Source organism: Arthrospira sp. PCC 9901, assembly GCF_059013425.1.
This window is the reverse complement of the sequence record NZ_CP102296.1, coordinates 5,205,248-5,262,918: the sequence shown is the minus strand read 5'-3', so window position 1 is coordinate 5,262,918 and position 57,671 is coordinate 5,205,248. Positions and strand designations below refer to the sequence as shown.

The 57,671-nt window shown below is 46.5% G+C and carries 32 protein-coding genes and 2 pseudogenes (1 of these 34 cut by a window edge); 20 read left to right on the top strand and 14 right to left on the bottom strand.

Going from position 1 to position 57,671, the window contains the following annotated elements; genetic code table 11:
• The first annotated feature begins 181 nt into the window (after window positions 1-181).
• The 12 genes and pseudogenes from NLZ44_RS23310 (at window position 182) to NLZ44_RS23255 (ending at window position 33,676) form a co-directional block, all read left to right on the top strand.
• Window positions 182-3,049 carry a Calx-beta domain-containing protein gene (locus NLZ44_RS23310; RefSeq protein ID WP_493751318.1) on the top strand — a complete coding sequence of 956 codons (2,868 nt, stop codon included), beginning with the start codon at window positions 182-184 and terminating at the stop codon, window positions 3,047-3,049.
• Between the two features lie 8 nt (window positions 3,050-3,057).
• Window positions 3,058-3,198 carry a hypothetical protein gene (locus NLZ44_RS23305; RefSeq protein WP_493751317.1) on the top strand — a complete coding sequence of 47 codons (141 nt, stop codon included), beginning with the start codon at window positions 3,058-3,060 and terminating at the stop codon, window positions 3,196-3,198.
• 323 nt (window positions 3,199-3,521) lie between these two features.
• Window positions 3,522-6,872, top strand: a complete 3,351-nt coding sequence (locus NLZ44_RS23300) for a Calx-beta domain-containing protein (RefSeq protein ID WP_493751316.1) — start codon at window positions 3,522-3,524, stop codon at window positions 6,870-6,872.
• Between the two features lie 261 nt (window positions 6,873-7,133).
• Window positions 7,134-9,146, top strand: a pseudogene (locus tag NLZ44_RS23295) (pre-peptidase C-terminal domain-containing protein); the annotation flags it as partial.
• 505 nt (window positions 9,147-9,651) lie between these two features.
• Window positions 9,652-12,834 carry a Calx-beta domain-containing protein gene (locus NLZ44_RS23290; RefSeq protein WP_493751315.1) on the top strand — a complete coding sequence of 1,061 codons (3,183 nt, stop codon included), beginning with the start codon at window positions 9,652-9,654 and terminating at the stop codon, window positions 12,832-12,834.
• A 458-nt stretch (window positions 12,835-13,292) separates the two neighbouring features.
• Window positions 13,293-15,617, top strand: coding sequence for a PPC domain-containing protein (locus NLZ44_RS23285; protein ID WP_493751314.1), 2,325 nt, complete (start codon window positions 13,293-13,295; stop codon window positions 15,615-15,617).
• Window positions 15,618-16,098: 481 nt separating this feature from the next.
• Window positions 16,099-18,843, top strand: coding sequence for a pre-peptidase C-terminal domain-containing protein (locus NLZ44_RS23280; protein ID WP_493751313.1), 2,745 nt, complete (start codon window positions 16,099-16,101; stop codon window positions 18,841-18,843).
• A gap of 260 nt (window positions 18,844-19,103) precedes the next feature.
• Window positions 19,104-19,412, top strand: a complete 309-nt coding sequence (locus NLZ44_RS23275) for a hypothetical protein (RefSeq protein WP_493751312.1) — start codon at window positions 19,104-19,106, stop codon at window positions 19,410-19,412.
• On the top strand, window positions 19,324-22,470 hold the full coding sequence (locus NLZ44_RS23270; RefSeq protein WP_493751311.1) for a Calx-beta domain-containing protein: 3,147 nt from the start codon (window positions 19,324-19,326) through the stop codon (window positions 22,468-22,470). Before NLZ44_RS23275 ends, NLZ44_RS23270 begins: the two co-directional genes overlap by 89 nt.
• Window positions 22,471-23,161: 691 nt before the next feature.
• Window positions 23,162-25,726: a PPC domain-containing protein gene (locus tag NLZ44_RS23265; RefSeq protein ID WP_493751310.1), complete on the top strand. Its 2,565-nt coding sequence runs from the start codon at window positions 23,162-23,164 to the stop codon at window positions 25,724-25,726.
• A gap of 143 nt (window positions 25,727-25,869) precedes the next feature.
• Window positions 25,870-29,805 (top strand): pre-peptidase C-terminal domain-containing protein, encoded by a 3,936-nt coding sequence (locus NLZ44_RS23260; RefSeq protein ID WP_493751309.1) that lies wholly within the window; start codon window positions 25,870-25,872, stop codon window positions 29,803-29,805.
• 592 nt (window positions 29,806-30,397) lie between these two features.
• Window positions 30,398-33,676, top strand: coding sequence for a bifunctional diguanylate cyclase/phosphodiesterase (locus NLZ44_RS23255; protein WP_493751308.1), 3,279 nt, complete (start codon window positions 30,398-30,400; stop codon window positions 33,674-33,676).
• Window positions 33,677-33,784: 108 nt separating this feature from the next.
• Here the strand turns inward: NLZ44_RS23255 and glmS are convergent, their stop codons facing one another.
• The 4 genes from glmS to NLZ44_RS23235 form a co-directional block, all read right to left on the bottom strand.
• Window positions 33,785-35,716 (bottom strand): glutamine--fructose-6-phosphate transaminase (isomerizing), encoded by a 1,932-nt coding sequence (gene glmS / locus NLZ44_RS23250; RefSeq protein ID WP_493751307.1) that lies wholly within the window; start codon window positions 35,714-35,716, stop codon window positions 33,785-33,787.
• Between the two features lie 659 nt (window positions 35,717-36,375).
• Complete coding sequence (locus NLZ44_RS23245; protein ID WP_493751306.1) at window positions 36,376-36,939, bottom strand: REP-associated tyrosine transposase; 564 nt, start codon at window positions 36,937-36,939, stop codon at window positions 36,376-36,378.
• A 454-nt stretch (window positions 36,940-37,393) separates the two neighbouring features.
• Window positions 37,394-37,639 carry a photosystem I iron-sulfur center protein PsaC gene (gene psaC / locus NLZ44_RS23240; RefSeq protein WP_006616272.1) on the bottom strand — a complete coding sequence of 82 codons (246 nt, stop codon included), beginning with the start codon at window positions 37,637-37,639 and terminating at the stop codon, window positions 37,394-37,396.
• A 269-nt stretch (window positions 37,640-37,908) separates the two neighbouring features.
• Window positions 37,909-38,820: a CoB--CoM heterodisulfide reductase iron-sulfur subunit B family protein gene (locus NLZ44_RS23235; protein ID WP_006668666.1), complete on the bottom strand. Its 912-nt coding sequence runs from the start codon at window positions 38,818-38,820 to the stop codon at window positions 37,909-37,911.
• 207 nt (window positions 38,821-39,027) lie between these two features.
• Between NLZ44_RS23235 and acpP the strand changes: the two genes are divergently transcribed.
• Window positions 39,028-39,276: an acyl carrier protein gene (gene acpP / locus NLZ44_RS23230; protein WP_493751305.1), complete on the top strand. Its 249-nt coding sequence runs from the start codon at window positions 39,028-39,030 to the stop codon at window positions 39,274-39,276.
• Between the two features lie 54 nt (window positions 39,277-39,330).
• Window positions 39,331-40,587 carry a beta-ketoacyl-ACP synthase II gene (gene fabF / locus NLZ44_RS23225; protein WP_493751304.1) on the top strand — a complete coding sequence of 419 codons (1,257 nt, stop codon included), beginning with the start codon at window positions 39,331-39,333 and terminating at the stop codon, window positions 40,585-40,587.
• An 87-nt stretch (window positions 40,588-40,674) separates the two neighbouring features.
• Here fabF and murI read toward each other — a convergent pair whose 3' ends face one another.
• From murI to NLZ44_RS23195, 6 genes are all read right to left on the bottom strand, one after another.
• Window positions 40,675-41,529 carry a glutamate racemase gene (gene murI / locus NLZ44_RS23220; protein ID WP_493751303.1) on the bottom strand — a complete coding sequence of 285 codons (855 nt, stop codon included), beginning with the start codon at window positions 41,527-41,529 and terminating at the stop codon, window positions 40,675-40,677.
• A gap of 307 nt (window positions 41,530-41,836) precedes the next feature.
• Window positions 41,837-42,367 carry a transcriptional regulator NrdR gene (gene nrdR / locus NLZ44_RS23215; RefSeq protein WP_006668667.1) on the bottom strand — a complete coding sequence of 177 codons (531 nt, stop codon included), beginning with the start codon at window positions 42,365-42,367 and terminating at the stop codon, window positions 41,837-41,839.
• A gap of 131 nt (window positions 42,368-42,498) precedes the next feature.
• Window positions 42,499-42,594, bottom strand: coding sequence for a photosystem II reaction center protein T (locus NLZ44_RS23210; protein ID WP_006619121.1), 96 nt, complete (start codon window positions 42,592-42,594; stop codon window positions 42,499-42,501).
• Window positions 42,570-42,818, bottom strand: a complete 249-nt coding sequence (locus NLZ44_RS23205) for a hypothetical protein (protein ID WP_493751302.1) — start codon at window positions 42,816-42,818, stop codon at window positions 42,570-42,572. Before NLZ44_RS23205 ends, NLZ44_RS23210 begins: the two co-directional genes overlap by 25 nt.
• Window positions 42,819-42,851: 33 nt before the next feature.
• The gene (gene psbB / locus NLZ44_RS23200) at window positions 42,852-44,381 is read right to left on the bottom strand and encodes a photosystem II chlorophyll-binding protein CP47 (RefSeq protein WP_008051921.1); all 1,530 of its coding nucleotides are present in this window, start codon (window positions 44,379-44,381) and stop codon (window positions 42,852-42,854) included.
• A 419-nt stretch (window positions 44,382-44,800) separates the two neighbouring features.
• Complete coding sequence (locus tag NLZ44_RS23195) at window positions 44,801-45,124, bottom strand: hypothetical protein (protein ID WP_008051923.1); 324 nt, start codon at window positions 45,122-45,124, stop codon at window positions 44,801-44,803.
• On the opposite strand from NLZ44_RS23195, the pseudogene NLZ44_RS23190 reads away from it, so the two are divergent.
• Window positions 45,091-45,278 (top strand): annotated as a pseudogene (locus NLZ44_RS23190) (hypothetical protein). The gene NLZ44_RS23195 and the pseudogene NLZ44_RS23190 sit on opposite strands and share 34 nt — an antisense overlap.
• Before the next feature lie 292 nt (window positions 45,279-45,570).
• Here the strand turns inward: NLZ44_RS23190 and NLZ44_RS23185 are convergent.
• Window positions 45,571-47,907, bottom strand: a complete 2,337-nt coding sequence (locus NLZ44_RS23185; protein ID WP_493751301.1) for a glycosyltransferase — start codon at window positions 47,905-47,907, stop codon at window positions 45,571-45,573.
• Window positions 47,908-48,102: 195 nt separating this feature from the next.
• Here NLZ44_RS23185 and NLZ44_RS23180 point away from each other — a divergent pair, with 195 nt between their 5' ends.
• From NLZ44_RS23180 to NLZ44_RS23160, 5 genes are all read left to right on the top strand, one after another.
• Window positions 48,103-49,251, top strand: coding sequence for an AI-2E family transporter (locus NLZ44_RS23180; protein WP_493751300.1), 1,149 nt, complete (start codon window positions 48,103-48,105; stop codon window positions 49,249-49,251).
• A gap of 48 nt (window positions 49,252-49,299) precedes the next feature.
• Window positions 49,300-52,194: a PAS domain-containing sensor histidine kinase gene (locus tag NLZ44_RS23175; protein WP_493751299.1), complete on the top strand. Its 2,895-nt coding sequence runs from the start codon at window positions 49,300-49,302 to the stop codon at window positions 52,192-52,194.
• Window positions 52,195-52,259: 65 nt separating this feature from the next.
• Entirely contained in the window at window positions 52,260-52,637 is a 378-nt protein-coding gene (locus NLZ44_RS23170) for a response regulator (protein WP_006619127.1), read from the top strand.
• A 26-nt stretch (window positions 52,638-52,663) separates the two neighbouring features.
• A complete protein-coding gene (locus NLZ44_RS23165) occupies window positions 52,664-53,722 on the top strand; it encodes an adenylate/guanylate cyclase domain-containing protein (protein ID WP_493751298.1) in 1,059 nt (352 codons plus the stop codon).
• A gap of 72 nt (window positions 53,723-53,794) precedes the next feature.
• Complete coding sequence (locus NLZ44_RS23160; protein ID WP_493751297.1) at window positions 53,795-54,322, top strand: Ycf51 family protein; 528 nt, start codon at window positions 53,795-53,797, stop codon at window positions 54,320-54,322.
• Window positions 54,323-54,343: 21 nt separating this feature from the next.
• On the opposite strand, the gene NLZ44_RS23155 is transcribed toward NLZ44_RS23160, so the two are convergent.
• From NLZ44_RS23155 to NLZ44_RS23145, 3 genes are all read right to left on the bottom strand, one after another.
• A complete protein-coding gene (locus NLZ44_RS23155) occupies window positions 54,344-55,831 on the bottom strand; it encodes an N-6 DNA methylase (RefSeq protein WP_315640398.1) in 1,488 nt (495 codons plus the stop codon).
• Window positions 55,832-55,833: 2 nt separating this feature from the next.
• Window positions 55,834-56,493 carry a type II restriction-modification system restriction endonuclease gene (locus NLZ44_RS23150; RefSeq protein ID WP_008051930.1) on the bottom strand — a complete coding sequence of 220 codons (660 nt, stop codon included), beginning with the start codon at window positions 56,491-56,493 and terminating at the stop codon, window positions 55,834-55,836.
• A 546-nt stretch (window positions 56,494-57,039) separates the two neighbouring features.
• Window positions 57,040-57,671 carry the 3' portion of a UbiA prenyltransferase family protein gene (locus NLZ44_RS23145; protein ID WP_493751296.1) on the bottom strand. The gene runs 427 nt beyond the window's last position, so the window shows 632 of its 1,059 coding nt (coding positions 428-1,059); the start codon falls outside the window, past its right edge — the gene reads right to left on this strand; it ends in the stop codon at window positions 57,040-57,042.

Below are 57,671 nucleotides of genomic sequence, written 5' to 3'. Positions count from 1 at the left end.
GGGGTAAAAGTGGGTTTTTTGGGCTGTGAAAAAACCGTGATTTTTGGCGATCGCTTTCAAGCTGTGGGGGTTGACATTATATGTTAGAGAGAATAGAATGGTCATGGTGGGGGAATGTGAGGACAGATACTATTTGATAGATTGGCTTGGCTATCTATGCAAAAAAACCAGGTGAAATATTATGGAAAATACCAGAGAAATCTTATCGGCTATAATGCCCGAACCATCGGATTATCCGAATCCCCTACCCCCGGTGGGATTCAGCGGTGATGGGTCGGTAAATCCACTGACAGCAGCAGCCCAAATCGAGGCGGCATTAACTCAGGTTAACCAACAATTAACAGAGTTTGTCGCCTCCGCCAATTTTCAGGGAGATTTACAAACCGCTTTCGGTGCATATACGGATGTGGAATTAGGAGCAACTATTATTGAGGCTTTGACTCAGGGAGAGACACCACATCTGAAAGTTCTTTCCGCCAGAGCCATGAATGGTGCGGATGGCGCTTTTGACTCGGTGACGGGTACGGTGTATTTATCGGATGCGATAATTCACAGTGAGAAACTGGTGGATGTGATAACCGAAGAATTTGGGCATTATATAGACTCCCAATTAAACGAAATCGACTCCCCAGGAGATGAGGGTGAGTTATTTATGCGCCTGGTGAATGGGGAAGCCTTGACAGAAGCAGATATCACTGAGTTAAGGAGTCAGAATGATTGGGGTTTCATCTGGGTAGAAGGAGAACCCGTAGCAGTACAGATGTCAGGGTCGCCAGAGTTCGCCTGGACGCGCCTGTTGGGCAGTGGTGAGAGGGACGAGGCTCGTGCCCTGACCACCGGTAGTGATGGCTCGATTTATGTGGCGGGCACGACTTGGGGCGACCTAGATGGACAAACCAATAGTGGTAGCAGTGATGTCTTTATCACCAAGTATCAGCCTGATGGCACTAAAGACTGGACGCGCCTGTTGGGAACCTGGTGGGAGGACTGGGCTCGTGCCCTGACCACCGGTAGTGATGGGTCTATTTATGTGGCGGGCTTGACTTGGGGCGACCTAGATGGACAAACCCATAGTGGTCGTGGCAGTGATGCCTTTATCACCAAGTACCAACCTGATGGTACTAAAGACTGGACGCGCCTGTTGGGAGCCAGTAGTTGGGACGAGGCATCAGCCCTGACCACCGGTAGTGATGGCTCGATTTATGTGGCGGGCTGGACTGGGGGCGACCTAGATGGACAAACCCTTAGTGGTGACTGGGATGCCTTTATTACCAAGTACCAACCTGATGGCACTAAGGACTGGACGCGCCTGTTGGGAAGCCGTAGAGGGAGCAAGGCATCAGCCCTGACCACCGGTAGTGATGGCTCGATTTATGTGGCGGGTAGGACTGAGAGCGACCTAGATGGACAAACCAATAGTGGTCGTGTTGATGCCTTTATCACTAAGTATCAGCCTGATGGCACTAAAGACTGGACGCGCCTGCTGGGAAGCCGGAATTTTGACGAGGCATCAGCCCTGACCACCGGTAGTGATGGCTCGATTTATGTGGCGGGTAGGACTTGGGGCCACCTAGGTGGACAAAGAAATAGTGGTCGCGGTGATGGCTTTATCACCAAGTATCAGCCTGATGGCACTAAAGACTGGACGCGCCTGTTGGGAAGCGGTGAGACTGACGAGGCTAGTGCCCTGACCACCGGTAGTGATGGCTCGATTTATGTGGCGGGCACGACTGATGGCAACCTAGATGGACAAACCAATAGTGGTGGCTGGCATCCTGATGCCTTTATCACCAAGTATCAGCCTGATGGAAGTAAAGACTGGACGCGCCTGTTGGAAACCAGGGGTTGGGACAAGGCCCATGCCCTGACCACCGGTAGTGATGGCTCGATTTATGTGGCGGGTGGGACTACGGGCAACCTAGGTGGACAAAGAAATAGTGGTCGCGGTGATGGCTTTATCAGCAAGTTAATTATTGCTGATGAGGAGGATGAGGATTTACCGCAAATCTCTATCAGAGACACCCAGGTAAAAGAGGGAGATAGTGGTCGCACCAATGCTCGTTTTTTGGTGAGATTAGATAGCCCTAGCAGTGAGATAGTGACAGTTCGTTATGCTACCGCTAACGGTACAGCTACCGCTGGAGAAGACTATCGACAAACCACAGGAAGGCTGATATTTCAACCCGGTGAAACCCGCCAATTTATCAATGTTCCCGTGTTTGGAGATACTAACATAGAACCGGATGAAACCTTTACCGTCAACCTCCGTAGACCTCAAAATGCGGAATTAGCCAGGGCACAAGCTACCGGAACTATTATCAATGATGATTTCCCGCAAATCACCATTGCAGACACGGAAATTATAGAAGGAGATAGTGGTCAGAAAAATGCTCGTTTTGTGGTGACATTAGATAATCCTAGCCCTGAGAGAGTAACAGTTAATTATGCCACCGCTGATGGTACGGCTACCGCTGGGGAAGACTATGAACGCACGACGGGAAGGCTGATATTTAGGCCCGGTCAAACCCGCCAAGTCATTACTGTTCCGGTGTTTGGGGATACGGAAGTCGAACCGGATGAAACCTTTATGGTGAACCTCCGTAGACCTCAAAATGCCCAATTAGCCAGGGCACAAGCTATCGGAACTATTATCAATGACGATGATGATGATTTACCGCAAATCACCATTGCAGACACGGAAATTATAGAAGGCGATAGTGGTCAGACTAATGCTCGTTTTGTGGTGACATTAGATAATCCTAGCAGTGAGAGGGTAGTGGTTAATTATGCCACGGCTGATGGTACGGCTACCGCTGGGGAAGACTATGAACGCACGACGGGAAGGCTGATATTTAGGCCCGGTCAAACCCGCCAAGTCATTACTGTTCCGGTGTTTGGGGATACGGAAGTCGAACCGGATGAAACCTTTACGGTGAACCTCCGTAGACCTCAAAATGCGGAATTAGCCAGGGCACAAGCTATCGGAATTATTCTGAATGATGATTTACCCGATTATAGTGGCTTTGTCAGCAAGTTATATTATTCCTGATGATGATTATGTATCGTGATTTCCTGCCTATAACAATTGTAGACACGGAAATCAGAAAAGGCGATCGCACTAATGCTGGTTTGGTGGTGACATTAGATAATCCTAGCAGTGCAGGGGGGGAGAGCGACCAGTCAAACGGTATTGCATGATTACTGAAAGGGCTGTGAATTTTCTGGGGTGGGGATGTTTAACCCCACCTCCTCACCGCCTAGCAATAGGGGTGGGGGGTGAAAACCCCTATATATAGGGCGGCACGGATTACCATTCTTTAATGGTAAGTCAAGTTGGGGGATTTGTCAAGGGGGAAAAGTGGGTTTTTTGGCTGTGAAAAAACCGTGATTTTTGAGGTGCGATCGCTTTCAAACTGTAGGGGTTGACATCATCTGTGAGCGACCATAGAATGGTCATGGTGGGGGAATGTCAGGCCAGATACTATTTTGGCGAGTTATGCAAAAAAACCAGGTGAAATATTATGGAAAATACCAGAGAAATCTTATCGGCTATAATGCCCGAACCATCGGATTATCCGAATCCCCTACCCCCGGTGGGATTCAGCGGTGATGGGTCGGTAAATCCACTGACAGCAGCAGCACAAATCGAGGCGGCATTAACTCAGGTTAACCAACAATTAACAGAGTTTGTCGCCTCCGCGAATTTTCAGAAGGATTTACAAACGGCGTTCGGTGCATCTACGGATGTGGAATTAGGGGCAACTATTATTGAGGCTTTGACTCAGGGAGAAACACCAAATCTGAAAGTTCTTTCCGCTACATCGATGAATGGTGCGGATGGTGCTTTTGATTCCCTGACGGGTACGGTGTATTTATCGGATGCGATAATTCACAGTGAGAAACTCGTGGATGTGATAACGGAGGAATTTGGGCATTATATAGACTCCCAATTAAACGAAATCGACTCCCCAGGAGATGAGGGTGAGTTATTTATGCGGTTAGTGAATGGGGAAGCCTTGACAGAAGCAGATATCACCGGGTTAAGAAATCAGAATGATTGGGGTTTCATCTGGGTAGAAGGAGAACCCGTAGCAGTACAGATGTCAGGGTCGCCAGAGGTAGACTGGACGCGCCTGTTGGGAACCAACAATAATGATAGCATCATGGGTAGGCTAATACGAGGTACTGATGGCAATGATACCCTGGTTGCTAGGTCTGGGGATACCCTAGAGGCTTTAGCAGGGAACAACAGTTTCAGCATCTCCGCATATAGTTTCACCGGGAATGTATTTCGCGGTGGTGACGGAGATGATAGATACATGATTCGCTATGGTGGTTTTGGAATACCTCAAGCTGGTAGTCGCATCGAAGACAGTGGCGGACAAGATACCCTCAGCATCGAAAGTAGTTTTAGACCAGGAATTCCCATTGACCTAAATTTAAATGGATTTTTACCAAGAGTAGTGGGGGTAGCGCGACAAGGCCAAAATCTGCTACTAGACCTCAATCGAGATGGTGAATTTTCCCCTGAAGATGATTTAGTAGTGGTAGACTTTTTCAACGCTGCTGGTACTGGTGCGGGGACAGGTTTTATTGAAACCGTAAATGACTTACCGGGACAACAGATAATTAACCAAGTTCCGGTTCTGGGTAGTGACACGGTAACTGATAGCCCTAATATTATCACTGGTACAGATGGTGATGATACCCTGTTCGGAACCAACAATAATGATAGCATCCTCGGTCTGGGGGGGAATGATGACATTTTTAGTTCCGGTAAAGGTAATGATACCCTCCTCGGTGGTCCGGGAAATGATACTCTCGTTGGTGGCTTGGGGGATGATTTCCTGCGCGGCGGTCCGGGAAATGATAGTTTAGTGGCTGGTGCGGGAAACAATAGGCTTTTCGGCGATGGTGGTAATGATACCCTGGTTGGTAGTTTTCTGGGTGAAAATACCCTTAGTGGAGGTGCTGGGAATGACTCAATTGTGGGTTATGAAAATGATCTGGTCTTAGGAGACTCTGGTAACAATGTTCTGATTGCTGCATCTTCAAATGTAACTCTTGAAGGTGGTTCGGGTAATGATACTCTCAGAATCTCCACATATAGTTTCACCGGGAATGTATTTCGCGGTGGTGACGGAGATGATAGATACATGATTAGCTATGGTGGTTTTGGAATACCTCAAGCTGGTAGTCGCATCGAAGACAGTGGCGGACAAGATACCCTCAGCATCGAAAGTAGTTTTAGACCAGGAATTCCCATTGACCTAAATTTAAATGGATTTTTACCAAGAGTAGTGGGGGTAGCGCGACAAGGCCAAAATCTGCTACTAGACCTCAATCGAGATGGTGAATTTTCCCCTGAAGATGATTTAGTAGTGGTAGACTTTTTCAACGCTGCTGGTACTGGTGCGGGGACAGGTTTTATTGAAACCGTAAATGACTTACCGGGACAACAGATAATTAACCAAGTTCCGGTTCTGGGTAGTGACACGGTAATCTCTATTGCAGACACTCAGCTAAAAGAAGGCGATCGCGGTCAGAAAAATGCTCGTTTTGTCGTCACATTAGATAATCCTAGCCCGGAGAGGGTAACAGTTAATTATGCTACCGCTGATGGTACAGCTACGCTCAGAGACCGAGACTATCGACGCACCACCGGAAGGCTGATATTTCAACCCGGTCAAACCCGCCAATTTATTGATGTTCCCGTGTTTGGGGATACTAAAGTCGAACCTGATGAAACCTTTACGGTCAACCTGAGTAGACCTCAAAATGCGGAATTAGGAAGGCGACGTGCTACGGGAACTATTCTGAATGATGATTTCCCCCAAATATCTATCAGAGACACCCAGTTAAAAGAAGGCGATCGCGGTCAGAAAAATGCTCGTTTTGTCGTCACATTAGATAATCCTAGCCCGGAGAGGGTAACAGTTAATTATGCTACCGCTGATGGTACAGCTACGCTCAGAGACCGAGACTATCGACGCACCACCGGAAGGCTGATATTTCAACCCGGTCAAACCCGCCAATTTATTGATGTTCCCGTGTTTGGGGATACTAAAGTCGAACCTGATGAAACCTTTACGGTCAACCTGAGTAGACCTCAAAATGCGGAATTAGGAAGGCGACGTGCTACGGGAACTATTCTGAATGATGATTTCCCCCAAATATCTATCAGAGACACCCAGTTAAAAGAAGGCGATCGCGGTCAGAAAAATGCTCGTTTTGTCGTCACATTAGATAATCCTAGCCCGGAGAGGGTAACAGTTAATTATGCTACCGCTGACGGTACAGCTACGGTCAGAGACCGAGACTATCGACGCACCACGGGAAGGCTGGTATTTCAACCCGGTCAAACCCGCCAATTTATTGATGTTCCCGTGTTTGGGGATACTAAAGTCGAACCTGATGAAACCTTTACCGTCAACCTGAGTAGACCTCAAAATGCGGAATTAGGAAGGCGACGTGCTACCGGAACTATTCGGAATGATGATTTACGCCAAGATACGGAAATCATAGAAGACGATCGCTTTCCTAATGCGGTAAACCTGGGTAGACTCACCGGAGAAATTGTCAGGAATGACCGCATTGGTTTTGCATCAGCAGGCGATCGCAATACCGAGGACTATTACCGCTTTAACCTCAATCGTGAAGGTACTGTTCAAGTGGTTTTGGATGACCTATTTCAAAATGCTAACCTGCAATTGTTGGGTAGTAGAGGGGAGATAATTAATCAATCCAGAAACCCTGGTATTGATCCAGAAATGATCACCCAACGAAGACTTGAACCCGGAACTTATTATGTCAAGGTATTTCCCCACCTGGCTGCACGCACTCCATACAGGTTAAGCATTGACTTGGTTTAGTCGCCTTTCCACCCACCTACTCACCGCCACCCTAGAAATTGGGGTGGGGGGTGAAAACCCCTATATATATGCCGGCACAGATTCCCATTCTCTAATAGTAAGTCAAGTCAGCAGATTTGTCAAGGGGGAAATCGGTTAAAAAAAATTAAACTATTGACGTTATATATAAGTAAAATTACAATGGTTATTGTGGGAAAATCCAACCTACAGCATCGAGCATCTCATGTCTGATATGTAGGCCCATCTACCAGGTGAAATATTATGGAAAATACTAGGGAAATGTTAGTGGCGATCGCGCCGGAACCATCGGATTATCCGAATCCCCTACCCCCACTGGGATTCAGCGGTGATGGGTCGGTAAATCCACTGACAGCAGCAGCACAAATTGAGGCGGCATTAACTCAGGTTAACCAACAATTAACTGAGTTTGTCGCCTCCGCGAATTTTCAGGAGGATTTACAAACCGCTTTCGGTGAATATACGGATGTGGAATTAGGAGCAACTATTATTGAGGCTTTGACTCAGGGAGAAACACCAGAGATGATGGTGCTTTCCGCTACATCGATGAATGGTGCGGATGGTGCTTTTGACTCTTTGACGGGTACGGTGTATTTATCGGATGCCATAATTCACAGTGAGAAACTGGTGGATGTGATCACCGAGGAATTTGGGCATTATCTAGACTCCCAATTAAACGAAATCGACTCCCCAGGAGATGAGGGTGAGTTATTTATGCGCCTGGTGAATGGGGAAGCCTTGACAGAAGCTGATATCACCGGGTTAAGGAATAAGGATGATTGGGGGTTAATCTGGGTCGAGGGAGAACCGGTAGCAGTACAGATGGCTTATGACACCATGAGAAATGCGTTAAATGTCGGTGTCATCGAATCTGGAGAGAAGGTGATTAGCGATCGCATTGGTTTTGGACAAGGACGCAGACGAGATCGCAACGACTACTACAGATTTACCATCAGTGAGGACAGCGAGTTTAACCTGACCCTGGACGGACTCAGGGCTAATGCTAACGTCCAAATCCTAAATAGCAGGGGTTCGGTACTATTTCGGTCTACCAACCCAGGTCGCCGACCGGAAAAAATTAGCACCGATTTAGAGCCGGGTGATTATTTTGTGCGGGTGTTCCCGGTAGGTAACGCCAGAACCCCATATCGCCTGGCTATGAATGCTGACCCTATCACCATCAAAGAGGACGACAGCAAACCTGGTATATCTTTGGGGAGGCTTACGGAAGCGACTCCTATTAATCAAACTGGGGATGTTGGTTTCGGCACAGGTCGGCGACGGGACATTCAGGACTGGTACAATTTTACCCTGCCAGTAGACAGCGATGTTAACTTGACCCTAGACCGACTGAGAGCAAATCTTGATGTAGAGATTTACGATGAACGTGGCTCGTCAGTGGCGCAGGGTACAAACCGAGGTCGCCGACCGGAAAAAATTGAACTCGAAGGACTCGAAGCGGGAACCTACCATGTAAAAGTTACCCCGGTGGGTAATGCCCGGAGTAACTACCGGTTGGGTATCACTGCAGCTACTGCTTACATTGGTGAATATGATACCCCAGAAGATGCCTTCAATTTAGGCAGGATCCTTCCTGACGAGGAAGCCAAAACCTTTAACGACCGTGTAGGTTTCACCGAGGGTCGTTCCGGTCGCGACCAACGAGACTGGGTGCGCTTTCAACTAGCTGAAAATGGTTTTGTTGATATCAACCTGACTGACTTGAGTCAGGATATCAATATGCGTTTGTACGACGGTGATGCTAAAAGCCTTCTGGAAACAGCCAATGAAAAGGGTCGTGTTAACGAGAATATTAGCACCGATTTAAAAGCTGGTGTTTACTATGTGGAAATATTCCCCAATGGTACTGCTAGGAGCGAATACCGACTCAGTGTTAATAGTGATATCAACCCACCCATTAAAGAGTTCTTAGTCGGCGACCTGTTTTCCCTAACAGACAATATGTACACCAACAGCGATCGCATTGGTTTTACTAGCAGCGATATTCGCAACACCGTCGATCGCTACCACTTCAATATCAGCCGGGACAGCGAAGTAGATATTAGCCTAACCGGACTGCGGGAAAATGCCAACATTGAGCTACGAGAGGCTAACGGTAGCCTGATGTTTGCGTCCACCAACTTGGGTATACAGTCAGAACAGATTAGCCAATTTCTCCCCAGAGGAACCTATTCTCTCAATGTGATTCCGGCGGGTACTGCCAAAACTATCTATAACCTGGATATTATGGCGATCAATTAGGAAGAGGTGCGTCAGTTGCTAATTATCCGGTGATTATTGCTATGGCTCGCCTCTGACGCACTCCCCGAACCCAAAACCTTAGCCTGTCGGTGAGGGGTGGGGGCTCGGAAAATGCCCATATATGTCGGCACGGATTCCCATTCTCTAATGGTAAGTCAAGTCGGGGGATTTGTCAAGGGGTAAAAGTGGGTTTTTTTGCTGTGAGAAAACCGTGATTTTTGAGGTGCGATCGCTTTGAGGTGGGAGGTGAAAACCCCTATATATAGGGCGGCACGGATTACCATTCTTTAATGGTAAGTCAAGTCGGGGGATTTGTCAAGGGGTAAAAGTGGGTTTTTTGGGCTGTGAAAAAACCGTGATTTTTGAGGTGCGATCGCTTTCAAGCTGTAGGGGTTGACATCATCTGTGAGCGACCATAGAATGGTCATGGTGGGGGAATGTCAGGCCAGATACTATTTGATGGGTTGGCGAGTTATGCAAAAAAACCAGGTGAAATATTATGGAAAATACCAGAGAAATATTATCGGCTATAATGCCAGAACCATCGGATTATCCGAATCCCCTACCCCCGGTGGGATTCAGCGGTGATGGGTCGGTAAATCCACTGACAGCAGCAGCACAAATCGAGGCGGCATTAACTCAGGTTAACCAACAATTAACAGAGTTTGTCGCCTCGGCGAATTTTCAGGAGGATTTACAAACGGCTTTCGGTGAATATACGGATGTGGAATTAGGAGCAACTATTATTGAGGCTTTGACTCAGGGAGAAACACCAAATCTGAAAGTTCTTTCCGCTACATCGATGAATGGTGCGGATGGCGCTTTTGATTCCCTGACGGGTACGGTGTATTTATCGGATGCGATAATTCACAGTGAGAAACTCGTGGATGTGATAACCGAGGAATTTGGGCATTATATAGACTCCCAATTAAACGAAATCGACTCCCCAGGAGATGAGGGTGAGTTATTTATGCGGTTAGTGAATGGGGAAGCGTTGACAGAAGCAGATATCACCGGGTTAAGAAATCAGAATGATTGGGGTTTCATCTGGGTAGAAGGAGAACCGGTAGCAGTACAGATGTCAGGGTCGCCAGAGTTCGCCTGGACGCGCCTGTTGGGAAGTGGTGAGAGGGACGTTGCTAATGCCCTGACCACGGGTAGAGATGGGTCGATTTATGTGGCGGGCTATACTTCCGGCAACCTAGATGGACAGGCTAATAGCGGTGGCGCTGATGCCTTTATCACCAAGTATCAGCCTGATGGTACTAAAGCCTGGACGCGCCTGTTGGGAACCGAGTGGAGTGACGGGGCTACTGCCCTGACCACCGGTAGTGATGGGTCGATTTATGTGGCGGGCTTGACTGGGGGCGACCTAGATGGACAAAGAAATAGCGGTTGGGTGGATGCCTTTATCACCAAGTATCACCCTGATGGTACTAAAGACTGGACGCGCCTGTTGGGAACCAGTAGGAGTGACGAGGCTTATGCCCTGACCACCGGTAGGGATGGGTCGATTTATGTGGCGGGCGTGACTTATGGCAACCTAGATGGACAAAGAAATAGTGGTGGCAGTGATGCCTTTATCACCAGGTTTCAGCCCAATGGCACTAAAGACTGGACGCGCCTGTTGGGAACCAGTGAGACTGACTGGGCTAGTGCCCTGACCACCGGTAGAGATGGGTCTATTTATGTGGCGGGTAGGACTCAGGGCGACCTAGATGGACAAACCAATAGTGGTAGCAGTGATGCCTTTATCACCAGGTTTCAGCCCAATGGCACTAAAGACTGGACGCGCCTGTTGGGAACCTCGGTGAGGGACGGGGGTCAGACCCTGACCACCGGTAGTGATGGGTCGATTTATGTGGCGGGCTGGACTCAGGGCAACCTAGATGGACAAACCAATAGTGGTGGCGGTGATGCCTTTATTACCAAGTATCAGCCCAATGGCACTAAAGACTGGACGCGCCTATTGGGAACCAGGGGTTGGGGCGAGGCTCGTGCCCTGACCACCGGTAGTGATGGGTCTATTTATGTGGCGGGCTATATTTATGGCGACCTAGATGGACAAACCAATAGTGGTAACGAGGATGCCTTTATCACCAGGTTTCAGCCTGATGGCACTAAAGACTGGACGCGCCTGTTGGGAACCAGTAATCGGGACGAGGCTAATGCCCTGACCACCGGTAGTGATGGGTCTATTTATGTGGCGGGCTGGACTTCGGGCAACCTAGATGGACAAAGAAATAGTGGTAGCAGGGATGCCTTTATCAGCAAGTTAATTGTTGATGAGGATGATTTCCCGCAAATCTCTATCAGAGACACCCAGGTAAAAGAAGGCGATCGCGATCGCACCAATGCTCGTTTTGTGGTCACATTAGATAATCCTAGCCCGGAGAGGGTAGTGGTTAATTATGCTACCGCTGACGGTACAGCTACCCTCAGAGACCGAGACTATCGACGCACCAGCGGAAGGCTGGTATTTCGCCCCGGTCAAACCCGCCAATTTATTGATGTTCCGGTGTTTGGGGATACTAAAGTCGAACCTGATGAAACCTTTACCGTCAACCTCAGTAACCCTCAAAATGCGGAATTAGGAAGGCGACGTGCTATCGGAACTATTATCAATGATGATTTCCCCCAAATCTCTATCAGAGATACGGAAATCACAGAAGGCGATCGCGGTCAGACTAATGCTCGTTTTGTGGTGACATTAGATAATCCTAGTAGTCAGAGGGTAACAGTTAATTATGCTACCGCTGACGGTACAGCTACCCTCAGAGACCGAGACTATCGACGCACCACCGGAAGGCTGGTATTTCAACCCGGTCAAACTCGCCAATTTATTGATGTTCCGGTGTTTGGGGATACTAAAGTCGAACCTGATGAAACCTTTACCGTCAACCTGAGTAACCCTCAAAATGCCGAATTAGGAAGGCGACGTGCTACGGGAACTATTCTGAATGATGATATTATAGTGCCCCAAATTACGATCGCAGACACTCAGGTAAAAGAAGGCGATCGCGGTCAGACTAATGCTCGTTTTGTGGTGACATTAGATAATCCTAGCAGTCAGAGGGTAGTGGTTAATTATGATACGGCTGACGGTACAGCTACGCTCAGAGACCGAGACTATCGACGCACCAGCGGAAGGCTGGTATTTCAACCCGGTCAAACCCGCCAATTTATTGATGTTCCGGTGTTTGGGGATACTAAAATCGAACCTGATGAAACCTTTACCGTCAACCTCAGTAACCCTCAAAATGCCGAATTAGGAAGGCGACGTGCTATCGGAACTATTATCAATGATGATTTCCCCCAAGATACGGAAATCACAGAAGACGATCGCTTCTCTAATGCGGTAAACCTGGGTAGACTCACTGGAGAAATTGTCAAGAATGACGAAATTGGTTTTAACGAAGGAGGCGATCGCAATACCGAGGACTATTACCGCTTTCTCCTCAATCGTGAAGGGACTTTTCAAGTGGTTTTGGATGACCTATTTCAAAATGCTAACCTGCAATTGTTGGGTAGTACAGGGGAGATAATTAATCAATCCAGAAACCCTGGTACTCAGCGGGAAATTATCACCGAACGAAGACTAGAACCGGGAACTTATTATGTCAAGGTATTTCCCCACCTGGCGGCACGCACTACCTACAGGTTAAGTCTTAACTTAATTTAGTCGCTTTTCCACCCACCTACTCACCACCAACCCTAGCAATAGGGGGGTGAGGGGTGAAAACCCCTATATATAGGGCGGCACGGATTTCCATTCTCTAATGGTAAGTCAAGTCGGGGGATTTGTCAAGGGGTAAAAGTGGGTTTTTTGGCTGTGAAAAAACGGTGCTTTTTGAGGTGCGATCGCTTTGAGGTGGGAGGTGAAAAACCTTATATATAGGGCGGCACGGATTACCATTCTTTAATGGTAAGTCAAGTTGGGGGATTTGTCAAGGGGGAAAAGTGGGTTTTTTGGCTGTGAAAAAACCGTGCTTTTTGAGGTGCGATCGCTTGGAAGGGGTGGGGGGTTGACATCATCTGTGAGCGACCATAGAATGGTCATGGTGGGAAGATGTTACGTTACCTACAGCCTCTCGCATCTCAGCGCTCTGCGATGTATGAGAATAAACCAGGTGAAATATTATGGAAAATACCAGGGAAATATTAGTGGCGATCGCGCCGGAACCATCGGATTATCCGAATCCCCTACCAGCACTGGGATTCATTGGGGATGTGTCCGTCGAACCACTGACAGCAGCAGCACAAATCGAGGCGGCATTAACTCAGGTTAACCAACAATTAACTGAGTTTGTCGCCTCCGCGAATTTTCAGGGGGATTTACAAACCGCTTTCGGTGCATATACGGATGTGGAATTAGGAGCAACTATTATTGAGGCTTTGACTCAGGGAGAAACACCAGAGATGATAGTAGTGTCATCAGACCTAATGAATGGTGTTAATGGCGGTTTTGACTCTCTGACGGGTACGGTATATTTATCGGATGCGATAATTCACAGTGAGAAACTCGTGGATGTGATAACGGAGGAATTTGGGCATTATATAGACTCCCAATTAAACGAAATCGACTGCCCAGGAGATGAGGGTGAGTTATTTATGCGCCTGGTGAATGGGGAGGTATTGAGTGAAGTTGATCTAACTTATTTGAGGAATAAAGATGACCGAGTAATGATTTTGGGTGGGTTGGTTGAGGTAGAAGCCAATCAAGATATTGTCATTGATAATCATGCCAACTTTTTACCGGAAATCTCTATAGCAGATACCGAAATACTGGAAGGCGATCGCGGTCGCAGTTTGGCGGAATTTAAGGTAACTCTCAACAGTCCGAGTAACCAAATCGTGAGAGTTAATTTTACTACGGCTGATGGCACGGCTACGGTGGCTGACCGTGACTATGAGCTAACTAACGGACGGTTAATTTTTCCGAGGGGTCAAACGGAAAGGGTGATCAGAGTTCCGGTGATTGGAGATACTAAAGTCGAACCGGATGAAACCTTTAGGGTAATCCTGAGTAACCCACAAAATGTGACTTTAGCTAATCGACAGGCTACGGGTACTATTCTTAATGATGATGTACCAGAAATCTCTATAGCAGATACCGAAATACTGGAAGGCGATCGCGGTCGCAGTTTGGCGGAATTTAAGGTAACTCTCAACAGTCCGAGTAACCAAATCGTGAGAGTTAATTTTACTACGGCTGATGGCACGGCTACGGTGGCTGACCGTGACTATGAGCTAACTAACGGACGGTTAATTTTTCCGAGGGGTCAAACGGAAAGGGTGATCAGAGTTCCGGTGATTGGAGATACTAAAGTCGAACCGGATGAAACCTTTAGGGTAATCCTGAGTAACCCACAAAATGTGACTTTAGCTAATCGACAGGCTACGGGTACTATTCTTAATGATGATGTACCAGAAATCTCTATAGCAGATACCGAAATACTGGAAGGCGATCGCGGTCGCAGTTTGGCGGAATTTAAGGTAACTCTCAACAGTCCGAGTAACCAAATCGTGAGAGTTAATTTTACTACGGCTGATGGCACGGCTACGGTGGCTGACCGTGACTATGAGCCAACTAGCGGAGAGCTAGTTTTTCGGAGGGGTCAAACGGAAAGGGTGATCAGAGTTCCGGTGATTGGAGATACCAAAGTCGAACCGGATGAAACCTTTAAGGTAATCCTCAGTGACCCACAAAATGCCGAGTTGGGTCGGGATAAAGCTACGGGTACTATTCTTAATGATGATGGACTCGTTAGTGCCAATATCTCCATTGCAGACACTCAGCTAAAAGAAGGCGATCGCGGTCGCAGTTTTGCGGAATTTAAGGTAACTCTCGACCGTCCCAGTGACCAAATCGTGAGAGTTAATTATACTACCGCTGATGGCACGGCTACCGTGGCTGACCGTGACTATGAGCCGACTAGCGGAGAGCTAGTTTTTCGGAGGGGTCAAACGGAAAGGGTGATCAGAGTTCCGGTGATTGGAGATACCAAAATCGAACCAGATGAAACCTTTAAGGTAATTCTCAGTAACCCACAAAATGCCGAGTTGGAACGGGGTGAAGCGATCGGCACTATTCTTGATGACGATGACCCAGAAATTAGTAAACCTCGTGTGATCCCCTTTGTGCTTGGCAACCTTACTGGTGATGAAATCGTTAGGACGAACCAAATCGGCTTTATTGAATCAGGAAAGCGTGATGTCAATGATTATTACAGCTTCAGACTGAATCGTACCGGTACTGTCACAATCAACCTTGATGACCTAGTGGCAAATGCTAACCTGGAATTGTTGGGTAGCCAGGGTGAGTTGATAGACCAATCTAATAATCCAGGTACTCAGGCAGAAACTATTGTGCAACGAGACCTTGAACCGGGAATTTACTATGTGCGGGTACATCCCCATGTTAGCGCTCGGACGAAGTACAGATTGAGTATTGAGTTGATTTAGTTAAATAATGTGGGTTGGGGTGATTTTTTAACCCCACCTACTCACCACCACCCCTTCCTAGAAATGGGGGTGAGGGGTGAAAACCCCTATATATAGGGCGGCACGGATTCCCATTCTCTAATGGTAAGTCAAGTTGGGGGATTTGTCAAGGGGTAAAAGTGGGTTTTTTGGCTGTGAAAAAACCGTGCTTTTTGAGGTGCGATCGCTTTGAGGTGGGGGGTGAAAAACCCTATATATAGGGCGGCACGGATTTCCATTCTTTAATGGTAAGTCAAGTCGGGGGATTTGTCAAGGGGTAAAAGTGGGTTTTTTGGCTGTGAAAAAACCGTGCTTTTTGAGGTGCGATCGCTTGGAAGGGGTGGGGGGTTGACATCATCTGTGAGCGACCATAGAATGGTCATGGTGGGAAGATGTTACGTTACCTACAGCCTCTCGCATCTCAGCGCTCTGCGATGTATGAGAATAAACCAGGTGAAATATTATGGAAAATACCAGGGAAATATTAGTGGCGATCGCGCCGGAACCATCGGATTATCCGAATCCCCTACCCCCATTGGGATTCAGCGGTGATGTGTCGGTAAATCCACTGACAGCAGCAGCCCAAATCGAGGCGGCATTAACTCAGGTTAACCAACAATTAACTGAGTTTGTCGCCTCCGCGAATTTTCAGGGGGATTTACAAACCGCTTTCGGTGCATATACGGATGTGGAATTAGGAGCAACTATTATTGAGGCTTTGAGTCAGGGAGAAACACCAGAGATGATGGTGCTTTCCGCTACATCGATGAATGGTGCGGATGGTGCTTTTGACTCTTTGACGGGTACGGTGTATTTATCGGATGCGATAATTCACAGTGAGAAACTGGTGGATGTGATCACCGAGGAATTTGGGCATTATCTAGACTCCCAATTAAACGAAATCGACTCCCCAGGAGATGAGGGTGAGTTATTTATGCGCCTGGTGAATGGGGAAGCCTTGACAGAAGCTGATATCACCGGGTTAAGGAATAAGGATGATTGGGGGTTAATCTGGGTCGAGGGAGAACCGGTAGCAGTACAGATGGCTTATGACACCATGAGAAATGCGTTAAATGTCGGTGTCATCGAATCTGGAGAGAAGGTGATTAGCGATCGCATTGGTTTTGGACAAGGACGCAGACGAGATCGCAACGACTACTACAGATTTACCATCAGTGAGGACAGCGAGTTTAACCTGACCCTGGACGGACTCAGGGCTAATGCTAACGTCCAAATCCTAAATAGCAGGGGTTCGGTACTATTTCGGTCTACCAACCCAGGTCGCCGACCGGAAAAAATTAGCACCGATTTAGAGCCGGGTGATTATTTTGTGCGGGTGTTCCCGGTAGGTAACGCCAGGACGGACTATCGCCTGGCTATGAGTGCTGACCCTATCACCATCGAAGACGACGACAGCAAACCTGGTATCACTTTGGGGCCAGTTACTGAAGCTAACCCTGTTAGTCAGACTGGAAATGTTGGTTCCGGTACAGGTCGGCAACGGGACACTCAGGACTGGTACAATTTCACCTTGCCAGTAAACAGCGATGTTAGCTTGACCCTAGACCGACTGAGAGCGAACCTTGATGTAGAGATTTACGATGAAGGCGGCGAGCGAGTAGAACGAGGTACAAACCCAGGTCGCCGAGCTGAAAAAATTGAACTGGAAGGACTCGAAGCGGGAACCTACTATGTAAAAGTTACCCCCGTGGGCAACGCCCGGAGTAACTACCGGTTGGGTATCACGGCAGCTACTGCTTTCATTGATGACTATGCCACTCCCGAAGAGGCTCTCGATTTCGGTAAGGTTGAACCAGGGGTCGATAACATCCCTTCCATTCGGAACAGTGTAGGTTTCACTCAGGGCCGTTCTGGTCGGGACGAACGAGACTGGGTACGCTTTGAACTAACTGAAAATGGTTCTGTTGATATCAACTTGACTAACTTGCGTCAGGATATCAATATGCGTTTGTACGACGGTGATGGTAAGACCCTTCTGCAAACAGCAGAGGAAAGGGGTCGTGCTAACGAAAATATTACCGATTTCTTAGATGCTGGTGTTTACTATGTGGAAGTATTCCCCAATGGCAATGCTCGCAGCGAATACCAGCTAAGTATCGAGCCTGCTCGGATCCCGCCGCCGCTGACCTTCGATGTGGGGAACCTGCTTTCCCTAGAAGGGGGTTACACCAACAGCGATCGCATTGGTTTTACTAGCAGCGGTATTCGTAACACGGTCGATCGCTACCAGTTCACTATCAGCAGGGACAGCGAAGTAGATATTAGCCTAACCGGACTGCGAGGAAATGCCAACATTCAGCTAAAAGATACCAACGGTAGTTTGTTTTTTAAATCAACCAATCCCGGCAACCAAGCAGAACAGATTAGCGGAGGACTCACAGCCGGAACCTATTATCTGGATGTGGTTCCCGTGGGTTATGCCAGAACCAACTATACCCTGGATATTAAGGCGATGACCGACTCGGTAGACCCAAAAATTACGATCGCAGACACTCAGGTAAAAGAAGGCGATCGCGGTCAGAAAAATGCTCGTTTTGTCGTCACATTAGATAATCCTAGCCCGGAGAGGGTAACAGTTAATTATGCTACCGCTGACGGTACAGCTACGGTCAGAGACCGAGACTATCGACGCACCACGGGAAGGCTGGTATTTCAACCCGGTCAAACCCGCCAATTTATTGATGTTCCCGTGTTTGGGGATACTAAAGTCGAACCTGATGAAACCTTTACCGTCAACCTGAGTAGACCTCAAAATGCGGAATTAGGAAGGCGACGTGCTATCGGAACTATTCTGAATGATGATTCCCCGGGGGGTAATAACCAACAACCTAAACCACCCGATAATGATATCTTCCCTAATGCAGTAAACCTGGGTAGACTCACTGAAGAAATTGTCAGGAATGACCGCATTGGCTATACAGTAGGAGGCGATCGCAATACCGACGACTATTACCGCTTTATCCTCAATCGTGAAGGGACTGTCCGAATTGACCTGGATGATCTATTTAAAGATGCTAACCTGCAATTGTTGGGTAGTGATGGTGAGTTGATATCCCAGTCTAATAATCCAGGTAAAAACCCCGAAACTATCACCGCTAGAAGACTTGAACCCGGAACTTATTATGTGCGGGTATTTCCCCACCTGGCTGCACGCACTGAATACAGATTGAGTATTGACTTGGTTTAGTTAAATGATGTGGGGTGCGGTGTTTAACCTCACCTCCTCACCAACAACCCCTTCCCAGAAATGGCGGTGGGGGGTGAAAACCCCTATATATAGGGCGGCACAGATTCCCATTCTCTAATGGTAAGTCAAGTCGGGGAATTTGTCAAGGGGTAAAAGTGGGTTTTTTTGCTGTGAGAAAACCGTGATTTTTGAGGTGCGATCGCTTTGAGGTGGGAGGTGAAAACCCCTATATATAGGGCGGCACAGATTCCCATTTTCTAATGGTAAGTCAAGTTGGGGAATTTGTCAAGGGGGAAAAGTGGGTTTTTTGGGGATGTGAGAAAACCGTGATTTTTGAGGTGCGATCGCTTGGAAGGGGTGGGGGGTTGACATCATCTGTGAGCGACCATAGAATGGTCATGGTGGGAAGATGTTACGTTACCTACAGCCTCTCGCATCTCAGCGCTCTGCGATGTATGAGAATAAACCAGGTGAAATATTATGGAAAATACCAGGGAAATATTAGTGGCGATCGCGCCGGAACCATCGGATTATCCGAATCCCCTACCCCCATTGGGATTCAGCGGTGATGTGTCCGTCGAACCACTGACAGCAGCAGCCCAAATCGAGGCGGCATTAACTCAGGTTAACCAACAATTAACAGAGTTTGTCGCCTCGGCGAATTTTCAGGGGGATTTACAAACCGCTTTCGGTGCATCTACGGATGTGGAATTAGGGGCAACTATTATTGAGGCTTTGAGTCAGGGAGAAACACCACATCTGAAAGTTCTTTCCGCCAGAGCCATGAATGGTGCGGATGGTGCTTTTGACTCTCTGACGGGTACGGTGTATTTATCGGATGCCATAATTCACAGTGAGAAACTGGTGGATGTGATAACGGAGGAATTTGGGCATTATCTGGATTCTCAGTTAAACGAAATCGACTCCCCAGGAGATGAGGGTGAGTTATTTATGCGCCTGGTGAATGGGGAAGCCTTGACAGAAGCAGATATCACCGGGTTAAGGAATAAGGATGATTGGGGTTTCATCTGGGTAGAAGGAGAACCGGTAGCAGTACAGATGTCCGCGCCGCCAGAGTTCGCCTGGACAGACCTGTTGGGCAGTGGTGAGAGGGACGAGGCTCGTGCCCTGACTACCGGTAGTGATGGGTCGATTTATGTGGCGGGCTATACTTCAGGCAACCTAGATGGACAAACCCATAGTGGTGGCTGGCAAGATGCCTTTATTACTAAGTACCAACCTGATGGCAGTAAGGACTGGACGCACCTATTGGGAACCAGTGGGAGTGACTGGGTTAATGCCATGACCACGGGTAGTGATGGGTCGATTTATGTGGCGGGCCTGACTGGGGGCGACCTAGATGGACTAATCAATAGTGGTGGCTTCGATGCCTTTATCACCAAGTATCAGCCTGATGGTACTAAAGCCTGGACGCGCCTGCTGGGAACCAGTGGATATGACGAGGCTTTTGCCCTGACCACGGGTAGAGATGGGTCGATTTATGTGGCGGGTAGAACTGAAGGCGACCTAGATGGACAAACCAATAGTGGTAACGGTGATGCCTTTATCACCAAGTATCAGCCTGATGGTACTAAAGACTGGACTCGCCTGTTGGGAACCTGGGGGGAGGACGAGGCTCTGGCCCTGACCACCGGTAGCGATGGCTCTATTTATGTGGCAGGTAGAACTGAAGGCAACCTAGATGGACAAATCAATAGTGGTGGCTTCGATGCCTTTATCGCTAAGTACGAGCCTAATGGTACTAAAGCCTGGACTCACCTGTTGGGAACCAGTGAGGATGACCGGACTACTGCCCTGACCACCGGTAGTGATGGGTCGATTTATGTGGCGGGCTGGACTGCGGGCAACCTAGATGGACAAATCAATAGTGGTAGCGAGGATGCCTTTATTGCCAAGTACCAGCCTGATGGCAGTAAAGATTGGACGCGCCTGTTGGTAACCCGTGGGAGTGACTGGGCTCATGCCCTGACGACGGGTAGGGATGGGTCGATTTATGTGGCGGGGTTGACTGCGGGCAGCCTAGATGGAGAAACCAATAGTGGTAACGGTGACGCCTTTATCACCAGATACCAGTCTGATGGCACTAAAGCCTGGACGCGCCTGTTGGGAAGTGGTGAGAGGGACGAGGCTCTTGCCCTGACGACGGGTAGGGATGGGTCGATTTATCTGGCGGGTAGGACTGAGGGCGACCTAGATGGACACGCCAATAGTGGTGGCGGTGATGCCTTTATCAGCAAGTTAATTGTTGATGAGGATGATTTCCCGCAAATCTCTATCGCAGACACCCAGGTAAAAGAAGGCGATCGCGGTCAGACTAATGCTCGTTTTGTCGTCACATTAGATAATCCTAGCAGTCAGAGGGTAGTGGTTAATTATGCTACCGCTGACGGTACAGCTACGCTCAGAGACCGAGACTATCGACGCACCACCGGAAGGCTGGTATTTCAACCCGGTCAAACCCGCCAAGTCATTAATGTTCCCGTGTTTGGGGATACTAAAGTCGAACCTGATGAAACCTTTACGGTCAACCTGAGTAGACCTCAAAATGCGGAATTAGCAAGGCGACGTGCTACCGGAACTATTATCAATGATGATTTCCCCCAAATTACGATCGCAGACACTCAGGTAAAAGAAGGCGATCGCGGTCAGACGAATGCTCGTTTTGTCGTCACATTAGATAATCCTAGCCCGGAGAGGGTAGTGGTTAATTATGCTACCGCTGACGGTACAGCTACCCTCAGAGACCGAGACTATCGACGCACCAGCGGAAGGCTGGTATTTCGCCCCGGTCAAACCCGCCAATTTATTAATGTTCCGGTGTTTGGGGATACTAAAATCGAACCTGATGAAACCTTTACCGTCAACCTCAGTAACCCTCAAAATGCGGAATTAGGAAGGCGACGTGCTATCGGAACTATTATCAATGATGATTTCCCCCAAATCTCTATCAGAGATACGGAAATCACAGAAGGCGATCGCGGTCAGACTAATGCTCGTTTTTTGGTAACCTTAGATAGCCCTAGCCCTGAAAGGGTAGTGGTTAATTATGCTACCGCTGACGGGACGGCTACCGCTGGGGAAGACTATCGACGCACTACAGGAAGGCTGATATTTCGCCCCGGTCAAACCCGCCAATTTATTGATGTTCCCGTGTTTGGAGATACCGAAATAGAACCCGATGAAACCTTTACCGTCAACCTCCGTAGACCTCAAAATGCCCAATTAGGACGGCCACAAGCTACCGGAACTATTATCAATGACGATGGCTCGTCTCCTGCGGTCAACCTGGGTAGACTCACCGGAGAACCCATTGTGATCAATGACGAAATTGGTTTTACCGAAGCAGGCGATCGCAATACCGAGGACTATTACCGCTTTAACCTCAATCGTGAAGGGACTGTCCGAATTATCTTAGATGAACTATTTGAAAATGCTAACCTGGAATTTTTGGGTAGTACACGGGAGATGATTGATCAATCCAGAAATCCTGGTAGTCAGCGGGAAATTATCACCCAACGAAACCTTGAACCGGGAACCTACTATGTCCGTGTATTTCCCCACCTCGCGGCTCGCACTGAATACAGATTAAGTATTAACTTAATTTAGTTGCTTTTCCACCCACCTACTCACCACCACCCTAGAAATGGGGTGGGGGGTGAAAACCCCTATATATATGCCGGCACGGATTCCCATTTTTTAATAGTAAGTCAAGTCAGCAGATTTGTCAAGGGGAAATATCAGATTTTTGGTGGTGATGCTACAGATACCCAAACCCGGTGGGGAAATATCTGGTACTGCTAATTTATTGTAACTTTTTGTAAACAACCAAGTAGCGACTAATGTATGATTCCCTCTCATCCCTTGACCGGTGGTAGTTTGGGGGTATGGGGAGTAGTGATATCACTAAATTTTCCATCAGAAAAATTGAAATATTAGTTCTAAAAAAGCCTGTTACAGATCTCCTGATTTGGTGTGGGAGGGAAAATTGATGAATTACGGCTACTACACTTGAGAAATCTTTACAAAATCTTTATAAAAAATAGTTGACATTTCCGATGGTGGTGTTACCATAAGGATATCGATAGAGAATGTCCTAGCACTCCCTTGGTAATACATAGAAGTATTAGCCCTATTCTCTCCGAAAATAAAGACGCAGCTGCTCCCCCGCCTTATGGGGTAATGACTGTGGCTTTTAGTGGTTCCCAAAATTCAATATTGTGCCGCCCAGTCTGGCCCCCAAGTGCAGTGGAGCCACGGGGGGTTTATTGTCAACATTAGGGAGAATTAAGAAAATATTATGGCTTACGACACGATAGAAGATGCCCTAAATAAAGGTGTCATAACTGAACAAATCGAGATTCGCGATCGCATTGGCTTTAGACAGGATGGCCAGCCAGAGCGCAACGACTTCTACAAATTTACCATCGATGAGGAAAGCGAGTTTAACCTCACCCTGGATGATTTAGATGCTAATGCTAACGTCCAACTGTTAGATAGCGACGGTTCGGTGATGTTCCGGTCTAACAACCCGGGTAGGCAAGCAGAAAACATTAACGAAAACTTAGAGCCCGGTGATTATTATGTCCGAGTTATGGCGGTAGGGCGAGCCCAAACGGAATATTCGTTAAGCCTAAGTGCAGAACCGAGAACCGTAGTAGATCCAGGTCAAAGCCTGGGAGTTCTTGACAGTCTGTCAGAACCAGTAGTAATAAACGATCGCATTGGTTTTACTACTGGTCGTGTACGGAACGTTGAAGATTTTTTCAGCTTTAGCTTAGATAAGGATAGCGATGTCAGCATCAACCTAGACCAACTGAGACAGAATGCCAACATTCAAATCTTAGATGAAGATAGGGAAACGATTCTCTTTCAATCGATGAATCCTGGGCGACAGGAAGACAGCATTAATGGTATTTTTAAAAAGGGCGATTATGTGGTGCGGGTATTTCCTCATGGAGCTGCCAGAACTGACTATCGGCTAGAGTTGACTGCCAACGAAGTGCTGCCACCGGAAGAATTACCAGGTACTCAAGTTGGGGATTTAGTCGGCAAAGAAGAACCGTTTGTCATTGTTCAGGATATCGGTTTTGGCAAAGGAAGTCAGCGCAACCAAAGGGACTTCTACACCTTTAACCTGAGCGAGGATGCTTCATTTTATGCTCAAATGGATCAGCTCAACCGGGGAGCCAATCTGCTTTTACATGAGTATAATCCCAGTAGACCAAAACAACTAGGCTCTCTGTTGGAAAGGGGTAGAGCTCCGGGTAATCGACCCAGAACCATCAGCAATTTCCTAGAGGTAGGAGATTATGCGTTAGTGGTAGGGGCTCAAGGTGCTGCCAGAACCGACTACCGATTGGAACTAGATGCTCAGACAAATGAAAGCGACTATCCTACTTTAGCAACTGCCAAAGACTTAGGGGAGTTGGGAGTCAGACCGATTAATGAGACAAACAATGTAGGCTTATTAATAGGCGATCGCTTCCGAGACCAAGAGGACTGGTTCAAATTCAGCCTCAGTGCTGAGAAAAACGTGGATTTGGTCGTTGACGAACTGCGAGTTAATGTGGCAAATGTCGAGATTTACGACAGCAACGGTGAACGTATTCATCAGTCAGAAAGGGATGGTAGGAACGCCAGAAAAATTAACGACATCTTCGACCCGGGAGATTATTATGTCAGAGTATTTGCCACTGGTAGTCGTGATACTAACTATCGGCTGAGTCTCAGCGCGGGGGAAACTATTTCCCCGGTGGATATCATAGACATAAATGCTTTGGGTGCGCCCTACAGCAATTTTGACAATGTGGGTCAGACAGAGAGCGGAGTTCGCAACGAGTTAGATGTTTATAACTTTACCCTGAATGAGTCCAGGGATATTAACGTCACCCTAGACCAATTCAATCAAAACATCAACCTAGAACTATATCAAGGCTTTTTCGACCCTGACTCCAGAAGAGGCCGACCCATTGCAGATTCTGAGGAGCGCGGACGTACACCAGAAAACATCGCCGAAGTCCTAGAGTCTGGTGATTACCACCTGCGAGTGGTACCGGTAGGTAATGCCGAGACTCGGTATCGACTGGCAATAAGTTCTGAAGTTGTAGATGACGACGACGATGTGGAAATCACAGAAGTCGGTTCTTTAAATAGCCTGAGAAATGGGGAGTTCAAAATCTCAGATAGCATCGGCTTTACTGACGGGGGTGTTCGTAACAACAGCGACGAATACAACTTTAGCTTAGATGTTGATAGTCGGTTTACCCTCACCCTAGATGAACTGAGGATGAATGCTAATGTTATTGTGTTTGACAGCAGCGGTAGGCCGGTTATGACTGGTTTCAACTCAGGCCGTGAGTCGGAATTTCTCAGCGGGGAATTGGAAGCTGGGGACTACAAAGTGCAAGTCTTCCCAGTAGGTGCAGCGCGAACCAACTATTTCCTGAAAATGAATGCCGTACCTACAGAGCCGAAACCGGAAGAAATACCGACCGTCGATCCAATTACCGGAGAAGACCCCGACGGCACTCTGGAAACTGCCACAGACTTGGGTAGCTTGAATAGTGATTTCCGAACTCCCAGAGACCGAATTGGCTTTATGGAAGACGGAGTTCGCGACGTTAACGACTACTACAGATTTACCCTCAACGAGCCCCAAAGTCTTACTATTATGCTGGACGACATGAGGCAAAATGCCGATTTAGAGCTATTGAATAGTAGTGGCGGGATGATTGATAGTTCTAATCAACGTGGCAATAACACAGACACAATCACCCAAGATTTAGATGCGGGAGATTATTACTTGCGGGTTTATCCGGTAGGCATGGCTCAAACCCCTTATAATCTGGAATTTATGCTCTGATGAGACGGTGAATCCGACATATACAAACCTCCATAAAACCCCAAAAACCGCAGTTTTTCCCGTGGGTTTTATAGGAGGTAGGATGGCAGATAACAGCGAAAAACCTTGTATGCTCACAACTTATTAGCTAAGGACAGAAAACCATGAGCGGGAAAAGCACAATCACCAATACAGTACGTGGCAGGGGAGCGTTAAATCCAGGCGTAGTAGATGTGACTATTGTACCTGGAGATAACATCAGTTTTGACATTACGGCAACAGTACCCAGTGGCAGTGCCAAAACCACAGCAATAGATTTAGTTTTCCTAACGGATCTTTCGGGTTCATTTTGGGATGACCTGCCGGTTATGCAGCGTTTAGCTCCCCAAATAGTTGAACAGGTGCAAGACATCCAACCAGACACTAAATTTGGTTTGGCTTCCTTCATCGACAAACCCATTCAGCCTTTTGGTGATACCACCGATTATGTATACCAAACCCACCAGCCGCTAACGGACTCTTTGCGTGATTTCCAGGAGGCACTAGGTGGCCTGGAAATTGGAAATGGCTGGGACATTCCAGAAGCTCAACTTGAGGGGTTGATGCATGTGGCTCTCCGGGAAGAAGAGGTTGGCTACCGCGATAATTCTCGGCGGATTGTGGTTCTTTCTACAGATGCTCCCTATCATGAGGCAGGAGCGGGAGGAGCGGCAGGCATAACCACTGCCAATAATGGCGATACAGTTCTTGATGGTAGACCAGGTGGTAGACTTGATGGTACGGGAGAAGACTATCCCAGCGTTGCTCAAGTCAGGAATGCTTTGGAAGAGACGGGAGTGATTCCTATTTTCGCGGTCACCAGGGATGTTGTACCGGTATATAGAGAACTGGTTGATCAATTGGGATTTGGTACGGTAGAAACTTTAAGGTCCGATAGCTCCAACCTAGTCAACGTAGTTACCAGTGGCTTAGAGACCATATTAAGCGACTTGACAATGGTAGCCAGGAGTGATGAGTATGGCTATGTTCAAAGCATCAACCCGGTGCAACATAAGCGTGTTAAAGACGGGGAAAGTCGCACCTTCAAAGTAGAACTCGGTACTGAAAATCCCCGCGCCGAAGACGATACACTTTCGTTGGAAGTGTTGGGTTTAGGCGAGACCACAGTTAATGTCACCCTAGGTTCCGTAATAGGATCTTCTGATGTAGATGTAATTAATATTGGCGACCTCAACGGACGACCTAGGCCATACAGCAACAACGACAGAATCGGCTTTCGTGAAGATGGTGTGTGGAACTCGCAAGATTTTTATAAGTTCAGCATCAGCAACGATAGCGAGGTTAACCTGACTCTTGACCAACTCCGAGCCAATGCTGACGTTGAGATTTTGGACGGGGATGGTAGCACGGTAATATTCCGCTCTACTGAACCCGGTCGCCGCGAGGAAGAGATTACCGAAAACTTAGGTGCAGGGGAATACTATATCCGAGTTTTTCCCAATAGCAGGAGCGATCGCACTTCCTATCGCTTGGGGGTAAGTGCAGAAGCCTTAGGAATCGGAGAAGGCAAAGACACTCCCGCCACAGCGGAAAACCTAGGTAATATCGGACCAGAAGAAGTCAGCGCAGTTGACCGAATTGGCTTTGGTCGGGGCAGAAGCCGAGACACACAAGACTTCTTCAAGTTTAGTATCACCGAAAATAGCGAATTATCGCTGACTCTGGACGGACTTCGGGCTAATGCTAACGTCCAACTCCTAGGCGCAGATGGCGAAACTATTATCGATCAGTCCACTAACCCAGGTCGCCAAGCTGAACAAATTAGCACGGATTTAGAACCTGGTGATTATTATGTGCGGGTGTTCCCGGTAGGTAACGCCAGGACGGACTATCGCCTGGGTATGAGTGCTAACCCTATCACCATCGAAGACGACGACAGCAAACCTGGTATCACTTTGGGGCCAGTTACTGAAGCTAACCCTGTTAGTCAGACTGGAAATGTTGGTTCCGGTACAGGTCGGCGACGGGACACTGAGGACTGGTACAATTTTACCCTGCCAGTAAACAGCGATGTTAACTTGACCCTAGACCGACTGAGAGCGAACCTTGATGTAGAGATTTACGATGAAGGCGGCGAGCGAGTAGAACGAGGTACAAACCCAGGTCGCCGAGCTGAAAAAATTGAACTGGAAGGACTCGAAGCGGGAACCTACTATGTAAAAGTTACCCCCGTGGGCAACGCCCGGAGTAACTACCGGTTGGGTATCACGGCAGCTACTGCTTTCATTGATGACTATGCCACTCCCGAAGAGGCTCTCGATTTCGGTAAGGTTGAACCAGGGGTCGATAACATCCCTTCCATTCGGAACAGTGTAGGTTTCACTCAGGGCCGTTCTGGTCGGGACGAACGAGACTGGGTACGCTTTGAACTAACTGAAAATGGTTCTGTTGATATCAACTTGACTAACTTGCGTCAGGATATCAATATGCGTTTGTACGACGGTGATGGTAAGACCCCTCTGCAAACAGCAGAGAAAAAGGGTCGTGCTAACGAAAATATTACCGATTTCTTAGATGCTGGTGTTTACTATGTGGAAGTATTCCCCAATGGCAATGCTCGCAGCGAATACCGACTAAGTATCAATACTGGTAGCAGCGACGCGCTTCAGGAGTTCTATGTGGGGAACCTGCTTTCCCTAGAAGGGGGTTACACCAAGAGCGATCGCATTGGTTTTGCTGAAAGCGGTATTCGTAACACCACCGATCGCTATGAGTTCACTCTTGAGAGTGACGCTGAAGTTGATATTGACCTAACCGAACTGCGAGGAAATGCCGACATTCAGCTAAAAGAGACCAACGGTAGTTTGTTGTTTGACTCAACCCGTCCCGGCAACCAAGCAGAACAGATTAGCCAAGAACTCAAAGCCGGAACCTATTATCTGGATGTGGTTCCCGTGGGTAATGCCAGAACCAACTATACCCTGGATATTATGGCGATGACCGACTCGGTAGACCCAGATGGTGGTCCTGTACCAGGTTCTTCTTTCTTCAATGATTTGGGAGTGCTAACAGGAGATTACAGTAATAGTGATACAGTAGGTTTCGGCACAGGTAGCAGTCGCGACCAGGTAGACTACTATGGCTTCCGGCTCAACGAAGCCAAATCCCTGGCGATCGCTCTAGAAGGCTTGAGCGCTAATATCAATCTGGAATTACTAGATAATTCTGGTAGCCTGATATTTGAATCTCGCAACCTAGGAACAGCGGACGAAAAAATTGAACAAGAGTTAGACCCCGGCACTTATTATGTAGCCGTTCGGCCCCAAGGTAGCGCCCGTAGTCCCTACACCCTGAAGATTGCCGATTTGGGGGTAGCCGTAGATCCTGATGGCAAAGCCCCCGAAAACGTTAACAATATCGGTTTGCTGACGGACTACAGGGAGACAGACCGGATCGGTTTCCCAGAAAACGGTTATCGGGATGTTAACGACTATCGCCAGTTCACCCTTAATGAACGCAGTAGCGTTGATATTAACCTGACGGGCTTGAGGGCTAACGCCGACCTGGAGTTAATAGGTAGCGACGGTCGTGATGTCCTTCAACGTTCTGCCAGACCGGGAAATAACAATGAAAACATCAACACAACCTTAGATCCGGGCAACTATTTTGTGCGGGTCTTCCCCAGGGGGGCAGCAAGAACTCCCTACGAAATCAATATGGCTGCGAGTCCGACTACAATAATCGAAGACGACACGCCACCGGGACAACCTCTGGACCCACTCACCGAAGGCGGTTCGATCAGCCAACGCGGTCTGATTGGCTATACCGAAGGTGGCAGGGTTGACACTGACGACTATTACAATTTCACTTTAGAGTCACCTGGTTTTGTCACTGTGGGTCTCGACGGTCTCCGGGCTAATGCTAACCTGGAATTATTCGAGTTACTCAATAATGACCGTACAAGGCTCCTTGGTAGTTCGAGAAATCCTGGCAGCCAAGATGAGGAGATTCAACAATTCTTAGAACCTGGTACTTATGTAGCCCGGGTATTTAGTCAGGGTAATCAAACTCCTTACAACCTGAGTGTTTCTATGATGTAGGATAGGACGATTACTTCGCCCTCTCATCAAGGGGCGGGTTGACTCATGTTCTCCCCTGTAATTAACAGGAACCCGCCCTAACCTCACCAAACCATGAATAATTCATCATACTGGGGGCGCAAAATTTTGCGCCCCCACTGCTGGCTGGGCGCGGGTTTACCATGACTAGGACCAGGCTATCACCGACCCTACCAACTCTACGGACTCTACGGACGGGGGAGCGATCGCCTTTACCGGATATATGAATAAATATTAAGCACTGTTAAATTTTTATTAAATTTTTGCGGTAGCCAAAGCATCAATTAGCCTTTAGATAGTCGATTTCCAGGAAATTATAACTGTTATCAAAATAGGATAAGATGGATCTGAATACTATGTCAGGTCTACTGATTTTGGGGCAATATCTGGCCATAGACCAGATATATGTTGTCTTTGAGTAGATAGGGATCACCGATTATTCAAGCCAAACTTAGGGAAATCAGTATTACTGCTAGGGGTTAATAAGTAGATGTCGGGAGGTATATCATAATGATAAATTGTCGATTTTATGCAGGATTGAAGATGACATAAAATTAGCTATAATTATGAAGTTATGAAAATATCAATTCCGCAGCCTAGACGTTATGCGATCGCTTCACTACCATTGGGGGTGAGTTTAGTAGAACCCCTACACCAACTGATTGTTAACCATCAAGAATGGATGGTAATGCAGTTACTACAGTGTTTCGGTCAGACTACCCAACCTTCCATTATAACTCACTTACGGTCAGTGCAGGGTTTAACTTCCCGCATTTCCCTGCTATTAATTGAGATGACTGCAGATCTCACCCCAGGATATCTAGTTTCTGACATGGAAGAAGATTTACAAACGCTGGGGGGAATAAGTGCGATCGCTATTTCTCCGGAAACCCAGACCGATATCTCCGCCGCGGAAATGGTGGAAACTCTCCAACAATATAGACAATGCTATTTAAATCTGATTAAGTTAGGAGAATTTAGCAGTGAACAGGAACACCTATTCTCCCAAGTAGTCGGGGATTTATTTACGGCTATTGAGAGGCAATTTTTTGCGGAAGAAAAACAGCGTCAATATCAGACGATTATTGACCAATATCTTCATGAGCATATCGACGATAGTATTAATCATATTAAAGCCAGCCAAATGGAGAGGATTTTAAATGCCATTAATCTCCCCATATTCATACTTAATCAAGAATATCAAATTATTTTCGCGAATAGGAAAGCCCAGGAAACCTTAGTAGTAAATTCTCAAATACCCCGAGAAATTTACACCTGGCTAAGAGAGCGATCGCCCCAAATTGCGGACACTAATATCTCAGAAATAGTCGCAGAAATTGCCATCAAAAAAGATGATATGATCCAATGTTTTTGCCTGAGACTCTACCCAATGGATAGTCAAGAGGGGGCGGATTTGAGAGCGATCGCCATCTGTGAAGATATCACCGATTCCAAGCTGAAATCGCAACACCAGCAGCTACAGCAGCAGCACCTAGCCCAAGTGCAAGCCCTGACCAAAACGGGGAGTTGGTGTTTAAATATGAACACCGGAGAAATGATTGTATCAGAGGAGTTATATCATATTTTAGGATTAACTCCCCAGCCGACATCCATAAATTTTGAACAATTTTTGAACCAGATCCATATCGAGGATATATATAGTTGGGTGCAAAACTATGCGACATCGCTATTTGTCAAACAAAATTACAGCCTGAACTATCGAATTATACAACCAGATAGTTCCATGCACTGGGTCAGCCAAGAATCGACCCCAGTAAGCGATCGCCATGGTCAAGTCACCCATATAATCAGCACCGTTAAAGCGATCGAGAATCCGGAAATCGTTAACCCTTCCATCACAGCCGAAGCCGCCTTAAGGGAAAGCGAAGCGCGTCTGAGAACCATCATCAGCACCAGCACCAACGGTTTAGTAGTAGTCAACCGTAAAGGACGCGCCCTATTCATTAACCCCGCCGCCGAGGCTTTATTCGGTCGCCCAGCCAGCCAACTGGAAGGGGAACTGATAGGTATTCCCCTAGTCACCAAAGAATCAACCGAATTAGAAATTTTGAGACAGGATGGACAGCTAAAAATCGTCCGTATGCGAGTAGTAGAAATTTCTTGGGAACAGGAAACAGCCTATCTAGCATCCTTAACAGATATTACCGACCTCAAAAAAACCGAAGATCAGCTGAAAATGTTTTCCCGCGCTTGCGATCAAAGTCCGGTCTCTATTGTGATTACCGACTCCGAGGGAGATATTCAGTATGTGAACCCGAAATTTGAAGAAATCACCGGATATAAAGCAGGAGAGGTAATCGGTCAAAATCCTCGCATCCTGAAATCTGGCTACACCACAGAACCGGAATATGATGTGTTATGGAGACAGATTACATCAGGGAAACAGTGGTCTGGGGAGTTTCACAATAAGAAAAAAAACGGAGAACTCTTCTGGGAACACGCTTCTATATGTCCGATGCGAGATGAGGAAGGTTATATTACCCACTTTATCGCAGTTAAAGAAGATATTACTCAACAGAAACATAATGAGGAAATTTTAGCCCATCAAGCGAACTATGATGCTCTCACGGATCTGCCGAACCGAACCTTAATTTTTGAGAGATTACGACAAGCAATTATCCAGGCTCAAGCTAATCATAGTAACGTCGCGGTGATGTTTATTGACCTAGACCACTTTAAAAATATTAACGATACCCTAGGTCATGAATTAGGAGATTTTTTGCTAAAAGAAGCCGGTATGAGATTGATAGGATGTCTCCGCCAAACTGATACAGTAGGGCGACTTGGTGGTGATGAGTTTTTAGTGATTATCCCCAAGTTAGATGACTTAGTACAGGCTGAATATATTGCTAATCAGGTCTTAGATGTATTGGGTGAACCCTTTAATCTGGGCGGTGAAGAAGCATTTATATCAGCCAGTATTGGCATTGCTAGTTATCCCCAAGATGGCAAGAATGTCAGTACATTGGTGAGAAATGCAGATACGGCTATGTATTCAGCCAAGCAGGAAGGCCGTAATGTTTTGGCATTTTTTACTCAAAATATGAATGATGAGGCTCAAAGTCGGATTATCATTGAAAATCACCTTCGTCATGCCATAAGCAGAAATGAACTATCTGTGGTGTATCAGCCTTTTATTCATCTGGCTACCTCTCAAATTGTTGGGGCTGAGGCTTTGATGCGTTGGTATAATCCCGAACTAGGAAATATTAGACCTGACCAGTTTATTGCTATTGCTGAAGAAAGTCGGTTAATTATAGATTTGGGAGAGTGGATGTTATCACAAGCCTGTCAAGAGGTGGCTAGTTGGCATCAACAGGGAAACAATGGGTTATGGGTGGCGGTGAATATTTCTCCCCGTCAGTTACGAACCCCTAACCTGGTTAATGTGATTATAGAGGCGATCGCTAATAATGGTCTGAGTAGTGATTGCTTAGAGTTAGAAATAACCGAACGTTCCCTGGTGGCAGAAGTTCCGGGAGTGCAAAGTTTAATTAAACAACTGCATCACCTCAAAATCCGTTTGGCGATCGATGATTTTGGCACAGGTTATTCCTCCCTGAGTTATCTAAAGCGATTTCCTTTTAGTGTCTTGAAAATTGATAAATCATTTATTTCCGACCTTCCCGATGATCAAGATGCGATCGCTCTAGTCAAAACCATGATTACTATGGCTCATGGGTTAGGCTTAGTCGTGGTAGCAGAAGGCATTGAAACCACCGCCCAACTCGACTTTCTCTGTAATCAAGGATGTGATTACGGTCAGGGATATCTATTTAGTAAACCTCTACCACCCGCCCAATTTAGGGCTTATCTGCAACGGAACAGTTAACCCCAACCGGTTACACTCCCCTACCTCACCTATTGGCTATAATCTCAAAATATCCCTCTGTGTCAATACACCCTAAAAAAAATAGGTGATAATAGTTCTGGCTATCTATTATTCCACTGTCACCGACTTAGCGAGGTTGCGAGGTTGGTCTACATCTAAGCCCCGTCGTGCCGCTATGTGGTAAGCTAACAATTGCAGGGGAATAACTGTGAGAATGGGTGATAATAACTCATCCACTTCCGGGACTGATAATAAATCATCAAAAATCTCCGCTGACTCGCCGCTGGTTTTGGGTGTCACTCCAATTAATCTAGCATCCCTCGCTTTAGCTTCCTGAGCATTAGAAATCACCTTTTCATAAACCATACCAGGCATAGCGATCGCCACTACCGGAACCTTATCATCCAACAGGGCGATCGGACCGTGTTTCATCTCTCCCGCCGGATATCCTTCCGCGTGAATGTAGCTAATTTCCTTGAGTTTTAAAGCACCCTCCAAAGCGATGGGAAAATTAATTCCCCGACCCAAGAAAATAAAATCCTGAGTATCACTAAAATCATGGGAAAGTTCCCCAATATCCTGTTCATGACTGCTCAGAATCAACTCAATTTGAGAAGGAATTTGTCGCAAACCCTTAATAATTTCCTCAAGGCGAGATACCGATATAGTCTGCCGTCGCCAAGCCAAATCCAAAGCCAACAAATAAAAGGCTATCAATTGAGCCAAAAAAGTCTTAGTAGCCGCCACCCCAATTTCAATACCCGCCCTAGTATCAATCAAATGTGGAACCATTTGCCCCAAAGAACTTTCCGGGCGATTAGTAATCCCTAATAAACGGGGAGCAAACGCCGCCCCAGCATTAATTCTGCGTTGCTGTTCCATAGCCAACGCCGCCAAAGTATCAGCAGTTTCTCCCGACTGAGTAACCCCAATAGTCATCGTATTAGGTCGCAGTGGAATCGGGGAATAACGAGCCTCCGAAGCATATTGAACTGTTGTTGGTAAATCCGCCAACTGTTCTAATAGATATTTCCCCACCAAACTGGCGTGCCAACTGGTACCACAAGCCAATATTTGCACCTGTTCCACACCCTCACATAAAGCATTAGGGAGGTTCAAATTAATCGGAGATAAACTCTTATTAACAGTCGCAGATTTGGAAGTTTTGCTAGTTTCTGGAACCTGCCAATCATCATGAATATAGGCATTGAGACAGTCTCGCACGACCCCTGGTTGTTCGTGAATTTCTTTGAGCATAAAATGCTTAAAGACTTGCTTTTCTACCAGAGTCGGACTCCAGTTGAGAATACGGGGCTTTTTATTAAGACGTTCCCCGTCAAAACTGTAAACCTCAACCCCCAAAGGAGTCAACCGAGCCATTTCGCCGTTATCTAAACTGACAACAGCTTGGGTATAGGGAACTAAAGCGGGAGTATCAGAAGCGCAGAAAAATTCCCCTTGTCCTAAGCCAATAGAAAGGGGTGCTTGTTGGCGGGCAACAATTAACTCATTGGGATAGTCTGCACATAAAACAGCGATCGCAAAAGCCCCATCCAAACGCTTAACCGCGAGACGCACCGCCTCAAAAAAAACCGAAGGGGAACCCGTTTCCGGCTTAGATAGATGTGATAAAAACTCAGAAATCAGATGAGGAATTACCTCCGTATCGGTATCAGATTTAAACTCATATCCCTTTCCCTTCAACTCTTCCCGCAGTTCCCGATAATTTTCAATAATGCCATTTTGAACCACCGCCACCCGTCCATAGGGGTCCAATTGTGGGTGAGCGTTATATTCTTCTGGTTTCCCATGGGTAGCCCAGCGGGTGTGACCAATACCAATTTGGGCTGGCATTTCCACCTGGCTTAACTTATCGCGTAGATTATAGAGTTTACCCTTAGCCCGAAGATAATTAATTTGACCTTCCCAGACGGTAGCGAGTCCAGCCGAGTCATAACCCCGATACTCCAGTTTTTCCAGCCCAGACATGAGAACATCTGTAGCGGTTTGAGTGCCGATATAACCAACAATTCCACACATTAGTATTTGGTACTCCTCAAACTTAGATCATTGGGGTTCTGCGCGATTATAGCATAATTGTAGTTGTAGTTGTAGGTTGGGTGAAGCGCAGCGAAACCCAACTTTACCCGATGTCGTGTTGCACCCAACCTACTCTCTGTTGGGTTGCACCCAACCTACCCGATGTCGTGTTGCACACAACCTACCCCATGTTGGGTTGCACACAACCTACTCTCTGTTGGGTTGCACACAACCTACTCTCTGTTGGGTTGCACACAACCTACTCTCTGTTGGGTTGCACACAACCTACTCTCTGTTGGGTTGCACACAACCTACTCTCTGTTGGGTTGCACACAACCTACTCTCTGTTGGGTTGCACACAACCTACTCTCTGTTGGGTTGCACACAACCTACTCTCTGTTGGGTTGCACACAACCTACTCTCTGTTGGGTTGCACACAACCTACTCTCTGTTGGGTTGCTACTCTCTGTTGGGTTGCACCCAACCTACCCCATGTTGGGTTGCACACAACCTACCCCATGTTGGGTTGCACCCAACCTACTCTCTGTTGGGTTGCACCCAACCTACCCCATGTTGGGTTGCACACAACCTACTCTCTGTTGGGTTGCACCCAACCTACCCTCTGTTGGGTGTGGTAGATCATACAAATTTATGAAAATTTATTCCCGTCCCACATTCTCATCAAATACAATCTCCGTTTCTGCACCCCAATTAATATCGTAAAGACCCTGACGAACATACCTTAAAAAACTTGAATACTGCCAATCCTTTGGGGCTTTGACTAAACCATGCTTAACCGGGTTATAATGAATGTATTCAACATGATTAATAAAATCGGTTTCATCCACAATGCAATGTTCCCAAAAACGACGTTGCCAAATCGCTTTCTCCTGTTTCTGTTGTTTAGATGCCGAAATTTGACCGTGATATTGTCGATCGCATTTTTGGGTAAAATAGTTTTTCACCAAACGCCACCGATTAGAAAAATCGCGATCGCCTTCTGGTAAAGTCCATAAGCAGTGTATATGGTTCGGTAAGATAACGCAGGCATTTATATCGAAAGGATATTCCGCCATCACTTCTCGGAAAGCCTGTCTTAATAATAAGATATTTTCGGGAAAGCACAAAAACTCTCGTCTCCTGTCTGTTACCACCGTGAAAAAGTATGTGCCACCTTCTATTTTAGCCCTTCGATATTTCATAATTTTAGTGGGTGCGTGCATGGGTTACAGCCTGTTCAGAAATCATCTGATAACCTCTCAAAGTCCCTCTCCCTCTCTGGGATCCAGATTTAGGGTGAGGGCAATGTATTAAGCTACTGGTGAACAAGCTGTAACTGACGGCTTGGGTTCGACTCTCCTTCCACACAAATACAAACCCTATTTGTTGGGTTACGCTGCCCTTCACCTAACCTACTCTACTACACAGAGGGGCTTTGTTGGGTTGCGCTGCGCTTCACCCAACCTACTCCTTTGTTGGGTTGCACCCAACCTACAGCTTCACCCAACCTACAGCTTCACCCAACCTACTCCTTTGTTGGGTTGCACCCAACCTACAGGGGGACGGAGACAAAAAAAAGAGGGACAGGACCCTCTGTGACTAATTAAATAAATTGGTGAAACCGTGCGGAGGCAGTTTAACCCCAAAAGGATTTGGGGAACTGCCATGAGAGCGACTTTAGTAAGCCAGACCCATACTGCGGGTGGTTTCAGCACCGAGGTAAACCCGAACACTGAGGAAGTCAGTAGGACAAGCAGTCTCACACCGCTTACAACCGATGCAGTCTTCGGTACGGGGAGAGGAAGCAATCTGACCAGCTTTACAGCCGTCCCAGGGAACCATCTCTAGGACATCCAGGGGACAAGCACGAACGCACTGGGTGCAACCAATACAGGTATCGTAAATTTTGACGGAATGAGACATTGAATTAAGTTCTCCCAAAGATATCAGGTTTTGACCGTATCTACATATAGATGCAGATTAAACGGTTTGCTCAAAGCAGGATTATCGTATATCTTCGATCACTTTAGCTTAGTGTTTGCCTTTCAGGATACACAAGGCGACAAAACTTTAAACTCTGTAATATTTTGCAGACCTAATAGGGAACTGCCAACTTGCTTAATTTCTCGCTACCACCGGAGAAACTACCCCTCACCACACCTATCGTTAGGGGGAGGCAGAATTCTCAATTGTCAATTGTTCATGATCTTCTCTAATACGGGGGTGGTGGAGACAATGTGGTTGTCTAAACCGAGGGCTTGGGGGCTGATACCTAGCGCGATCGCAATGATTTGGGGAAGGTGAAGGACGGGTAAATTGAACGATCGCCCCAGAAATTTCGAGATTTCCGGTTGGCGGGAGTCTAGGTTAAGATGACACAGAGGACAGGGGGTGACCATACAATCAGCCCCAGCGGCGATCGCCTCTTCGATATGATTACCCGCCATTTGGAAAGATTCATTGGTAGCATAACTAGAAATCGGCCAACCGCAGCACTGAGTCCGTCCTCGATAATAAACGGGTGTAGCCCCCAGCGCCCGGAACACATTTTCCATAGACTCGGGTTGATGAGGATCATCATAGATTAACTGATGTTGGGCGCGCAGGAGATAGCAGCCATAGAAAGCCGCACATTTCAAACCCGATAACTTCCTAGTCACCCGGCGCTCAATTTCCGCTAAACCATAATCAGCCACCAAAGCCCATAATAAGTGTTTAACCTCGGTTGCGCCCTTGTAGGGGGTGCAGCTTTCCTTTTGCAGAAGTTGGTTAACCTTTTCCAGATAAGCCGGATCACTATTCTGATAGTCTTTCAGGCGTTCATCAACCCGACCAATCACGCCCTGACAGGTGCTACAGTGAGTGAGTAGGGGTAAGTTCAACTCCTCCGCTAGGGCAAGATTTCGGGCGTTGACAGTATCTTCGAGGAGTTGAGAATCTTCTTTAAAAGTACCCGAACCGCAACAGGAGGCTTTTTTTAACTCCACTAACTCAATTCCCAGAGTTTCGGTCAGCACTTGGGTTGACTGATAAAGTTCCCGACAAGCACCTTGAGCGACACAACCGGGAAAATAGGCATATCTGAGTTTGACAGAAGATGACATAGCAATATTTTTATGAATTGACTGTGGGGCTTAGGAGCCATTGTTAATATATCATCTACCCTAGGGAGCGATCGCAGACCTAAAGAAACCATAAAGGTTGCCTCCGCCCCAGGAGCAGAATCTACCACAAAAGTAGAAAATGATGATCGCGGGGATTACGCTTTCCGATAATATGGAATACGCGGCATCCTATAGAGGAAACATTCCATGAGTTCAGATACATTTGAAACAGTTAAGAAAATTGTCGCCGAACAACTAGAAGTTGATGCGGCACAGGTAACACCAGAAGCGAACTTTGTCAATGACTTGGGCGCAGACTCGTTAGATACAGTAGAACTGGTTATGGCATTGGAAGAGGAATTCGATATCGAGATCCCTGACGAAGAAGCCGAAAAAATTACCACAGTCCAAGACGCGGTGAGTTTTATTGATGCTAAGGTAACAGCCTCCGCCTAGGGAGGTTTTGCCTGTGTTCTGCATTCTGGGTGGTTAACTTCTGATAGAAAAGTCATGACTGATATGAACCGCAAGCGCGTTGTTGTTACAGGTCTCGGGGCAATTACTCCCATAGGTAATACGATTACTGAGTATTGGGAGGGGTTGTTAACTGGGCGTAATGGAATCGGCCCTATCACTTTATTCGATGCTTCACGCCATGATTGTCGCATTGCTGGAGAGGTGAAGGGATTTGATCCCTGTGACTACATTTCGCGCAAAGAAGCCAAACGCATGGATCGGTTTGCTCAATTTGCAGTGGCGGCGAGTAAACAGGCGATCGCTGATGCGGAATTAGTAATTGATGACCTGAATGCAGACCAGGTGGGAATCATGATTGGTACAGGCATTGGGGGACTCAAAGTTCTCGAGGATCAGCAGGAAGTTTATTTAACTCGTGGCCCAGACCGATGCAGCCCGTTTATGATTCCCATGATGATCGCTAACATGGCGGCTGGACTCACTGCTATACATACGGGAGCTAAAGGACCTAATAGCTGCCCGGTAACAGCCTGTGCAGCCGGGTCTAATGCGGTGGGAGATGCTTTTAGACTAATTCAACGAGGATACGCTCAGGCGATGATATGTGGCGGTACAGAAGCCGCTGTCACTCCCCTGTCGGTGGCGGGGTTTGCGGCAGCACGAGCCTTGTCTACTCGCAATGATGACCCTCTCCATGCCTGTCGTCCTTTTGATGTGGGACGAGATGGTTTTGTGATGGGTGAAGGTACCGGAATACTGGTTTTGGAAGAGCTGGAATATGCCCTGAGTCGCGGCGCTCGCATTTATGGCGAAATTGTCGGCTATGGTATGACTTGCGACGCTTATCATATGACTTCCCCGGTTCCGGGTGGTATCGGCGCGGCTAAGGCGATCGCTTTGGCGATGAAAGATGGGGGATTAACTCCTGACCAAATTAGCTATATTAACGCTCACGGAACCAGCACCCCCGCTAATGATCCGACGGAAACAGCAGCCATTAAAACGGCTCTGGGTGAACACGCCCATAAAGTGGCGGTGAGTTCCACTAAATCTATGACCGGACACCTGTTAGGAGGTTCTGGGGGTATTGAAGCCGTGGCGGCGGTATTGGCGATCGCTCATGACCACATTCCCCCCACCATTAACCTGGAAAATCCCGATCCTGAATGTGATTTAGATTATGTTCCTAACCACAGCCGTAGCCAAACTGTGGACGTGGCTTTATCTAACTCCTTCGGTTTTGGGGGTCATAACATCACCCTAGCATTCCGCAAGTTTAACCAAAATTAGAAGACTCCAAATCTCCCAAAGAAACCCGGTTTCTCTCAGTCAATTTTCTGGAATCACCAGATTTTTCTGAGCCACCGGGTTTCTCAACTAAATTATCCCATCCCCCACAGAAATGGCTGTTTCCACCGCCGCAGAGGTCAGGGTGGGTAAAGTAATCGACTCGACCGCAGGTGTATACCCTAGCCATTGTACCGACAGATTAGCAAACTGTTCGGCGCAGCCACTTACACAAAAACGGGTCGGTCGCGGTCGGTCGCTATGGCGTAATCCCAGTAATTCTAACTCCTGGACGACTGCTTCCACTAAATGCACTGCTGGATCAACTAATTTTACCGAAGCTGGTAATAGCGATCGCAACACCGGAGCTAAGTGGGGATAGTGGGTGCAACCATAGATTAGGGTATCAATACGCTGCTGTATCAAAGGCGCTAGATATTCTCGCGCCGCCTCTAATGTACAAGGGTCATGGATGCGATTTTGTTCAATCAGCGGAACAAAAGCCGGACAACCAACCTGCCAAACTTGCACAGCCGGGTTGATTTCTTGAATCGCCTGACGATAGGCATTGCTCGCCGCCGTCGCTGGGGTCGCAATTACCCCGATCCGCTCACCCTGACTGATAGCTGCCCTGGCTCCGGGTAAAATTAAGCCTAAAATTGGTATATCAAACTCAGACCTAACGACTTCTAAAGCCAAGGCGGAACTGGTGTTACAAGCCATCAGCACCATTTTAACATCCTGAGCCACTGCCCAAGTAATAATTTCGCGGACAAATTGCACAATCTCTTCAGGCGATCGTGTCCCGTAAGGTAATCGTGCCGTATCCGCAAAATACAAAATCGATTCATTGGGAAGTTGCCGATACAATTCCCTTAAAACCGTTAAACCCCCCACACCACTATCAAAAATGGCGATTTTCTGTCCTCGTTTATCCCTTGTCATCGGTTGCCTGGCAATTGTTATTATGTTTGATAGGCTAGATGTGCTGTTGTGGAGCACAACTAAGACATCCGACCTGCCTTAACAGATAAATCTGTTCAACTCAAAAGTACATGATCAGGACTAATACGGCGAACACTGTCGCCAAAATTATCATCCTCATCAAGGGTAGCAACAAAAATGCTCCCCATTGTTGTTCACTTCAGCATATTTGTGGTAAGATTATCCCCAGAGTTGGGCGGATTGCATCATCAAACTCTGACTTTAGCAATGAGCTGCCTGGCCCTCCTTCGGTATACCTGGGAGGAGCCTACCTCATGACTGGGCTAGGGGTGGGGTGGTTGCTTTCAGTGGGTAGATGTTGGTCAGAAGTTTCTGGAATGACTGCGGGTGTCCGTTCCCAATCGGTCAGGGATGCTATAAAATCTTGTATTCCCTGGAATTCCCGGTAAACTGAGGCGAAGCGAATATAAGCCACTTCACTTATGGGTTTGAGGCGATCGAGTACAAGCTCACTAATTTCTGGGCTGGAAACCTCGCGGGTGGCACGCTGTTGGAGTTCTGCTTCTATGTCTTCGATCATGGTTTCTAGTTCAGAAGAAGCGATGCCAGTTTTTTCGCAGGCACGAACTAAACCCCGTAACAATTTGGAACCATCGAAAGATTCTCGCCGTCCGTCACGTTTAATCACCGTTAAAGGGACCAACTCGATGCGTTCATAAGTGGTAAAACGGTGTTTACAATTGAGACATTCCCGCCGTCGCCGGATGCTTTTCAGTGATTCAGCCCATCGCGATTCTAACACACGGGTACTGGTATGTTGGCAAACGGGACATTGCATGATATACGTCCTTTAAATTCAGATTTTGCCATAGGTGCTGATTGATTTACGAAAGCCATATCCAATCGGGTTCTAAGAAGCATACCCCTTACAACCCAATTGGAATCAGAAAATCAAATGCTGTTGGCGGGTTATTTGCCAATGCGGGGGGGTTCCCGGAAGGCAATGGCAAAGAACAACACGCCGAGAGCCAGCGTCAAAACTAATATGTATGCAACACTTTCCATGTCAATGTTTCCTCATATCCCGGGTTAACTACCAGTCTATCAGTCTTGATGCCACTCTGAAAAACCTGCCCTAACTTAATCCCCAATTTCCCCAGTCTAGGAGAATAGGGAGGGGTTGGATATTTTTTCGGGAGTTTCACCAAAAAAAAGGACAGGTCGGATATATTCACCAGAGGCGATCGCCAACCATTGAGGAAAGCTGCCACCAGTCTTGATATACCCATGAACCTGTCCTGACAACTACTCAACAACTGCCATTAGACAGTCTTTTGAACACGAGTTGTTTGGTCACCAACTTTCTGGAAGTTACCCCACTCAACTTGTTCTTCCAGGTCAGCTTCAACCCCAGCAAATACATCTCGGAAGATGGTGCGGGAACCGTGCCAAATATGACCAAAGAAGAAAAGCAAAGCAAAGCAAGCGTGACCGAAGGTAAACCAGCCACGGGTACTGGTGCGGAATACCCCATCAGAGCCGAGAGTTTCCCGGTCAAAGGCAAAGGGTTCGCCCTGTTGAGCAAAACGGGCATATTTCTTCACAGAGGCGGGATCGGTGAAGGTTTTACCATTCAGTTCACCACCATAGAAGGAAACAGTCACCCCAGTTTGCTCAAAGCTGTAGCGAGACTCAGCGCGACGGAAAGGAATGTCAGCGCGAATCACTCCATCAGCATCAGTCAGAATGACCGGGAAAGTTTCAAAGAAGTTAGGAAGACGACGAACAGTTAATTCGCGACCTTCTGCATCAGTAAATACTGGATGTCCGAACCAACCTTGAGCAATACCGTCGCCCTTGTTCATCGGACCGACGCGGAACAAACCGCCTTTGGCGGGACTGTTACCAACATAGTCATAAAATGCCAGTTTTTCAGGAATCTTAGACCATGCTTCTGAGGGGCTGTCGCCCTGAGCAATGCTTGCTTGTACCCGGCGCTGAATTTCCTGTTGGAAGTATCCCTGATCCCACTGATAGCGGGTAGGTCCAAACAGTTCAATCGGGGTAGCAGCCGAACCATACCACATAGTTCCAGCTACCACAAAAGCCGCAAAGAATACCGCTGCAATACTGCTAGATAGTACAGTTTCGATATTTCCCATACGCAGGGCTTTGTAGAGGCGCTGAGGTGGTCTGACGGACAGGTGGAATAGTCCAGCAATAATGCCAACAATTCCCGCCGCAATATGGTGAGCCGCAATACCGCCAGCATTGAAGGGGTTAAATCCTTCAGGTCCCCAGGAAGGCGCGACAGGTTGTATACTTCCCGTCAATCCATAAGGGTCAGAAACCCACATTCCCGGCCCGAATAGTCCGGTCAGGTGGAAGGCTCCGAAGCCAAAGCAAAGTAAACCAGATAGGAATAAATGAATTCCGAACATTTTGGGCAGGTCTAGGGCTGGTTCACCAGTCCGAGGATCGGTAAACAGTTCCAGGTCCCAGTAAACCCAGTGCCAAACTGCTGCCAGGAATAATAGACCTGACAAGATGATATGGGTAGCGGCTACCCCTTCAAAAGACCAAATTCCGGGGTTATCGGCTACTTCTCCAGTTACACTCCAGCCACCCCAGGATTGAGTTACACCCAAACGAGCCATAAAAGGCATGACAAACATACCTTGACGCCACATGGGATTTAGAACTGGGTCTGATGGGTCAAAAACTGCCAATTCGTACAGGGCCATAGAGCCCGCCCAACCTGCGACAAGAGCAGTGTGCATTAGGTGTACAGAAATCAGCCGTCCTGGATCGTTCAGAACTACTGTATGTACGCGGTACCAGGGTAGTCCCATTGACTACGCTCCTCCTAGAATCAATGAATGTGAATTACAGACGTTTAAATGAGAGATTACAAACCAAGCCCGCTATTTGAACCGCCATAGCCTTCACTAGCATCAATCTAGTATCCGGTATTACGGTCGGGTCAGACAAAAACTCTGCCCTCTATAGGCGGCTTCCGATATCCTCCCATGAGCCATGAGATTCTTCGTTAGTTTGCCTGTTTTTTGATTTTAACGCTCGGTTTTGGCGTTTGCAGTTGGTGTCCTAACTTTGGGATCTATTCTACCAACACTTGTTACCGCAATCCATCCCCTACTTCTATCAAAAACTAGAAGCTGAGAATTTTCGCAGATTTTGTTAAAGAATTGTATAGATTATTAGAACCAATTGCAAGCAAAACCCAAGATCTAAACACTGGGGGGCGGCTTTCCTAAAAAAGACCGCCCTGGACTCGGCACTCGGTTGATGCTGTTCCCAGACGGTCCAGAACCTGGTCAGCAGTAATTAGACGGGTGAGAACTACTTGACCGATACCTGTTGATGGGTATTCTGTCCATTGGGGTTTGACTTCTAGCATCAGAACTTCATCTTCAACTCGGTACAGCCACATTTTTTCAGTGTCTGTATCGTTGGACACACATACATCTAGTTTTTGCAGATCTGGAAGTCGCCGCTGGGTGGCCACATCCCACAGGCCACCGATACCCCAAATCCGTCCAATTGTCCACCCTTCTGAGAGAAAGAAGTATTTCACGTAAAACTCCTGGGAGGGTTGGAAGCTCCGTGATTTATCGCGGAGAGGAAAACCGACTCAAGCGGCTTTAGCCGCCAGCACCCCCTTGCGGGGTGGAGGGGTATGGTTGCCCCTCCATGGAGCTATGGTTGGCTCCGACTCCCTTGCGGGGTAATGTTTGCTTCGCTAATGTTCAGAGTCGGTACTTTCCAAATCGCACTGTCTTAACCCCTTAGGACTGTTTAACGATTTGGTTCTCGTGCCTGGAACTAGCACGCATTCCAGGGTAGGAACTTTAACTCTTGCTCTGAACGTAGCCAGTTAAGGCTTAAGCTGGTCAGCTACCTGAAAGCGGGGGGCAGGAAGCCCCCGTGCTTCAGCCGGGGGTGCTGACCGAGCCTTTGTTAAGTATGCAACTGATTGGCAATCTTCCATTAGACATCCCATGGTGAGAATTGTCAAGGGTTTTAAGATGACAATAACACTTCTAATAGGCGATCGCATACTTTCGACCAAGTAAATCTCGCCCTGACAAATTCGCAGCCCGCCGATTTATTCTTATTCCTTAAACCCGGGTTTTTGAGGGCATTTTTCATCAATTCCACCAAATGATTACCGTCAGGCTCTAAGTAAAACTTAGTATCACCTTCGGAATCTTGAAAACATTTAAGCTGACTATTAATATAAAAGCTAAAATCTTCTCTGGTAAACTCATCTGTCGGCCCTCCTTTGGTGCAGATAACCGGAGTTCCACAGGCTACGGCTTCCAAAACTGGGAGATTAAAGCCTTCCGCCGAATAAGGAGAAACATATAAATCAGCCGCCTTGTAGAGTCGGGCGATTTCGGTGGCAGATAAATTATCGCCAATATAACTAATCCGAGGTTTAACTAAATCCATTTGGGCATCAGTTAAGACTTGTTTACTGGCGGCTTTAATGGATTCTTTGGACTTAAAAATCGCATCTCTACCTTTTAAAACTAACCTCGCTTCTGGATAACTCTCAGCAATTTGTGCAAAGGCTTTTAAAAGCCTAGCGACCCCCTGACGTTCATTCCACATAATGCCAATATTGAGAATCACAAAATAATCATTCCATCCTAACTCACGGCGGAGACTATTGCGGTCTTCTTCATTGAGGGGATAATGCACCTTTGGGTCAAATCCCAAGGGGACGATCGCCATCCTTTCAGGGACTGCGCCACTATTCAAAAAACCTTGGCGCGACCATTCGGAAGCGGTGATAATAATACTATCAGAATTTACATGAGCCTCCCTCAAAGAATTAACCCCCATTCCCCGCAAAATAGTTTGTGGCACAATTCCCCACTCTGTACAACCAAAAACAAAGGTTTTTTTACTGTCAGCAGATGCCAAGTTAAACGGACAATACATCCTCAAAGTTACATCGGCTTTCAGGTCTTCTGGGGGTATGGGGATACTGTCCAAAATCGCCTCTTCTTCCGGGGTAAATAAACCTCGGCTAGGCTTCCAATCGGTGGTCACATAGGGCATATCCCGATGGAATAGTTTAAGGGGCGATCGCTGATTAAGTTCTAGGAGTTGATGGCTATTAATCAAAGCATAAGAATGGGGCAACCATCGCCAACCTTCGACCACCAGGTTACGGGGGCGAGAATTGATGTTAGCGCCCCCGATATTTAACCCCAGCGCCGCCGGGGGTTTTGACTGGGGGTTAAGAACTTCTAAAATCCGGTCAACGGTATGTTTCCAGGTAAATTTTTTGGTGACTAACTGGGGGGCTAACTCCCGCGCCATAGTTCCGATTTGCGGCTGTTCAATAGCCTGCTGCATTAAAGTCAGTAAATGTTCCCAGTTGGGATGTAGCAAAAACCGAGTTTTATAGTCAATCACAAAGGTTCGGAATTGGCTAGAAATCGCCCAGCCAAAATCAGGATGAGTCCATTCTTGGGCGGGACTACCTTCAGTATAAATCACGGGAAGACCGCAAGCGATCGCTTCCAAAATCGGTAAATTTAACCCCGGTGCGACATCAGGGGACACATAAACATCAGCCGCCTGATACAATTTCGCCACCGACTCCAAAGGTAAATTATCGCCAATGTAGGCTAACCTAGGCTGTACTCGTGTAGCTTCCGCATCAGTTAAAATAGCTTGACTGCTTTCGAGGAGTAATTTTTCCCCCTGTGGGGTGCAGCCTTTCAATACCAGTCTAGCATGGGGGTAAACTTCCACCACCCCCGCAAAGGCTTTGAGGAGAGGGCGAAGACCATCGGTATTTTCCAGGTTGCTAACATGGATAAACACAAAATAATAGTCCCAGTCCAGAGATTTACGCAATTCCTGTCTGTCTGGGGAGGTTAACGGGTGGAAAATTTCCGTGTCAACTCCAGGGGGGATAACAGCGACCTGGTGAGGTGGAATACCGCCGCGAAGTAATCCATCCTTACACCACATTGTCGGGGTAATTAGGGTGATATTAGGGGCTAATGACACATTTTCGGGACTGATATTCAGGAGAGTTCCCCATTGTGGGGCGGTCAAAATCCCAGTTTTTTGGCTATCAGTGGGGGTAAAATCCACTTCTGGGGAAACCCTTAAACAGATATCTGCTGAGTTACTATCCCTAGGGTGGTCTGGGGTGGGAATTGACAACTGACCCAGTAAGCGATCGAGAATTGGGTTAGAATCATGGGGGGCTGAAGGATTGGCTTGATAGGAAACCTGTAAATCCGATCGCCTCAAAAGTTCTTTCCAGATAAAATAAGTGGCGATCGCATAATAATTAGGTGCAAACGGCCATCCTTCCAAGTGAAATCTCATAGGTTAAAATAGGTTCTCAAATATAATAGTGCTAGTAGATACTATATCGATCATGAATCTATCGTCAAAAGTTCCCGGATTTGGGGCGACTCAAGAATAATCACCTCCGAGGCGGCGTTCTAGTTCAGAAATCGACTAAAATCAAAACACTGTCAACCCCTTATCTGTGATTAACTCACGCAATTAACCGCCAAGATGAGCGACCAAAACTCCCCCAGACAGGAAAGACATATCACCCTGTCAGTTTCCAATGTTCCGTTGATTGTTGGTGCTGTTTTACTATTAGTTTTATTATGGCAACTTCAGGGATTAATTATCCTGATCATGATTTCGGTGGTATTAGCAGCCTCCATCATTCCCTTAGTTAACTGGGCGCAAAACCTGAAAATTCCCCGCTGGTTAGCGGTGATTGTAGTATATTTAACCCTAATTGGCGGCATCACCGGATTAGGTTTAATCATCGGTCCGAGTGTGGTTGATCAAATCAACCTGTTGGTGCGTCAGTTACCAATTTTCGCCGAACGCAGCCTCGATCTAATCAGTAACATAGCCAGCAGTTTGGGAGAAGATATCCCCGACTTAATCGATCGCCTAGTAGATACCCAATCCCTGACCAACTGGACAATTCGTTCATCTCAGCAATTAATTCTCAGATCCTACGGAATCACCAGAGGTATTGTCGGAGGGGTATTTAGTCTGATTCTATCACTATTCGTCTCCGGCTATATGGTAGCAGATAGCAAAACTCTGGTCAAAAGTTTTGTACAATTGTTCCCATACCCGTGGAACGATCGCCTAGCAGCCCAAGCCCAGCCCGTAGGTCGTCGCATGGGCAGTTATATTAGAGGCAGATTAATTGTATCTGCCATATTAGGGGTGAGTATTACTACCTGCTTAGGGTTTTTAGGGCTAAAGGACTATGCTCTAGGTTTGGGTGCGATCGCTGGGTTTACCAATTTAATCCCCTTCCTGGGTCCAATTTTAGGAGCAATTCCCGCCCTCGTGGTAGCCCTAGCCAAAGGTGGATTTCTATTTTTTTGGGTGTTACTACTGTATGTAATCGTGCAGAACCTGGAAACCTACGTTCTCGATCCCTTATTGGTGGGGTCTTCAGTAGGTGTACATCCCCTATATCAGCTTTTATCAGTTTTAGCAGGGGTGCAGCTTTTAGGGCTAATTGGGGCGTTGATAGTTCCACCTTGGTGCGCGGGAATTGCAGCCTTAGTGGAAAACTTGTATTTAGAACCCAAACGCCTAGCCGAACAAAAACTAGCTTACCCCCATGGGTCTGTCTCTGACCCTCCCTCTGGGGTGATCTTAGATTCCAATTCAGATTCTCTTTGATTTCTCACCTAGCATCAACACTGAGTCCCCATTTTTCAATTATGAACCATGATCCACCCTCTGCTTCAACAACAACTCCAAGAAATCGGCTTTCAAATGGACGCGCCATCATCAGACCCCAAGGCTTGGCGGGAGTTTTTAAAAAAGGTTAGTTCCAGTTATCGCGCCGCCGATCAACAAAGAGATTTAGCGGCGCAAACTCTGACATTTTCCTCGGAGGAAATGATCGAAAAATACGAACGCCAACGCCAAGAGTCGGAAGCGTGGTTAGAAGCAGAACGCGATCGCCTACAGGCGGTAATTGGTTCTCTCGGTGCGGGATTATGTATATTAGATGCTCAGGGGAATCTGTTATCGATGAATCCCAAAGCTGAACAACTTTTGGGCTGGTCAGAGTCGGAAATCGCTGGTCAAGATTTATTCCAACTGATTGCTCCCCATTTACAAGAGTTTCCCCAACAATTTCAATCACGGCTGAATAATTATTCCCACTCCCCTGTCAACCAGGAAACGAGAGAAAAGCTGTTAGAACCGCTGAAATCTGCTCAGGATCATTTAGCCTGTCGTGATGGTCAAGTTTTACCAGTTTCCTACATTCTCAACCCGATTGTAGAAAATGGTTGTTGGGTGGGAACGGTTTTAGTGTTTTTTGATATTAGCGATCGCCAACAAGCCGAACAAGAAGCCGCCCGTTCCCTGTCCATGTTACAAGCCACTTTTGACTCAACGGATGCCGGAATTTTAGCCTTAGATCGCAATGGTCAAGTGTGCCATTTTAATCAAAAATTTGTCCAAATGTGGGAGGTGCCAGAATCATTCCTTGACCCTCATCAAAATCGCTCAACCCTAGCTTTTGTGATGCGACAATTGAAAAACCCCCCCCAGTTTCTCAAAACTATCATGCAACTGTCCGCCCAACCTTACATCCCTACATACGATGTGGTGGAATTCAAGGATGGGAGGATTTTTGAGGTTTACTCTCACCCTTCTAAAGTCGGAAATAAACTGGTGGGGCGGGTCTGGAGTTTCCGGGATATTACCGAACGCAAAAGAGTAGAAAAAGCTCTGCAAAATCGGGTTGAATTTGAGCAGCTAATCACGAACCTTTCCACCTATTTTATCAGTTTAAATACCGAGGAAATTGATGCAGGAATTAAAGAATCTCTGCAAAAAATAAGCAAGTTTATCGGAGTAGATAGAAGCTATATTTATCTATTCGCCGACCCGGAATATCATAGCCAATCTATCTACGACTGGCGCTCGACTTTGATGTCTATTAAAGCCGAGAATAACCTGGTGTCGGAGTCGTCAGATAATGAACCATTAGACCTGGTTTCCGTGGTCGCAAATCAAGTAAAAGTCACCTCAAGCCAACTTAACTGTGAGGTAATTCCGGGGATTGTTTCATGGTTACAAAAGCATGAAGTTATCCATATTAGATCGGCTAATTTATCTGAGCAGATTCTTGAGGAACTGGAAGCCTTAGAAAACTTCCATAAAGAGACCGGATTGGTCGGTTATGAATACCCAGAATATATCCAGCACCAACTGCAATTTCTGACGATGATTCCTCTGGTGTGTCGCAAATCTTTGGTGGGTTTTTTGCGCTTTGATAGTCTCAGTTCTCTTGATACCTTGTCTTCGGATACTATTAGCCTGCTGAAAATGGTGGGAGAAATGTTTTCTAACACTATTGAAAGGCGACGCACGGAAGAAGTGCTTAGACAAACAGAGGCTAAATATCGCAGTATCTTTGAAAATGCGGCTGAGGGTATCTGTCAAACTACCCCAGACGGTCGCTATATTAGCGCTAACCCGGCTTTAGCTAGGATTTTGGGTTATGACTCCCCGGAAGACTTAATCGCTAATTTGACCGATGTTAGCACCCAGCTTTATGTTAAACCTACCCGACGGGCGGAATTTGTAGCAGCGATCGCCAAAAGTTCAGTTATATCAGGCTTTGAATCCCAAGTATATCGCCAAGATGGGAAAACTATCTGGATTTCGGAAAATGCCAGGGCTGTTTTTGACGCTATGGGGGGACTGGTTTGTTATGAAGGAACTGTCGAAGATATCACCGAAGGAAAAAGAGCAGCAGAAGCCTTAGAACGCGCCAAGGAAGCCGCCGAAACCGCTAACAGGGCTAAAAGTACCTTTTTGGCTAATATGAGCCATGAATTGCGTACTCCCCTCAATGCCATTATCGGCTATAGCGAGATTTTATCCGAGGAAGCGGAAGAATTAGGATATGAAGATATTGTGCCTGACCTAGAACGGATCTATACTGCCGGTAAAAATCTACTGACTCTGATTAATGATATCCTGGATATCTCTAAAATTGAAGCGGGACGGATGGACCTGTTTTTAGAGGCTTTTGATATTTCCAGTCTCTTAGAAAGTGTTATGGGTACGGCTCAACCCCTGATGTCCAAAAATAATAACACCCTGACCGTCGATTGTCCTGACAATATCGGGATTATGTATGCTGATGTGACTAAGGTTAGACAGATTCTACTGAATTTGCTCAGTAATGCTGCGAAATTTACAACTAATGGGAAAATTAAGTTAGAGGTCTCTCGTGTATCCTCCCTCCCCTATAGTCAAGAGTCGGGTTCGGTCCTAGAATTTAAAGTTCATGATACGGGAATCGGTATGAGTCAGGAACAACAAGAACAACTGTTTCAGCCATTTACCCAGGGGGATGCCTCGACGACTCGACGCTATGGGGGAACTGGTTTGGGACTGGCTATTAGCGATCGCTTCTGTCAAATGATGGGAGGTAATATTCAAGTAGAGAGTACACTGGGAGAAGGGTCAACCTTTAAGGTGGTCATCCCTACCCGAGTCAAGGTGAAAACCTCAGAGGCGATCGCTACAACCCAAGTCCCCGAAGAGTATTCAGGAGTTGATGCTTATACCCAAGGCTGTTTGAGTGAGAATTAACTGGGTAGTTTCCTGGCTTTTTCAGAAAAGATAACTGGTCAAACCCTCAACCTTAAAATTAGATCATGGCTAAGATTCTATTGGTAGAAGATAATGAAATGAATCGCGATATGCTCAAAAGGCGCTTGAGTCGAAAGGGTTATGATGTCTTAATTGCTGAAGATGGGGCGGAAGGGGTGAATTTAGCCCAAACACAAGCCCCCGATTTGATTTTAATGGATATGAGTCTCCCCATTAAAGATGGGTGGCAAGCGACCCGTGAAATTAAGGCTGATACTAAAACTAAGGAAATTCCAGTGATTGCCCTCACAGCCCATGCTATGGCTGGCGATCGCGAAAAATGTCTCGCTGCTGGCTGTGATGATTATGACACTAAACCAGTGGAGTTCCCCCGCCTACTTGAGAAAATTGAGACTCACCTCAAAAATAAGGCGACTTCGTGATATCCATCTGTAAGTTCTAAGTTTAGATGAATGCTAACCCGGATCTTGTGTTGATTGTTGATGATAATGAAATCAATCGTGACCTGTTGGCCCGACGTTTACAAAGACAAGGTTACGATGTACTGGTGGCTTCTAATGGCTTTGAAGCCTTGAAAATTATGCGATCGACTGCCCTGGATCTGGTATTGTTGGATATTATGATGCCACAAATGAACGGCTATCAGGTGCTGGAGTCCCTCAAGGCAGATCTCCAGTTGCGCCACATTCCCGTAATTATGATTTCGGCGGTTAATGATATTGATAGCATTGTCCGGTGTATTGAACTCGGTGCAGAGGATTATCTATCTAAACCTTTTAATCATGTTCTATTGCGGGCTAGAATTAATGCCTGTTTGGAAAAAAAACGCCTGCGAGACCAAGAACAAGCCTATCTGCAAAAGTTGGCGGCGGAACAACAAAAGTCGGAACGGTTATTGCTGAATATCCTCCCCGCACCGATCGCACAACGGTTGAAACAGGGAGAAAGCACCATCGCTGATAGCTTCGCTGATGTGACTGTATTATTTGCTGATATTGTCAATTTTACTAAACTATCCGATAATCTATCCCCGGCTGAATTGGTGGAAATTCTTAATCAAATTTTTTCCGCTTTTGACCAGTTGGCGGAAAATTACGGACTGGAAAAGATTAAAACTATCGGTGATGCTTATATGGTGGTGGGGGGACTCCCTACCCCGAGACCAGACCATGCGGAGGCGATCGCTGATATGGCTTTGGAAATGCAAAAGATTGTGACAAATTTTAGCCTAAAACCCGGAGAAACTTTGACTATGAGAATGGGTATCAATACGGGTCCGGTAGAAGCCGGGGTGATTGGAACTCGCAAATTTGCTTATGATTTGTGGGGGGATACTGTCAACACTGCTAACCGCATGGAGTCTCATGGGTTGGCGGGGAAAATTCAAGTCACTGAAACTACCTATCAACGTCTGCGCCATGGTTATGAATTTCAACCCAGAGGTATCATTGACGTGAAAGGAAAGGGGGAAATGAATACTTATTTTCTGATTATGAAAAAGCCTTGACAGGTGACGGTTGATGATTGACAGTTGATAGGTGACGGTTTATTAATCTTTTGGTCTCAGACAGGACTTACCATGTTGACTACCCCTGAATTACTCGATTTTTCTAAGTGGCTGGGTATCGCTACCCTGGCTTTCGCGGCATTAACTGTTTTGGCTTTTGTGCTAAACTGGGGCATTCGTTTTCGCCTGGTGGGGATAACTGCTTTTACCGGAGTCCTCGCTGGCGGCGTGTTCGCTTTGGGGTTGGGATTATTTCAGCGGGTTGAAATTCCTGGAGCCGTCCGCTATACTAGGGTGTTTGATGATGGCGCTCGTCAAATTGTGATTGCTGTGGCTCCAGATATTACTGAGTCACAACTAGAGGCGACTCTCCAACAGGCTGCTAGTGACCTATATTCACCCGGTCGCGGCGGCGCAGGACAAATGCCTTTAGTTATCCGCGCTAGAACTATTGTTCACCCTCAACCTGGGGTTTCGGAACCGATTTTTTTGGGACGGGTGCAACGAGTATCTGGTTTTGATAATCAGGGAGATGTGGCGATCGCTATTAATCAAGAAAGTCTCAATCACCTTCAAGCAGTGCGCGAAGCTACTAACTAATTATCGCCCCCAATTCCCCATCTATCTACATGGTGGGGGAAAAGAAACCCCGTTGCTCACAACCGGGTTTCTTGGGGGTATTAGCCTCGGATGTAAATTTAAACAATTGAGAATGCTGGTTTTGATGGGTCTTTTTTCATCCCAGAAAATTAGTGAATTATAAAAAGCGATCGCCTCAGCAGAAGTGATTATTTCAAATATGGCGATCGCCTCCGGTTCAGTGTCGAAGCCCAAAAAATAAACCGTATCATCAAATAAAACAGGTTTTCCCTTGAGGGGACTTATCAATCGAAACTCTAGTTTTTTGTAAAGACCACAAATCGCTATTTTCCACGGTTTAAAGGTATAGTCTCCCACCCCAAAAATAGAAAAACGGGGATGATTTTGATAAATTTTGCTTTGGCGACCATCTAAATTCGCCGCATTCTGTTCAAGATAATTCCAAGTTTGGGGCGCGTGGTTTTGAATTAAAGTCGTGTCTTCCCCCAGAGATTTTTGAGTAACCAGGACATATTTATCAGTTTGGCTAATCTTCCCATTAGCAATATCTGAGCCTTTCAAAAGTGGAAAAATATAATCATCCTCCAAGTTAACTTTTTCTCCCAAACCATTCACTAAATCATCATTAACTTGACGAAGTTCCATAATTTTGGCACAATCGTGTTTGATTCCCGATCGCCATTTAATCAAGGGCTGAGTTTCGGAATAAAGAAAACTCAGTTTTTGAAAAGTGACCATATCCGCAATCAGCCGATTATGAGAGAAACCAATTCTCTGGAAATCCGCACTTTCCATACTGGGGAATACATCACAAAAATAGCGTTTAAATTTACCTCGAAATTCACAGAATAAAAGACAGGATTCAACTGCCGCCTTAAAATACTTTTTAGCATCAATTCCATAGGTAGAAAATTGGCAGACATTTTTTTGGCGATCGCGCAAATAGTGTAAAATTTTTCTAGCCACAGAGGTTTTACAAACCATCCCCAGATAGCTATGTTCATAATTCTGCAACCATTCAATAATTTGAATAAGCATCCATTCCGACAGGTCAAAATTGCTTTTTCCAGTTAAAGCATCTAAGCCTTTATATCCGAGAAAGTTACTTTTTTGCGGCAAATTTTTACCGGATATTAACCCTTGTTGTGAATTGGTAATCCAAGGAAAATTACCTATAACCAAGATTTCCCCCGACTGTTCCAAGTTTGACAACGGGAAATTTAACAAATCTCCATGGTGAATAATAACTCGCTCATCATGTTTAATAATTGGACTATTTTTAGCTGCTTTAATATAATCAGAGTTAATCTCAATTCCCACAATTTTAGCAGCCAAATTAAACTGTTTAATCGATGCTACAATGAAATTACCGACACCACAGGTCGGTTCAACAATCAAATCTGGATTCACCCCTAAACTTGACAATTTTTGGCAAATTCGTTTCGCCAACTCTATAGGGGTTTGAAAATCTCCATATTCTACTTTTAATTTTTGGTTAATAACGGACATAGCTACTCAAAACGATAAACAGTAATTATACCATCTTCCTGACCCGCACGTTCAATTACTCTTCTATACTGTAATCTCCATTGTAAAGCATTGGAAATTGTCAAAAACCCAAGTTCTGGAGGATTAGCCATGATTTCTTCGGCAATATTGGTAGCTTCAATTTCATCAACGGGGAGATTTCGATCCCACATAAACGCAATTAAATCATCAACATTTCCTTCATTTTGCAAAATTTCACGAATTCCGCGAGTCATTTGAAAATCGGCGGTTTTCTCTGCTTGCACATAGATGACATTCAGAATCTTTAAATTAGCCGTTTGATTATCATGATGATCTAGCTTTTCGTAAACAAACACTAATAGAGAATATCCTAAACCAAAAATTTTTTGTCTAGCTGACTTGAAAGGACAGGATGATTGAGGCTGTTTAATACTCGTCACTTTCATATCAACTTGCAGTTCCGGGAAATCAATACCAATGGCTGAATTTCCTTCCCTAAAGTCATAATTTTTTTTCAGGTAGTTTCTAAATTTTTGCTCTAAGTAAGTACCTACCTTTTTACCGTCTGTAATTCCATAAAGTGAAGGTTCTAGATGTTGGGATTCTAAGATTGAAAATTTTTCAGCTTCAGAACACAGAGTTTTTATGGTTAAGGCTTGCATAGCAGATAAGACTGATCACAATAAAAAAGGGTAATATAGTTAAGGGCGAAGAGTCTCCGGGAGGGAACAACACACCCGGAAACCGTAACTGCTGTCTGCCGGGTCAACACAGTCGCGGTAGGCACAACGACAGTAACCTGGAAAGCTGTACCACGAACCGCCGCGCACCACCCTTTTGTCTCTGCATTCCAGAAGATTGACCAAATTTTCAACATAAATATGCAGACCATTCCACACTCGACCATCCGAGGGGGAACCGCCAATATAGTGGCGTGTTGGAAATTACTGACGGGGGTGGTTCCCCTATGGCAGTTGTAATTAGCGAGGTCAGGTCATAACCGCATACGGTAAAGGTTTCGACCTGGTTTTCTGTGTATTGGGTTTCACAGATTGGACATTTAGCCATAATTACCAACCCTGATTGGCAGCTAACTAATTATACAACAGATTGATAACCCTCGGTAATCTAAAGAAACCCCGTTTCTCACTGGGTAAGCTAAAGAAACCCGGTTTCTCACAGAAACCGGGTTTCTAGTAGGGCTGATTTTAAAGAAAAATATGCAGGTCGAAATAGACGATCGCTAAATAGGAAACTAGCCACACAAATAGGCTGATTTTGATGCTGTTATCTTCGATTAAAATGCGATCGGGTTCTTCTCCGGCTGCTAAAACTGTGACGATGCGTTTGTAGTGCATTACCGCATAATAGACAATGGGAACGGTGATAACTAAGGAAGTATTTTTCCCGGAACTGATGGTAAATAGGGAATAACACATGATGGTCATGGTGGCTGTACTGTTTAGCAAAGAGTCGAGATAGGGTAGGGTATAATGGCATAAAACGGGGCGCTGTTGATTATTTTGACCCCGTTGATAAAAGAGTTGCAGATATGACGGTTTTTCGGTGGAATTAAGAGAGTCTGGGGATAATTCTTCTAGGGATTCGATGGGGTTGTGTTTGTGGAGGAGAGAGAGGAGTTCCGAACGCCTTTTGGCGAAACCTTGAAATAAGGTTAAAAAGAAGGTACAAAGGGTAATCCAGGCGGTGGGTGTGTCTCCCACGGCGTAAATTCCGGCGAGGAGACGGAGGACGAAACCGAAGGCGATACAATTGACATCAAAAAGGGGAATATTTTTGAGTTTTAGGGAATAAGCGACATTGTTAATTCCGTACAACA

Bases quoted from the DNA above. Each gene is read 5' to 3' on its own strand.
- NLZ44_RS23310 (WP_493751318.1), top strand. From the start codon at position 182: ATGGAAAATACCAGAGAAATCTTATCGGCTATAATGCCCGAACCATCG.
- NLZ44_RS23305 (WP_493751317.1), top strand. From the start codon at position 3,058: ATGTATCGTGATTTCCTGCCTATAACAATTGTAGACACGGAAATCAGA.
- NLZ44_RS23300 (WP_493751316.1), top strand. From the start codon at position 3,522: ATGGAAAATACCAGAGAAATCTTATCGGCTATAATGCCCGAACCATCG.
- NLZ44_RS23290 (WP_493751315.1), top strand. From the start codon at position 9,652: ATGGAAAATACCAGAGAAATATTATCGGCTATAATGCCAGAACCATCG.
- NLZ44_RS23285 (WP_493751314.1), top strand. From the start codon at position 13,293: ATGGAAAATACCAGGGAAATATTAGTGGCGATCGCGCCGGAACCATCG.
- NLZ44_RS23280 (WP_493751313.1), top strand. From the start codon at position 16,099: ATGGAAAATACCAGGGAAATATTAGTGGCGATCGCGCCGGAACCATCG.
- NLZ44_RS23275 (WP_493751312.1), top strand. From the start codon at position 19,104: ATGGTAAGTCAAGTTGGGGAATTTGTCAAGGGGGAAAAGTGGGTTTTT.
- NLZ44_RS23270 (WP_493751311.1), top strand. From the start codon at position 19,324: ATGGAAAATACCAGGGAAATATTAGTGGCGATCGCGCCGGAACCATCG.
- NLZ44_RS23265 (WP_493751310.1), top strand. From the start codon at position 23,162: ATGGCTTACGACACGATAGAAGATGCCCTAAATAAAGGTGTCATAACT.
- NLZ44_RS23260 (WP_493751309.1), top strand. From the start codon at position 25,870: ATGAGCGGGAAAAGCACAATCACCAATACAGTACGTGGCAGGGGAGCG.
- NLZ44_RS23255 (WP_493751308.1), top strand. From the start codon at position 30,398: ATGAAAATATCAATTCCGCAGCCTAGACGTTATGCGATCGCTTCACTA.
- glmS (WP_493751307.1), bottom strand. From the start codon at position 35,716: ATGTGTGGAATTGTTGGTTATATCGGCACTCAAACCGCTACAGATGTT.
- NLZ44_RS23245 (WP_493751306.1), bottom strand. From the start codon at position 36,939: ATGCACGCACCCACTAAAATTATGAAATATCGAAGGGCTAAAATAGAA.
- psaC (WP_006616272.1), bottom strand. From the start codon at position 37,639: ATGTCTCATTCCGTCAAAATTTACGATACCTGTATTGGTTGCACCCAG.
- NLZ44_RS23235 (WP_006668666.1), bottom strand. From the start codon at position 38,820: ATGTCATCTTCTGTCAAACTCAGATATGCCTATTTTCCCGGTTGTGTC.
- acpP (WP_493751305.1), top strand. From the start codon at position 39,028: ATGAGTTCAGATACATTTGAAACAGTTAAGAAAATTGTCGCCGAACAA.
- fabF (WP_493751304.1), top strand. From the start codon at position 39,331: ATGACTGATATGAACCGCAAGCGCGTTGTTGTTACAGGTCTCGGGGCA.
- murI (WP_493751303.1), bottom strand. From the start codon at position 41,529: ATGACAAGGGATAAACGAGGACAGAAAATCGCCATTTTTGATAGTGGT.
- nrdR (WP_006668667.1), bottom strand. From the start codon at position 42,367: ATGCAATGTCCCGTTTGCCAACATACCAGTACCCGTGTGTTAGAATCG.
- NLZ44_RS23210 (WP_006619121.1), bottom strand. From the start codon at position 42,594: ATGGAAAGTGTTGCATACATATTAGTTTTGACGCTGGCTCTCGGCGTG.
- NLZ44_RS23205 (WP_493751302.1), bottom strand. From the start codon at position 42,818: ATGGGTATATCAAGACTGGTGGCAGCTTTCCTCAATGGTTGGCGATCG.
- psbB (WP_008051921.1), bottom strand. From the start codon at position 44,381: ATGGGACTACCCTGGTACCGCGTACATACAGTAGTTCTGAACGATCCA.
- NLZ44_RS23185 (WP_493751301.1), bottom strand. From the start codon at position 47,907: ATGAGATTTCACTTGGAAGGATGGCCGTTTGCACCTAATTATTATGCG.
- NLZ44_RS23180 (WP_493751300.1), top strand. From the start codon at position 48,103: ATGAGCGACCAAAACTCCCCCAGACAGGAAAGACATATCACCCTGTCA.
- NLZ44_RS23175 (WP_493751299.1), top strand. From the start codon at position 49,300: ATGATCCACCCTCTGCTTCAACAACAACTCCAAGAAATCGGCTTTCAA.
- NLZ44_RS23170 (WP_006619127.1), top strand. From the start codon at position 52,260: ATGGCTAAGATTCTATTGGTAGAAGATAATGAAATGAATCGCGATATG.
- NLZ44_RS23165 (WP_493751298.1), top strand. From the start codon at position 52,664: ATGAATGCTAACCCGGATCTTGTGTTGATTGTTGATGATAATGAAATC.
- NLZ44_RS23160 (WP_493751297.1), top strand. From the start codon at position 53,795: ATGTTGACTACCCCTGAATTACTCGATTTTTCTAAGTGGCTGGGTATC.
- NLZ44_RS23155 (WP_315640398.1), bottom strand. From the start codon at position 55,831: ATGTCCGTTATTAACCAAAAATTAAAAGTAGAATATGGAGATTTTCAA.
- NLZ44_RS23150 (WP_008051930.1), bottom strand. From the start codon at position 56,493: ATGCAAGCCTTAACCATAAAAACTCTGTGTTCTGAAGCTGAAAAATTT.